Source organism: Kribbella alba, assembly GCF_039529635.1.
GTDB lineage: Bacteria > Actinomycetota > Actinomycetes > Propionibacteriales > Kribbellaceae > Kribbella > Kribbella alba.
Genome location: NZ_BAAANE010000002.1, coordinates 1 through 56,113 on the forward strand (window position 1 = coordinate 1; position 56,113 = coordinate 56,113).

Sequence of the window (56,113 nt, forward strand, 5' to 3'; positions counted from 1 at the left end):
GCATGTGTTAAGCACGCCGCCAGCGTTCGTCCTGAGCCAGGATCAAACTCTCCGTTGAAATCTATAAACAAACCACATCCGAAGATGTGGAGAGTCAACACATTGAGTAGATCCTTTGATATCTCAGAAACAATCAAACTGACTTGAATCATTGTTTTTCAAAGGAATCCGAACACGGACAACAGACAACCCAGCACCCAAAATCTCGAAGAGACCCGGGGTAGATGGAATCATCCAATGCCGTGTACGGGGTTAATGCATATTTCGGCATTGACTTTCGGCACGCTGTTGAGTTCTCAAGAATCGGACGCACACCGCGCTTCAGACTTTCGTTTGAAGCTCCGGGGCAACCCGCCAAACATTACTGTTTCGTCCGGGGCCAGTCAAATCGGCCTCTTTCGTCCCAGCCTCTCTGCGTGTCTCAGTGACCGAAACCCGCTTGGGGCGTGTTTCGGCTCCTAGGACCTTCAGGGAGTTTGGAGCGTCCGGCCGCTTTCGCGTCCCGCACTCGCTCCAACAAGAAGAACATTACTGACATTCACGGTGAAGATGCAAATCGGGGTCTGCACCCTCCCTGCACCACACCAGTCACCCGCGTCACCGCGAGTTCCTTGGGTCCATCATCCCCCGCCACACAAGTGCGCCGGGGAGGCCGTGATGGGCGGCAGACAGAGTGTCCACCACCCATCAAGTCCAGCGCCGTCCGGTGACGCCTCTCGGCGAGTGGCCGCTCGTAGCGGCGGAGTGTGAAGCCCGGGGGTCTTGAACCGGACGGCATCAGATGTAACCGCCTCCCCCGCCGGGCTATTCCCGTCCGACCGCGATCTTCTGCCGGCGATTCGACGCACGGATCCGTCCGTCGGCGAGCAGGACCAGGAGCGCCGGCAGAGCCACCGCCGCCGTCACGACCGCAGCAGTTCTCGCCGCTCCCCCAGAGGCCCCAGAGGCCCCAGTGACTCCGGCCGTCCCAGGCGCCGCCGCGGACTCGGCGCCGTCGAGCACCAGGACCGGCGCAGGATGTTCGGGCTCAGGCGAGCCTTCGGTGGTCGCCTCGCTCCAGCTCACCACTTCCCCGTCGTCGTAGGTCTGGTCCACGGCGAACGTCAGCTGAGCCACCCCGGTCGGCAGCCTGTCGACATGCACCGCGAAGTCGACGCCGTCACCTCCACCGATCGAGCCGCCTTTCCACGTCACCGCCGACAGGGTCCCCTGCGCCCCGGGCTCCGGCGTGGCGGTCCAGCCGGGTGAATTCTCAGCGTGGACACCTGCCAGACCGGCCGCCAGTCTCACCCGCACAGCGACCGTGTGCGCGGAGGCCCTCTCGTTCGGAACATGGAAGGTCAACTGAACATCGGTGGTCCCCGGCTTGACCTCCTTGTCCGGGTGCACGTGCACATGAGCGAACGCCGGAATCGCACCGAGCAGCAGCACGCCGGCGATGCAGATCCCCACCACTCTTGCGATCCATCGCAGAACCATCCCCCCACACCCCTCAGACAGCAGTACTCGTCGCGACCAACGCCGCAGTGACACCGAGGACCACGACACCAATGCAAAGCTCCGCCACCAATCCCTGCCGCAGCGCCCGGATCTGCTTCCGATCGGGCAGCACCTGGCGGACGACCATCTCCCCCATCACCGTGTCCCCCACGGGCGCAGACACTGGCCCGGCGGCGACCACCTGCACCTGCAGGACCGTGGGAATCAGATGACGCTGCACCCACCGTCTGGCCAGGGCTCCAAACGCAACCAGCACAGCCACGAAGGACACCTTGACCAGCAGCAACCTGCCCAGCGGCGTACTGGTCAGTGCTGAGACTGAGCCGAGCTCGCGCCAGGCCTGGTAGGTGCCGGTGATCACCAGAACGACCACGCAGCTGAAAGCCAAGCGGGAGAACCGAGGCAGGACTGCAGCGAGTTCCAGCACCAGCGCCGGGCGGGCCAGGCTCACTGCGACGAGTGCGAGGCCTCCCAGCCAGAGGGTCATGGCGGTGAGGTGCAGGAGGTCGGCAGCGACGGCCAGCGGAACCTGCCGGCCTGTCACGGCATGACCGGCCAGGGGCCAGGTGCACAGCAGCGCGAGCGAAGCAATCCCTGTCAAGAGCCGGAGCGGGCGCTCTAGAACGGCTGACACACCGATCACCACACCGAGAGCGAGCAGAGAGTAGAAGCGCGCGGCATACGCGAAGTCGGACAAGCCACTAGCGGCATCGTGCGAGCTTCCATGCCAGGTATCACCCAGCGAATTGCCACTGGTCCACACACTCGCGACAGCGATAGCCCCCAGCGAGGACACGGCGAGTAGCGCGAGGCCGGACCAGATCATCCGGCGTGGCCTCGCCTCCTGGCGACCAGCCGGCCACAGAGCAAGCACCACCATCAGTACGCCGGGGCCGGCGGCGAGGCCGAGATACCCCAGCCCACGCAGCAAGCCGAGCAGCACCCCGGCGTCACCCGAGTCGTCGCCCGATGGAATCGTGCCGACCACTGAGCTGGGCGCACCGATCGAGAACCGGAAGTTGCCGGCCGCCGGATGTCCGTCGGCGGACACCACCCGCCAGGCCACGGAGTAGGTGCCCTGCCCAAGGCGGCCTGGGAGAACTGCCCGGACCACCTGTTGGGTCGTCGTACCGGCGATGCCGTCGATGTCCACCCGGCGCATACGGTCGTCGTACACACGGACGGAGCCCGGCACTACGGTGACGGCCTCGCGGAAAGTGAGTACAACCTGGTGGGGCGCGCTGGTGACCACCGAACCCGCTGCGGGTTCGCTGGTGAGCAGGCCGGTGTGAGCTGCTGACGGTCCAGCGGTCGCGAACGCATACGCGATAGCCAGTCCGAGCATGATGAGCAGGCGACGCATGCGTTTCCCCCCGGATACGACTGAAGTCGAGTCACAGCTTGCCCGCCCCACGTGGACGGCGGCCAGCCGCAGCATGGGGACCACGGACCCCTCAATACGAGGGGTACGTCAGCCTTGTGTCGCCACCGCCTGCAGAGGCAGCACTATCGAGATCTCCGTGCCACCACCAGGCCGGCGCCGCACCGAAAGCGTGCCGTCCAGTTCGTGGACGGCGTCGCGCATCAGTTGTAGACCCAGGTGCCCGGCTTTCCACAGGCCGACCGCGGGAGCGACGCCGTGACCGTTGTCGGCGACGCTCAGCCGAAGCCACCGGGCATCGCCCACCAGCTCGATCCAGGCTTGCGACGCGCCGGCATGCTTCGCGATGTTCGTCAGGCACTCGCGGGTACACCGATAGGCCGCCGCGGTGACCGCAGGGCTCGGCTTGAACCGCAGGTCGACCGTCACAGTCACGTCCACGCCATCGAGCCGCAGCCGGTCGGCCAGTCGGTCGAGGGCGTCCGCCAGCCCCGCCTCGGCGAGATCGGGCGGGTAGACGGCGACCACCAAGGTGCGCAGCGAGCCGACGGAACCGCTCACCACCCCCGTCAGCCGATCCAGCGAACCGCGGAACTCAGGCGACGCACTCACCGGCAGGTCGGCCTGGACAGACTTCATCGCCGCGTCCGCGCCGATCAGATCCCGGACCACCGTGTTGTTCAGGTCGTGGGCGATCGCCCGCCGCTCCCGCTCGGACGCCGTAACACTGCTGAGCAGCAGTCGTCCCCGCTCGGCAGCGGCCCGGCTGACCTTGCGAAGCAGCCAGACCGAGACAGGAAGTTGGGCCAGGACGAGTACCACCAGCGCCAGCAGCACGAACGGCACCAGGGTCTTGATCAGCTGGCTCCGCGCGAGCGAGACCCTCGCCTCGCTCGAGTAGACCTCCAGGGCCAGTCGCTCCCCCGAGGGCAGGTCCAGCGGCACATAGACCTCCACCAACCGGTCCAGGGTGCTCTCTGCCGCGTTGTCGGGATCCGAGAGGTTCGACACCTCGGCGTGGCTCTGCTGCCGATCGATGGAGTCTGTGATGTCGCTCGTCACCGGGAACGACTTCCCGATCATTCGCGGCGAATCGGAGTACAGGACGGTGCCGTCGCGGTCCCACACCTTCACCCGCACGACACCGTTGTCGCTCTGGCGGGCCTCGACCGCCGCATCCAGCGCGGCCTTGGCATCGACGTCGCCGGCGATCACCGCGGACATCCTCGGAGCGAAGATCACCGCACCGAGAGTCTCAGCGGACCTGGCGGCCTCGGCCAGGGCGAACTTCTCCGCGATCGATCTGGCGGCGATGGCGGCCGCTCCCCCGGACAGCAGGAACGCGGCCAGCGCGGTCAGGACCAAAGCGAGGACGAACCCGCGAATCGGGCGGACAGCAGCGGCCGACGACCCGGTACCCCCGAACCCGGCGCTGTCTTCCACAGCCACACCCCTATGCCGACACAGACGGTCAGAAAATGAAGGGGGGCGTGCCTATAGAACCACCTGGCACCGGCGTCCGCCAGCACTACACGGCGTCTTCGTGGCCGAATCGCAACCTGGGTGGGTGGCCGGGCTGACAAGGGGGGTGATGCGCCAGCCCGGCCACGGACGGGGTATCCGGTGCGACTCACCGGCGGTTACGACACCCGATGCACTCAGTGTCGGGGCCACGCGAGCCTCCTCACATCCCTCAACCTGGCGGCGGCGCGCACCCCAACATGGGTGGTGGCTCCCGCACCCAACCAACGTTGGGGATCCCGCACCCCCCACCCCGAGGGTGTTCCGGAGTCGTGCGCGTGACGGACCGTCGAGCGTGGGAAGCACCGGCTGTGGGGGCCTGTGAAGGACAGGGTGCAGGGGGAAACAGATGTATGACAGGGCTGTGTCACGTACCGATCAGGGCGTGTCACGTAGAGAGATCTTGAAATTCGGGGCTTTGGGGACAGCTGCGGTGGCCTTGCCACTGGAGCGGACCGTGCATGCCCAGGTATCGGCGACCCGGCTGCCGGCCAGCAAGTTCCCGGCGCCATTCACCGTGCCGTTCAAAGTGCCGCCGGTCGCGGTACCGGCGTACAGAGGGCTACATACCGACTACTACGACATGACGATGCGTAGCACCACGAAGGAGATCCTGCCGGGGTTCAAGACCGAGGTGTGGACGTACAACGGGTACTTCCCGGGGCCGACCATCAACAACTACCGGGGGCGACCGGCGGTGGTGCGGCACGTGAACGCGCTGCCGGCGAAGCATCCCCGGCTCGGCTATGACGCCACGACCTCGGTGCACCTGCACGGGTCGGACTCGCTCCCGCAGTACGACGGGTACGCGAGCGACATCACCTGGCCGGGGCAGTACAAGGACTACCACTACCCGAACGACCAGGACGCGCGGACGCTCTGGTATCACGACCACGCCTCTCACCACACCGCTGAGAACGCCTATATGGGCCTGGCCGCGATGTACATCCTGCACGACGACGTGGAGATGGCGACGACGCTCCCCAAGGGCCGCTACGACGTGCCGCTGGTGATCAGGGACGCCGCGTTCGACACCAACGGGCAACTGCTCTTCGACGACCCCGAGCACAAGGGGATCTTCGGCGACGTCATCCTGGTGAACGGGTCGCCGTGGCCGGTGATGAAGGTCGAGCGCCGCAAGTACCGGTTCCGGATTCTCAACGCGTCGGTGTCCCGCGGCTTCAAGTTCGCGCTCAGCACCGGCGACCCGTTCACCTTCGTCGGCACCGACGGCGGGTTGATGCCGCGCACGCAGCAGGTGACCAGCTTCCGGCAGGGCACCGCCGAGCGGTACGAAGTGGTGATCGATTTCGCCAAGTACAAGATCGGCCAGCGGATCGTGCTGAAGAACCTCGGGGTCAAGAACATCGTGAACTACCCGACCACCGGGAACGTGATGGCCTTCGACGTGACCAGCAACTCGACCGACCCGACCAACAACACGGTGCCGGCCGTGCTTTATCCGGCCGAGTCCGCGATGATGCTCACCGAGGCGATGGCCACCAAGACCCGCCGGTTCGAGTTCATCCGCTCGCACGGGCACTGGACCATCAATGGCAAGGACTGGCAGGACGTCATCGATTCGGGCTTCCAGATGGTGCTGGCCGATCCGAACCTGAACGACATCGAGATCTGGGAGTTCGTCAACGACTCCGGCGGCTGGTGGCACCCCGTGCACATCCACCTGGTCGACTTCAAGATCCTGGATCGCAACGGGAAGCCACCGAATCCCTGGGAGCTCGGCGGCAAGGACGTCGTCTTCGTCGGCGAGAACGAGACCGTCCGGCTGGTGATGAAGTTCGGCCCGCACACCGGCCGCTACATGATCCACTGCCACAACCTGGTCCACGAGGACCACGACATGATGTCGCAGTTCCGGGTGGACCCGCCCCACGACTACGACGACCCGATCTACGCAGATGCAGCCAGGTGGCTGCCGGCCGGACCACTCGGAGCCGACGATGCATGAGCCGGTCGTGGTGCCTCGCCGCAATCCGTCGTACGACGAGGACCCGGTCCCGCCCGGGGAGGAAGCCCTGTTCGGCTGGGGATCGGGGGCCGCGTTCCTCTGCGGGCTCACCGGCGTGGGCGAGCTGGTCGTCGTGCAGCAGCAGCTCGCCCACGGGTTCGGGTACGTGCTTCCCTATCTCGTCGCTGCCGTGCTCCAGCTGGGCATGGCCCGCTGGCTTTGGACCTCCGAGGGACCGGTCGCGCCCATGGCGGGCGTCATCCTGATGACCGTCCTGCTGGGCACCTTCGTCGTCGCGACGGCGAGCGGTGTCCCGGTCGGGCCGCATGGCGAGCCGGAGAAGGACGACCTGGTACGGATTCTGGTCACAATCGGACAGCTCGGCACCCTCTTGTTGCTGCTGGCAACGATGCAGGGACGACGCCGGCGCTGGGCTTTCAACACGATCCTGCTGGCTGGGGTGGCACTGTGGATCTTGCGGCTGACAGGCGCACTCGGCTGACCGCGGTCCGGCGTCGACGGTTGCTGCTGTCGATCGCCGGGCTGCTGGTCGTCCTGGTCGTGGTGCTGCTGCAGTTCGGCGAGCCGATGCGGGTGTCGTCGTCGAGCATGGAGCCGACGCTGAAGTCGGGCGACCAGATCCTGATCGCCACCCGGGCCTACAAGTCGCAGGGCCCGGCCCGCGGCGATCTGGTCGTCTTCGACGGACCCGACGGCGCGCTGGTGAAGCGGGTCGCCGCGATCGCCGGCGACGAGGTCGGGATCGAGGACGGGCAACTGGTCGTCAACGCTCGGATCGTGCCGGAGCGCGCTGTGGACCAGAGCACGGTCGACGGCATGTACTACGGACCGGTGACGGTGCCGTCCGGGAGCGTCTTCGTGCTCGGGGACAACCGCGCGAACTCAGTCGACTCCAGGACACTCGGGCCTGTGCCGCTGGACGCGTTGATCGGCCAAGTGAGGATCCGGCTGTGGCCGAGCCCCGGCGATCTCTAGACGCTTCTGACCTCGACGGCCGAGCGGATCGCCTCGATGACGGTGTCCACGGGCGAGTCCTTGTAGACGACCGCTACCGCACCGGCCGCCAGCGCCGCCAGCTCCTGGGCGCCACCGCTGGGGGCCGAGGTCCAGACCACGATGCGCACGGCCGGATCCGAGGTCAGCACCAGGCGGGTGGCGTTGACACCGTCGAGACAGGGCATCGCCAGATCCATCAGGACGACGTCAGGCTGCAGCCGGGCCGCGGCCTCGACTGCCTGCAGCCCGTCACTCGCCTCACCGACGACCTCGATGTCTGGCAGTCCGGACAACGCGAGGCGGATCGATTCCCGGACCAGTTCGTGGTCGTCGACGAGGAGGAGGCGGTTCGTCATGAGCTCAACAATTCCGCAATCCGTGCGCTCAGCACCATCCCCAATACAGGTTCCCAGGCCTGAGCGTTCAACTAGTTGGTGACGGGAGTCACGGAACGTGCTTATATGGACTTCGCAGGGGGCCGCGGGTGGGCGGATTCTGCGCGAGCCGGGGGGCTAGGGATGAATCAACGTTTTGGTATGACCACGGTCAGTGACCGCGATGGGCAGCGCACTGCCACCATTGTGGGGAGGGCGACCCGGGTGATGATCGTCGACGATCATCAAACCTTCGCCCAGCTGCTGGCGCTCGCGGTGAGCAGCCAGCCTGACTTCGAGTGCATCGGTACGGCGGGGACGGGGGCGGAGGCACTCAGGCTGGCGACCCAGCTGCTGCCTGACCTGGTGGTGATGGACATCGAGCTCGATCAGGAGAGCGGGCTCGACGTCACCCGCAAGCTGCGCGAGGCGGTGCCCAACGTCGTCGTGGTCGTCGTGACCGCGCACCGGGACGCCGACTGGGTGGTCCGGGCCGCGCAGGCCGGCGCGAACGCCTTCGCGCCGAAGTCCGGCGCGCTCGACGAGATGCTGACGATCCTTCGGGACGCCCGCAGCGGCGCGATGACGGTGGCCTCGTCCATGTTCGCCACCGTCCCTTCCAGGTCGCCGTCGGCCGATCCGGGGGCAGCCAGCCTCACCTCCCGGGAGCGGGAGGTGCTGACGCTGCTGGGGAAGGGAGTCGCTCCGGTGGCAGTCGCGCGACTGCTGGGCATCACGGTCAACACGGCCCGGGGCTATGTGAAGTCGATCCACGCCAAACTCGGCGTACGGTCGCAGCTCGAGGCGGTGCTCAAGGCTCAGCGCCTGGGCATCATCGAGACCTCCGATGACGCATGACAATGGGCCGAGGTCGCTGCGTCGTGCGGTCATCGCGCTGGTTCTGACGGCACTCTCGGCGTTCGTCCTGGTCGGCGTGGCGGCCGTGGTCGCGTCCCGCCAGATCGCCGAGCGGACCGCGCTGACCGAGGCCGAGCGGTCGGCCCAGACGCTCAGCAAGGTCGTCTTCGCACCGGCCATCCCGGCCGTCCTGGAGGGCGACCAGGCCGCGCACGTGCGGCTCGACGAGGCCGTCCACGCCCGCAAGGAGCACGGTGGGGTGGCCCGGATCAAGGTCTGGAGCCGCGAGGGCGTCGTGCTGTACTCCGATGCGCCGACCGCGGTCGGCCGGAGGTTCCCGCTGGACCAGGACATCGCCCTGGCGATCGACCACGGGACCAGCCAGACCGCGATCTCCGATCTGAGCGACGAGGAGAACTTCTCCGAACCGCGAGAGGTGCTCGGCGATCACCTGGTCGAGGTCTACGTGCCACTGGTGCTGGAGTCCGGCGGGACGCTCTGCCTGGAGGTCTACACGACGACTGCACGGGTCGATCGCGCCCGGACGGAGCTGACCGGCAGTGTGGTCACCTATGCCCTGCTGTCGCTGATGCTCCTGGTGCTCGCGCAACTGCCGATCTCGATCGGCCTGATCCGCCGGGCTTCCCGGGCAGACGCCGAACGGCGCCGACTGCTGGCGAACGCCCTGACCGCGTCCGAACGAGAACGCCAGTCGATCGCGCGTGACCTGCACGACGGGGTGGTCCAGGACCTCGCCGGCGTCAGCTATGCGATGGGTGCTCTGCGGACGGCTCTGCCGCCCGATACCACCCCCAGGGCCCGCGCGGCCTTCGACGGAGTAGCCACTACGGTCCGGTCCGCGGTGAGCTCCCTGCGGACGTTGATGGTGGACATCTATCCGCCGGACCTCACCGCGACGGGGTTGCCCTTCGCGATCGAGGATCTGGCCAAGCGGCTGCGGCGCAACGGGATCGACGTCTCGGTCAAGGTGGACATCGGTGACCAACTGCGGTCCGAACTGGCTGCCGCCATCTATCGCGCGGTCCGCGAGTGCAGCTCCAACATCGCGCGGCACTCCGGCGCCGGCCATGCCTGGATCGAGATCGGTGCCGACGATCGGCAGCTCGTGGTGCGGGTCGCCGACGACGGGCACGGCCTACATCCGGGCGACGACCCGGGGCCGGGTCACCTGGGCATTCAGCTGGTCCACGACGGCATCCGGGAGCTGGGCGGAGAGCTGACCATGGGACCACGGGCCGAAGGCGGCACCGAGGTGGTCATCCGCCTGCCCAGAACGGCCTGATGCGATCACCTCACCGCTCCACGGCTGTCACTTCGAAGGTTGCGGGGCGGTGCAGTCGATCTTCGGGTTCGCGCCGACGTAGTTCAGCGGTCCGGCGACGATGGTGACCAGAACAGTGCCGACCTTCGCGCAACTGGCGTCGGAACTGGAGAAGTAGTTCCGCTGTGCCGCCGCGGCGAGTCCGATCAGCAACCACACAAGGACAACGATCGTGATGATGCGTGAACCACTCGCTGTACGAGTAGCCATGTTTACCTCCTGGTGCCGGCGCACCCCCGTGGGTCTACGTTCTGGTGCCCGCCGCTGACGCAACGAAACCGGCTGACCTTCCTGTCGATTCCACCGGCCGTCGTTCGTCAAGGAAGAGAACGCTCACCCAAGGGCGGGTTCCGCGGGCGGTTTCGCCGCTCGCGCCAGACAAGGAGATGCGCCATGAGCAAGTACCTGTACCTCTACCGTGGACCGGCCACGCCGATGGAGGACTTCACGCCGGAGCAGGGCGAGGAGCAGATGAAGGCGTGGACCGACTGGATGGGCAAGGCGGCGGGGTCGATCGTGGACCAGGGCAATCCGCTGGTGCCGCGCGCGTCGGTCCGCGACGACGGCACGTCCGCCGAGCCGAGTGACCAGAACGGCTACACGATCGTCGAGGCCGACGACCTGGACGCCGCCCGCGCGCTGCTCGACGGCCACCCGTTCCTCACCGAGGGCAAGGGCCGGTTCGCGATCGAGATCTTCGAGGTCCAGCCGATGTAGTCGTCACACCTCGGCGAACTCGTAGTACGGCTTGATCTCGGTGTTGACGAAGTTGCCGATGCTTGGCGAGGCCAGCAGGCCGGCGTACGTCGGTTGGGGGACGTCGAAGTAGTGGTAGATGCTGCCGTTCACGTACTCAAGCTCGAGGGTGCGGGTGGAAACGCTGTACCCGACCGTGCGGATGCTGGCGGACTCCACGGGTCGTCGTCTCATCCGGCCAAGCCTTTCACGTGCTGGTCGTAATCCGGGCGAGGACGCGGGCGAGGTCGCCGACGGCGGCGTGGAGCTGGCCGAGGACCGAGTCGTCGAGGGTTGGAGGGGGCTCCTCGGCGCCTAGGTTCGCCGTGAACCTGGCGCGGGCGTCGGGAGGCGCCAGGTTGAGTGAGGTGTCGAGGGCCTCCTGAAGTTGCGGGCTGGGCACCATCTCCGGGCGCTCACGCCACTTGGCTACGGTGCGGGCCGAGACGCCGAGGTGCTCGGCGAACGCCTCGTTGGTCTGGCGCATCGCCGCCCGCAAGGCGTGCGCGTGTCTGCCGGTCCACTGGTCGATGACTGTCATCGGCTCGCTCCTCGCGAATCTCGATCACTCCCTGCAATCAGGTTACGGCGATCCAGTGATTGGCGGGTGCGCTTTCAGTGCCCTGTGGATACAGGTCCGGTTCATGGTCGGTCGCGCCCGGCGAGCGTTGACTGGGCCCATGGACGAGATCAGCGGTAGACCGACGGCGCTGCTCAGGCGGCGCCATCTGAAGGTTGCCACCCAGGCGGGACCACGCTGCTTCCAGTTGGTGCGGCATGTCGACGTCTCCGGCGTGAGCGGCACCGGCGTGGTCGCGGAGGGCGTCGAGTGGTCCGACGGCACGGTGACCCTGCACTGGGGCGGCCGATACCCGACCACCACGGTCTGGCAGGACGGTATCGACGCCCTCCTGACCATCCACGGCCACAACGGCGCCACCACCATCAGGTGGCTCAGCCGGTGAGGGAGCGGAGGGCTCGGCGGGAGGGGCTGAGGGTGACCGGCTTGTAGGGGCAGCGAGCGTCGGTGAGGGTTTCGTAGGCGCGGATCGCGCGGTTGGCGGCGTCCCAGCCTTGCTCGGCGGGGCTCTTGCCGCGGCCGCGGTTGCGGACCAGGGCGCCGTAGAAGGCCGAGCAGAAGACGGTCGCCTCGTACCAGCCGATCACCGTGCTGGTGCCGATATAGGTGATGTCGTCCTGCAGACAGTCCCGGATGGCGCGTTGCCACTTGCCGATGCCGGTCTTGCAGCCGTCGGCGATCACCACCCCGCTGCAGATCCCCCACTGGCGGTCCACGAACCAGTCCGCGAGCGCGTTCAGCGAGACCTGCGTCTCCCCGTCCGTGCTCAGAAACGACGGCTCCTCGCTGTGGTCACCGTGTGCCATCACGTGCAGCACGGTCGAGGGTGTGGTCAGCGCGGAGAAGGCGGTCTCGTGGTCGCGGGTGCGGACGAAGTTCACGTCGATCACCGGACGGTTCCAGCCGGCGTTGATGTTGCTGGTGATGCCCTGCACGAAGGTCATCGACGCGTCGAAGGAGCTATCGAGTCCGAGGTCCACCAGCGTGATCAGTCGGTTCTTCATCGCCCACCCCTCCGCGTGCTGATCCCCGCCTCCGAGGGGTACCGACCCATCATGACCCAGCCCGGCGACAGTTTCCGCCCGATGTCCACCGATACCGTGGCGGCAGCAGAAACCCAGCGGAGGATGCCCGATGAGTGAACTCGCCCCGACCGTCACGCTGAGCAACGGAGCCGCGATGCCGCGGCTCGGACTCGGCACCTCACCGATGAACGACGCGGACGCCGAGCGGGCCGTAGGAGAGGCTTTGGAGCTCGGGTACCGCCTGATCGACACGGCGGAGAACTACCGCAACGAGGTCGGCGTCGGCCGCGCACTGAAGAACATTCCGCGCGAGGAGGTCTTCGTCACGTCGAAGTTCAACAAGCGGTGGCACAGCGTGGAGGGCGCGCGGACCGCGTTCGAGGCGAGCGCCGAGAAGCTGGGCGTGTCCTACCTCGACCTGCTGCTGATCCACTGGCCGAACCCGGACCAGGACCGGTACGTCGAGGCCTGGCGCGGGTTGATCGCCCTGCGCGAGGCCGGGCTGGTCCGGGCGATCGGGACCTCCAACTTCAAGCCGTCCCACCTGCAGAGGCTGATCGACGAGACCGGCGTCGCTCCGGAGGTGAACCAGATCCAGCTGAGCCCGCTGTGGACCAAGCAGGAGAGCCGCGACTTCCATGCCGAGCACGGCATCGTCACCGAGGCCTGGAGTCCCATCGGCAAAGGTGGCGATCTCCTGAACCACCCGAGCGTCGTCGAAGCCGCCCGGGCGCACGACAGGACGCCTGCCCAGATCGTGCTGCGGTGGGAGGTCCAGCTGAACGTAGTACCGATCCCTAAGTCGTCTGACAGGACACGGCTGGAGCAGAACCTCTCGGTGTTCGACTTCGAGCTCACCGACGACGAGCTGGCGAAGCTGTCGGCGCTGGACGGCTCGGGTTCAACCCCTGCCGACTCGGACCGGGCCGGGCACTGACGCTGCTACTTCTCGACAAGGTGGTGCGCGACGTAAGCGGCAGCCTCTGTTCGGTTCTGGAGGCCGAGCTTGGACAAGACGCTGGCGACATGGTGTTCGACGGTTCGGCGACTGAGGTAGAGGCTCGCGGCGATCTCTGGATTCGACAGGCCCTCCGCCAACACACCTAAGACGTCGCGCTCGCGCTTGGTGAGAACGCCGAGCCCCCTCGGCCCTTTGCGACCCGCGGTGGCGCCGACAGATTCAAGCCAGGTGGCGGCCGCATCGGCATCCCGGGCGGCGCCCAGATCCTCGAAGACGGTCAAGGCGACGCGTGCTTCGTCCACAGCGGACTCCAGCTGCTCGGTCGACATCGCGACGGCTTGTGCCAGCCGAGTGCGAGCAACTTCGAGCGGCATCTCGAGCCACGCGTACTGCGCGTCCGCTGCGGCCAGGTGATCCTGTGCGGCGTCGTTGTCGCCCGCCGCGAGCAACGCCCGTCCCAGTAGCCGCTCGGCCCGGGCCTTGATCAGAACACTGTCTGCGCGGACGCCGACGGTGGCGAGATGCCTGCCTTCGTCGGAGGCACTGCCGAAATCACCGCCGGCCAGGTAGGCCTCGCCGAGCACCTCCCGAAGGCAAGACTCCTCGATGTAGCGACCCTCCAGGTTGTCGAGCTGTCGTCGGGCCATTGCGACCGCCGTCGCTGTCTCGCCGGCCGCCAGGTGAGCGGCGGTCAGAACGGGCCGTACGACGAGGCGATCCTCGTACCCGGCCAGAAGCCGACGAGCCTCATCAACGCGTCCTTGAGCAAGCCGGAGATCCGCCAGATAGGCAGCCACCTCTGCTTGAACCGCCGGCAGGGAATCACCAGCCAGCTCCCCCGCCGCCGCAAGCTCAGTCTCGGCTCTGACCCAGTCCCCGGTAGCGACCAGTACTGCGCCGTACGAGGCCCGGCAGATCGCGTGCAGGTATGGGCAGCCATATCGTTCTGTGAAGTCGGCCAGAGACCGGATCCATTGCACGACCCGGAGGAAATCCGCGCCGCGCACACACGACTGCATCAACATGCGGCCGGCGAAGACCACCGTGTCCAGGTTCATGGGCTGGGCGACGAGCGCGCCGGCCAACGCCTCGTCCAGCATGGCCGCGCCCTCGGTCACGCGGCCGAGATCGATCAAGGCCGAGCCCCACATGCTCAGCCCGTGGAGCTGCAGGTCGCGGTCATCGGCATCCTGGCCGGCTCGCAGGATTCGTTCGGCCCAGGCGGCGACTTGCAGAGGGTCCTCTTCCGCCGCGCCCCTGGCCACAAGGGTCCACGCCGTGACAACCGGGTCGTCCAGAATCAGCGAGAGCTCAACCGCACGCGCCACCCACTCTTTCGCGACGGCTGAGTTCCCTGCATTGGCGTCGTAGAGCACGGCGAGCCGGACGGTCACCCGGGCCGCCCGTACCGGGTCGGCTTGAGCGGAGGCTGCAAAGGCCCGTTCCCAACAGGAGAAGGCGCCGCGGATGTCGCCCAGCCACCAGTGCGCGGCCGCCAGACCCGACAAACTGTCGGCGGTCTCATCGACCCCGACCAACTCGCCGAACGCGGCCCGCGCCCCCACCCAGTCCCCGTCGGCAAGTGCGGCCTCACCTACCTCGAGGAGATCAACCATCTCCCTCACACCACCGAAGGTACGTCAGCCCCGCTTCCACCGCCCAGTCCAGCCAACAGCGAAGCGAGGACGGACTCTTCGTGAACGGCGACTCCGCGCAGCCGCATGGCGGCGGAGTGGCCGGAAAGGAACCCGCTGATGCCGCCGGTGAACAACCGCATGATGGCGACGTGACCTGCGGCCTCATCGTTGATGGCACAGAACTCCCCGCTCAGATCTCTTCCTCGTCGGTGATCCGGTGGGTTCCGGTGTGGTCGACGCGGAACTTGAAGCCGTGGCGGGTGGTCCATACCAGCGCGTGGCCGTCGATGGGTCGGACCTTCCAACCGCCGCGGGTCTTTACCCTGTGGCTGAAGCGCCGCAGGGGTCTGAGGTTGCTCGTGCTGGTTTGTCCCGGCGGCCCGGTCGGGTCGAACGGCATTACGTGGTCGAGGTCGGTGCTGTTGGTCGTTTCGCCCGCACCAAACGGGAACTGCTCGACCGGGTAGGTGAGCTTGACGCGTTCCCTGATCCGACGTGGTATTTCGTAGGCGTTCACGCTGAGGTGATCCTTGAGGTCGATCACCGGCTGGACGTCGATGTGGTCATGACCAAGCAACTCGGCCAGCTTTGCGGCAAACACCGGCCCGAAGCCTTCGACGCGCGTGACTCCCCCACCGGCAAGGAGCGTCTCGTCGGTGATGTGGAGGTAAATCTTCGTCCGCCCGGGTCTACGTCGGGCTCTGCGCCGAGGACCGCGACCGGTTGTGTCGCCCGGGCTCGGCCCATCCGCGTCGCCTCCGACAGAGCTCTCGCCGGGGTCACAGGTGGCGGTGTCGGCGGCTTCCTTGATCGCGGCCAACCTCGCGGCGAGGTCCCGTCGTGCGGCAAAGTCCATGCCGCGCACGGTCTCTTCCGCAGTGCCTCTCCTCTTGCCACGGCTGGGTGGTGGGGGCGGATCGAGCGGGTGACCGGGCTGGCTCGGGTCGGGCGCATCCCGATCGGCTTCGGCGTCGGGGCCGGGTTCGTCGGCTAGGAACAGGTCAGCAGCCGGCTGACCATCGCGGGTCACCTCGTCTGCCTGCAATTCATCGGCCCGCTCGCTGTCGATCTGCCGGCGGTCATCCGTGCTCGGGGCGTCCCCGGCGCTGGGTATGTCAGCCGCTTGCGCAGGCTCGCCGGTCCGCTCGCCGGTCCGCTCGCCGTCAGCTCCGGCCGACTCGCGGTCTACGTTGGGCGCGCTGGCTCCGGCCGGTGCAGCGTCCGCTCCACCGTGATCGCGAAGCCCGGTGGACTTAGCTCGTGCCGGGCCTTCACCCTGTTCACTCGGCTCGGTCGGCGTTTGGCTGGTGGCGAGATATTGGGCTACCTCCAGCAACTCGTGAGCGAAGGCAGGGTCGGCGAGGATGCCTAGCGCCTTGGCCCGACGCAGGTCGAGGGGATCGGTGTCACCCATGGCGGCCAGGCCGTCGGCGATCTGGGCAATGATGGCATCGAAGCGGATCACATCGCCGGTAGCCGCCTTGGCGAACAGCTTGGTGGTGCCGTGCTCATCGGAACGCCCCGGCCAAACGCCACGTTCCCTCACCTTCTGTTCGCTGGCAGCGCGGGCCGCGGCGGGGTCGGCATCCCAGATCGAAGCCTTGACGATGTTGCTCACCTGGATCGCACTCAGGCTGTCCACGATCCCCGCGACCCGCGCATCGACCAGCGCGGCCGCTTCTACCGACAGCGGCAGGCACGCGGTCGCGATCAACCGGGCCTTCCATGCCGTCGCCTGACCCGACTCCACTCGCGCCCAGGTCAGCGGCAACCGGTGCCGCAGCGCGAGCGCCTGACCGATGAACCTAGCCCCCGACTCCGATGTCACGCCGAGCATCGCCGCGAACTCTGCGACAGCGAACTCGGCGATAGCTGGGCAGCCGGCCCCGCCATACACCACGCCGCGTTCACCACCAGGCTGGTCATCGGGGACCCTTGCCGGGCTGGGGAACAGGTCGGCATAGTGCACTGCGAGCTGGAGGAGCTTGACCTCAGATTCGCGTTGCAAGGCGTGCCACTCACCGGTCGCGGCGAGTGTCTCGGCCGCGGCCAACTGGGTCACATCCTCTACGAACATGTGTTCGAGTCTACGCTGACTGATTAACTGACCGCAAACCCACGGTCAGCCGTTTTCCCTTATCCACAAGGGGAAACATCACATCAGAATCAGGGCTGGATCGAGTAGCGTTGCCACCGAACACCTTTGCCAGGAAGTTGACTGTCGGAGGGCTCGGAGCCTGTCCGGAACCGTCTGGGGCCCGAGGCAACCTTCGGGTGCTGCAGTTAACGTTGACGGCATCGGCATCCACGAGGCCGTGGTTTCTCGGGCTGTGTATAACTTCCGCCGGCAAACCGCTCGTGTTCCTAGAATCATGGGATGGCAGCAAACGACGCAGAGATTCCCACAGTCGACGACGTACGACGCGACCCGGCCGCGGTGCTGGCGAGGTTCCGCGACGAGAGCAGCTTCGCCTTCTCCTTCGGTGATGACGGCAAGCCCGAAGCCGTTCTGCTGACTTTTGATGAGTACGAGGATCTCGGCGGACTCGACAAGTTTGCCGCCACTGGCGAGCCGTTCACGCCCGACGCGATCAGCGTTCAGTTGCCGGCGATCGTCGAATCCATCCGCGCCGGCAGCTTCACCGCCCCGATCCTGTGGAGCGACTCGACAGAGCCCGCGGCCGTGATCATGTCGCCGCAGCAATACCGCCACCTCCGCGGCGACGACGAACCACCTGCCGGCCAGGTGGACGACCCCACAACCCGCACCTACAACACCAAACCGCTCTCGACCAGCCGTGCGATGACCCTGGATGAGTTCGCCGCGATGATGGGGCCTGAGACGGAACGAGTGCTCGAGGAGATACGCCGCGAGGACGATGAACGGAAGTGACCAGTCAGCCAGCGGTCGAGCTGCTGATCGGCGAACTGTTCCAAGAGGACTTCCTGCGTAAGCAGATCGTTCGTGAGATGTCTGATTTGATGTCGGGGCGGTCGGACGGGCATCACGTCCTCGGATACGAAGCTGGCGAGGGGGACCTTCGCGATTGTGTGTCGTCCAAGCTGCAGTCTGATCCACAGCAGAAGGCCGACCACCGGCTGACCTTCCGCGAGATCCCGGCAATGAACCTCGAAGGACCCCTGAACGGCCGCGAACTCCTTGCCGTACGCCCGCGCCACGGCGCCGGCAACGTATACGAACAAACCAGCGCACGGCTCGATCGAGACTTACAGAGCAAGCAGCCCGACCTAGACCGATTCGGCCACCGGCCCGCGTCCTCCGGCGGCAACGAAGCCCAACGCCAAGCTGAGCGCGACATGCAACGCGCCATCGCGCACGCCTGGACCGGCCAGAAGCCGCTCACCACCTCCAGACCTCTTGCGACTACCCAGTTCGGTGCTCGCGGCCCGCGACCAACACCCGCAACAATCCCTACCCGAGAGCGCTAAACCGCAAGCCCGCCTGTGTAACGCCCGAAGTAGCCGCGCGACATCCCGGATGGAGCCGGGGTTCTTCCTCGCCCATCTACAGGGGGGTTCATCATGTCGGTGACCAAGCAGGCGAAACACTGCCAAGACCTCATCCTCTGGAAGATGGGCTGAAGCCGCCGACGGCTAGCGGTAGACGCGCTGCGGCCCCCGGGGAGGTGGAACCCGCCGGGGGCCGTGGCGCTTTCACTTAGGGGTGTCAGCTGCAGCCGGACGTGCTGCCGCAGCCTTCGCAGACGTAGCAGGAGCCGCTAGGGCGCATCTTGGTACCGCAGGTGAAGCACAGGGGTGCGTCCACCGAGGTCCCGGTGATGAGCTCGAACATCTCGGCGGTCGTGCGGACCTCCGAGGTGTCGAGCGTCTTGGCCGACGCTGCCTCCTCGACGGGCTTCTCGGCGGCCGGCTCGACCGCCTTCAGGGACTCGGCCTCGGACACCTCCACCGGGGCCTCATACGAGCCGGTGTCGAGCTGCCGGGAGCGCTCGTCGGCCGAGTAGATGCCCAGGGCCGCACGGTCGTCGAACGGTAGGTAGTCCAGGGCCAGACGGCGGAAGATGTAGTCCATGATCGACTGCGCCATCCGCACGTCCGGGTCGTCGGTCAGACCGGCCGGCTCGAACTTCAGGTTGGTGAACTTCTGGACGTAGGTCTCCAGCGGCACACCGTGCTGCAGGGCGACCGAGATCGCGATCGAGAACGCGTCCATCACACCGGCCAGGGTCGAACCCTGCTTGCCCATCTTCAGGAAGACCTCGCCCAGACCGTCGTCCGGGTAGGAACCGGCGGTCATGTAGCCCTCGGCGCCACCGACGCTGAAGGACGTGGTGCGGGACGGGCGCGACTTCGGCAGACGCTTGCGGGTCGGCCTGTACTCGATGATCTTCTCGACGACCGGCGCTTCCGCGGCCGCAGAAGCCTTGGCGGACTTGGAGTCCGACAGCGGCTGGCCGACCTTGCAGTTGTCGCGGTAGACGGCCAGAGCCTTCAGGCCGAGCTTCCAGCCCTGGAAGTAGACGTCGGCGATCTCTTCGACCGTCGCAGTCTCAGGAAGGTTGACGGTCTTCGAGATGGCACCCGACAGGAACGGCTGCGCGGCCGCCATCATCCGGACGTGGCCCATCGGCTTGATGGCCCGCTCGCCCATCGCGGTGTCGAAGATCTCGTAGTGCTCGGTCTTCAGACCCGGTGCGTCGACGACGTGGCCGTGCTCGGCGATGTACTCGACGATCGCCTCGATCGTCTCCTCGGTGTAGCCGTACTGACGCAGCGCCCGCGGCACCGTCTGGTTGACGATCTGCATCGAGCCGCCGCCGACCAGCTTCTTGAACTTGACCAGCGAGAAGTCCGGCTCGATACCGGTGGTGTCGCAGTCCATCATGAAGCCGATGGTGCCGGTCGGCGCGAGCACGGAGGCCTGCGCGTTCCGCCAGCCGTTCTTGGCGCCGAGCTTCAGCACGCCTTCCCAGGCTGCCGTCGCGTGCTTCTGCACGTCCTTGTCGATCTCGTGGATCGTCCGGATCGCGTCGTTGGCCGCGGCGTGCTTGCGCATCACCCGGGTGTGCGCGTCCTTGTTCCGCTCGAACCCGTCGTACGGGCCGACGACGCCGGCCAGTTCGGCCGAGCGCTTGTACGACGTACCTGTCATCAGCGAGGTGATAGCGCCCGCCAGTGCGCGACCACCGTCCGAGTCGTAGGCGTGGCCGGTCGCCATCAGCAGTGCGCCGAGGTTGGCGTAGCCGATGCCGAGCTGCCGGTAGGCGCGGGTGGTGTCGCCGATCGCCTCGGTCGGGAAGTCGGCGAAGCAGATCGAGATGTCCATCGCGGTGATGATCAGCTCGACCGCCTTGACGAAGTTCTCCGAGTCGAAGGAGTCGTCGTCGGTCAGGAACTTCATCAGGTTCAGCGAGGCCAGGTTGCAGGACGAGTTGTCCAGGTGCATGTACTCCGAGCACGGGTTGGACGCGGTGATCCGGCCCGTCTCCGGGGTGGTGTGCCAGTCGTTGATGGTGTCGTCGTACTGCAGCCCTGGGTCGGCGCAGGCCCACGCGGCGTGCGAGATCTTGTCGAACAGCTCGCGGGCGTCGACCGTCTCGATGATCGAGTTGTCGATCCGGGCGCGCAGCCCGAACTCGCCCTTCTCCTCGACCGCGCGCATGAACTCGTCCGTCACCCGGACCGAGTTGTTCGCGTTCTGGTACTGCACCGAGGTGATGTCGCGGCCGCCGAGGTCCATGTCGAACCCGGCGTCGCGGAGAACCCGGATCTTCTCCTCCTCGCGCATCTTGGTCTCGACGAACTCCTCGATGTCCGGGTGGTCGACGTCCAGCACGACCATCTTGGCCGCGCGCCGGGTGGCGCCACCGGACTTGATCGTGCCGGCCGACGCGTCCGCGCCGCGCATGAAGCTGACCGGGCCCGAGGCGGTGCCGCCGGACGACTGCAGCAGCTCCTTGGAGGAACGGATCCGGGACAGGTTCAGACCGGCACCGGAGCCGCCCTTGAAGATCAGGCCCTCTTCCTTGTACCAGTTCAGGATCGAGTCCATCGAGTCGTCCACGGCGAGGATGAAGCAGGCCGACACCTGCTGCGGCGAGGACGTGCCGACGTTGAACCAGACCGGCGAGTTGAAGCTGAAGTACTGGTGCAGCAGCATCCAGGTCAGCTCGTGCTCGAACACCTCGGCATCGGCCGGGGACGCGAAGTACCCGTAGTCCTCGCCGGCCTTGCGGTAGGTCTTGACCACCCGGTCGAGCAGTTGCTTGAGGCTCCACTCGCGGTTGTCGTGGCCGACGGCGCCGCGGAAGTACTTGGTGGTGACGATGGTGGAGGCATTCACGCTCCAGTAGTCGGGGAACTCGACCCCGCGCTGCTCGAAGACGGTCTCACCCGTCTTCCAGTTCTGCTGCACGACGTCGCGACGCTCCCACGTCACCTCGTCGTACGGGTGGATCCCCTCGGTCGTGAAGATGCGCTCGATGGTGAGTCCCGCGGGTGCGTTCTTGCGCCCCCGGAACCCGGCCGCCGACCGCTTGGTCGGCCCCGAGTGGCCGGTCACCGTCTCTGTCATGGTTGCTCCTCGCCCTGTGTCTGCCCTGTGTCTGCACTGCCGCGGCCTGTCGGGGCCGCCCCGTTGGTCGTGCCTGTACTGCGTACCGCTGGTTGCTGCAATTCCCCGATTTATGTCTGCTGGGTCGGCTTCAGCGGGCGGGGCTCGGTGCCCTCGGGCTCCTTCTCGGCCCGGAGCAGCGCGATCTCCGTCTCGAAGTCGTCGGCCGACTCGAACTGCCGGTAGACGCTCGCGAAGCGCAGGTACGCGACCTCGTCCAGCTCCCGGAGCGGTCCGAGGATCGCCAGTCCGACCTCGTGCGCGGGCACCTCCGGCGAGCCGCTGCCTTTCAGCGCGTCCTCGACCTGCTGGCCCAGCCGGGCCAGGGCGTCCACGTCGACCGGCCGGCCCTTGCAGGCCTTGCCGACTCCCCTGATGACCTTCTCCCGGCTGAACGGCTCGGTGGCGCCGGAGCGCTTCACGACCGTGAGCTGCATCTGCTCGACGGTGGTGAACCGCTTCTCGCAGACCGGGCACTGCCGCCGGCGGCGGATCGCTCCGCCGTCCTCGGCGACCCGGCTGTCGACCACCCGGGAGTCAACGTGCCGGCAGTAGGGACAATGCACGACGACCACTCCTCCCTGTGGATCAGCTGGGGACAACTTGTGTATGACCTGTGTGTACTAACCACTACCTGTGGATGACTTACACGGGTGTAACTACTACATCTAGGGATGCTACGTCCCTGCTCCGACAGTTTGCAAGAACGATCGGATCTCGCGCGCGTCTCTTTGTTCCAACACCCGCGCGGCCCCGTGTAGTCCCGCGTGGCGCCACCGCAACGGCCCCGGACAGGCGCAGAATACGGCGCCGGAGCACCCCCCGGAGGGGTCTCTCGGAGGGCGCCGCAGAAGTCGAAATCGCAGCCCCGGTCCGCCCCAGCACATGCTGGTGGAACAGTCGCCGGTACCCGTCGCGGGAGCGGCAGCAGGGGCGGGCAGCGACGCCCAGCGCCTCTCTCTCGAGCTCCTCGTCAGTCATGCGGCCGGCACATCATGCCGGACCCCGGACGGGCAGTTCGGATGCATGAGGATGTCGGTATGAAACCGGTCATCCTGGACGTCGACACCGGGCTCGACGACGCCTGTGCGCTGCTGCTTGCTGCCCGACACCCCGACCTGGAGCTGAAGGCGGTGACCTGCGTCGGCGGCAACGTTGGCCTGGACGAGGTCGTCATCAACACGCTCACCGTACTGGAGGCAGCCGGCCGCCCGGACGTCCCAGTGGCCCGCGGCGCGGCCTTGCCGCTGCTGCAGCCGGTGCGGGCCGCGCCGCACGTGCATGGCACCGACGGCCTCGGCGACCTGGACTGGCCCCGATCAGCCCGTACTCCGGACGCGCGCCACGCGGTCGAGTTGCTCCGCGACGTGCTCCTGGAGGCGGTCCGGAGCGGCGAGAAGGTGACGCTCATCCCGCTGGCCCCGATGACGAACATCGCGCTGCTGCTGAGGACTTACCCCGATGCCGCCGCGGGGTTGCGGGAGATCGTCTTCATGGGAGGCGCCGCCGGAATCGGCAACGCGACCGCCTCGGCCGAGTTCAACATCTGGACCGATCCGGAAGCCGCGGCGATCGTGCTCAGCGCGGCGGGAGACCTCGGCGTACCGGTGACCATGTACGGGCTGGACGTGTTCTACGACGTGGAGATCTCGCTGGAGGAGGCTCGTGCGCTCGAGGGTTCGACGTCCGCCTCGCTGGCGCGGGCGCTGATCGAGAAGCGGAGCCAGCTCTACCGGGCGAAGGCCGCGAGCATCGGCGACGGTGGCGCGGTCTGCGCCGTGATCGACCCGGCGGGCCTGACCACGCAGGCGTTCCCGCTCCGCGTCGAGCTGTCCGGCAATTGGTCACGAGGTCGCACGATCGTGGACACCCGGGACTGGTCGGGCGATCTGACGAGCGACCCGCACGGCGCGGCGCCGACCGTAGTACAGGTCGCTACGGCAGTAGACGGGCGGCGCTACGCGGATCTTTGGCTCCGAACGGTGAAGTAGGGGGTTGTTCGATTGCGTGCGAACGTGATCGAATTGCAAACGTTTGCCGTCTCTGAGGGAGCGCTTGTGCCAACTGCCAACGAAGCACGCCGTCGCTATGCCGTGGTCGGATTGGGGGCTCGGGCGCAGACCTTCGTGGACGCGCTGGCCGGCCCGTACGCCGATCGCGCGGAGCTGGTGGGATTCTGCGATGTGAACCAGACGCGGATCGCCGTCCACAATCGGTGGATCGCCGAACGCTACGGATACGCCGCGGTCCCGCAGTACGAGGCAGGTGATTTCGGCCGGATGCTCGAGGAGCAGCGGGTCGACGTCGTGGTGGTGACGTCGATGGACCGGACCCACGACGACTACATCGTGGCCGCGCTGGAGGCGGGGCTCGACGTGGTCACCGAGAAGCCGATGACGATGGATCCGGTGCGGTGCCGGCGGATTCTCGACGCGGCTGAGAAGTCGTCCGGCTCGGTCCGGGTGGCATTCAACTACCGCTACAACCCGGTGCACGAGAAAGTGCGTGAAGTCCTCGCCTCGGGCGCGATCGGCGACATCGGCTCGGTGCACTTCGAATGGCTGCTCGACGTGCGGCACGGTGCGGACTACTTCCGCCGCTGGCACCGGGACAAGGCGAACGCCGGTGGCCTGATGGTGCACAAGGCGACGCACCACTTCGACCTGGTGAACTGGTGGATCGACTCCGAGCCGGTCAAGGTGTACGCCGACGGAAAGCTCTTCTTCTACGGCGACGAGAACGGCAAGCGCCGCGGATTGGCCAGAGACTACGACCGCGCGGACGGCTCGGCCGAGGCCAAGGACGATCCGTTCGCGATCAAGCTGGCCGCGTCCGAGAAGTTGCGTGAGCTCTATCTCGAAGCCGAGCACGAGGACGGGTACCACCGGGACCAGAACGTGTTCGCGCCGGGAATCACCATCGAGGACGACATGGCGGTGCTGGTGCGCTATTCGTCGGGCGCTTCGCTCAGCTATCACCTCACGGCGTACTCGCCTTGGGAGGGTTACCGGATCGGGTTCAACGGGAGCGCTGGACGGCTGGAACTACTGGTTCGCGAGAACACGTTCGCGACGCCTGCCGAGGAGCAGGAGCACTCGACCGCTGTACAACATGGCGATGCGAAGCCGGGTGAGACCGAGGCTCTGCTGACGATTCACCCGCTGTGGGAGCCGCCGCAGACGCTGCTCCACCACGAACTGGGTCAGGGTCATGGCGGGGGCGATGCGCGTCTGCTGGAGTCTCTGTTCGGCGACGGCGACGAAGATCCCCTGGGTCGCAGCGCCGACCACCACGACGGCGCCCGTTCACTGCTGGTCGGCCTGGCCGCCAACCAGTCCTTCGAAACCGGTCAGGCGGTGGACGTCTCCGCGCTGCTCGCCCAGTAGAACAACCGGAAGGGCGGGGTCAGCGGGTCGGGATTTGGAGGGTTTGGCCGGGAGTGATGTCGGCGGGGCCGCGGAGGTTGTTGAGGTCCGCGATCTTCTCGACGACGGTGGCCGGGTTCTCGGTCGGGTTGGTCTCCTGGGCGATCGACCAGAGGCTCTGGCCGGCGCCGACCTCGACGGAGATGGTGTGGGTGAACTGGGGTTCGGGCTCGAGGACGCCGGCCACACGCAGGCCGAGAACGGCGATCGCCGCGCCGAAGATCAGCACCGAGACCGTGCTGAGCACCACCTGACCGCGCCGGGTCAGGCGGAGGGCCGGCGGCTCGATCTCCGCCACTCGGGTCTGGGCGCGGCGCCCGAGGTCGTCGCCGGAGCACGCGCGGACCGGGATGCGCTCGGTCGTCGTACCGGCGATCCGTCGGCGACGGGTCGGGCGCGTGCCGTCGACCTCGGGCGCAACTGTCACCTGAGGCGTCGCGCCTGCTGCCAGGGCCGCTGTACTCATCGGATCCTCCAGACCTCGTTCAGACCTCGTGCTGCGGTGTCGATCTCTGTCTACCGGCCGCCGCCGACAGTTTTCGTTCGCCGCCCGGCCCGAACACCTGTTCGATCGAACGCCTGTACGAATGATTAACCGACGACCACGACGAGCGCAACCATTTCCAACCAGGACACGCCGGGGAAATTCCCGGCCGGCAACCCGTCGCGCTCACGCCCATAACCCGACACGCGAACAAACGTGCGAACCGACACGCCTTCGAACAGATGTTTGAACAATCTCAGGATTCGGTCTACGGTCTTCTCAGTCGATGAAGCAAGGCCGGCGCCCGACTGCCGGCCCGACCCGAGGAGTTGCCACCGATGGCCAGGACGCCGAGCGGTTCCAGCAAGGACGATCGCACCACTGCGGGGGTCACCGACCAGACCGTGTCCGAGCTGCCCGACGGTCCAAGCGACGCCACCGGTCTGACCCCGCGCCAGCGCCGGGTCCTCGACGTCATCCGCGACTCGGTGGACAGCCGGGGCTACCCGCCCTCGATGCGGGAGATCGGCGAGAAGGTCGGGCTGACCAGCTCCTCCTCGGTGTCGCACCAGCTTCGGGTGCTGGAGCAGAAGGGACTGCTCCGCCGCGATCCGAACCGCCCGCGGGCGATCGAGGTCCGCTACCCCAACGAGGTCGCCGACTCGGCCCGGCGGGGCTCCCTCGGCGCGGTCCGCCAGACCTCGTACGACGAGACCGGTGCGGGCGACGCGCACCCGGACGCGGTGAACGTGCCGGTCGTCGGCCGGATCGCCGCCGGTGGCCCGATCCTCGCGGAGCAGGACATCGAGGAGGTCTTCCCGTTGCCTAGGGCAATGGTCGGTGAGGGCACCTTGTTCATGCTGAGGGTCAAGGGTGAGTCGATGATCGACGCGGCGATCTGCGACGGCGACTGGGTCGTGGTCCGCCAGCAGCCAACCGCGGAGAACGGTGACATCGTCGCCGCCATGATCGACGGCGAGGCGACGGTGAAGACGTTCAAGAAGACCAAGAACGAGATTCTGCTGCTGCCGCACAACCCCGCTTTCGAGCCGATCGACGGCAAGGACGCCACCATTCTCGGGAAGGTCGTAACAGTTCTGCGGCGTGTCTGACATCTCAGACGGCGAGCGGAGTCGGCGTTGTCATGTCACGATTGAGATATGACGACTGTCTATGACTTCAGTGCCACACGGATCGAAGGCAATGAACAGTCTCTTGCCGACTTCCGTGACCAGGTGCTCCTGGTGGTGAACACGGCATCGCAGAGCCCGTATACGCCGCAGTATTCGGGCCTGCAGAAGCTGTACAAGACGTACCGCAAGCAGGGGTTCTCGGTGCTCGGGTTTCCCTGCGACCAATTCGGTCACCAGGAGCCGGGCGACGAGAACGAGATCGCGAACTTCTGCTCGACGATCTATCACGTGACGTTCCCGATGTTCGCCAAGATCGATGTCAACGGTTCGCGCACGCTGCCGTTGTTCAATTGGTTGAAACGCGAGCAGGGTGGGTTGCTCGGCGGGCGGATCAAGTGGAGCTTCACGAAGTTCCTGGTCGGGCGCGACGGGAGTGTGATCGCGCGGTATGCGCCTGTTCATACGCCGGACAAGCTCGCCGACAAGGTCGAGGCGGCGCTCGCCGTTCCTGCTCCCAGCACGCGCGAAACGAGCGATTGATCAGAGGGTGACCGATTCGGGGTCCATGTCCAGGCGGAGGCCCCGCCAGACGGGATGGCGGAGGCGGCCGTCGCCGGCCCAGCCGGAATAGGTGACCTCGGCGACCAGGAGCGGGTCCAGCCAATGGGCGGCCCGGCGGTCGGGACCGGGCACGGACGAGACGTCGAAGGGTGGATGGTCGATCTCGAGGGCGGCCAGTTCGGCGCTGAGGATCTCGAGAATGGCGAAGTCCAGGCCTGAGCCGACCTTGCCGATCAGCACGAGCTCGCCGTCGCGGTAGGCGCCGCAGTAGAGCGAACCGATCCTGCCCTCGCGGTTGCCCTCCCCCGGATGCCAGCCGCACAGGATCACGTCCCGGGTCTGGACAGGTTTGACCTTCACCCAGTCCGAGCTGCGTCTGCCCGGCAGATAGCGCGACTTCCGGCGCTTGGCGACAACCCCTTCGAGGCCGTTCGACACCGACAGCTCCAGCGCCTCCTCGCCATCGGCATACGCCTGCGGGATCTCCCAGAACGGGTCGTCGATGTCCAGCGAGTCCAGCAACCCACGCCGATCGTCGTACGTTGCCTCCAGCAATGACTTGCCGTCGAACCGCAACACGTCGAAGAGGCGCACAGAGACCGGCACCTGGTTGATCAGCTGGGCCAGCTGACGCGGATCGCGGACGTGCATCCGCCGCTGGAGCAAGCCGAACGACGGCGCGCCCTTCTCGTCCAGGGTGACGATCTCACCGTCCAGTACTGCGGGCAGCCGCAGCCCCGACGACTTCGCCAGGCCGAGCAGCTCGGGATATCCCGCGGACACGTCGCGGCTGTTCCGGGACCAGAGCCGGCAGACACCTTCGTCCAGCTCGGCGATCACCCGGATGCCGTCCCACTTCAGCTCGTACGACCAGCCCGGCCCGGACGGCATCGGTCCCAGTGCCGCCATCATCGGCAGCACCGGGGGCCCGCCCGCCGGGCTCATGAGTCCTGGAGTCTCTTCAAGGCGCCGAGCACCTTCTCACGATCGGCCGTCGGCCACATCGGCGGCAAGGAGGCGCGCAGGTAGCCGCCGTACCGGGCGGTGACGATCCGTGGGTCGAGGATCGCCACCACACCGCGATCGGTGGTCCGGCGGATCAGCCGGCCGGTCCCCTGAGCCAGCAGCAACGCCGCATGCGTGGCCGCCACCGCCATGAACCCGTTCCCGCCGGCCTCGTCAACGGCCCGCTGCCGCGCGGCCATCAGCGGCTCGTCGGGCCGCGGGAACGGGACCCGGTCGATGATCACCAGGTTGCAGGTCGACCCTGGTACATCGATGCCCTGCCAGAGCGACAGTGTCCCGAACAAAGAGGTCTCGGGGTCGTCGACGAACTCGCGCGCCAACTCGCCCAGCTGCGCGTCGCCCTGGCACAACACCTTCAGCTCGGTGGCCTCGCGAACGGCAGCCGTGGCCGCCTCGGCAGCACGCCGGGACGAGAAGAGTCCGAGCGTGCGACCGCCCGCGGCCGTGATCAGGTCGATGATCTCCTCGAACTGCTTCTTGCCGAGGCCGTCGCGGTGCGGTGGCGGCAGGTGCTTCGCGACATACAGGATGCCTTGTTTCTCGTACTCGAAAGGTGACCCCACATCGAGCCCACGCCACGGCAGCGGCCCGGTCTCGGAGTCGGCGTCGATCGAAGGCAGCTCATCGCCGAGGTCGAGCTTGTCCGCCGGGCGGAGGCCGACCTGCCGGGCGATCGCGTCGAAGTCGCCGCCCAGGGTCAGCGTCGCCGAGGTGAGCACGACGGTCCGATCCTTCAGCACCAGCTCCCGGAGCAACCCCGCCACGGTGAGCGGAGCGATTCGGAGCTCGCGGCCGAAGCGCTCACGGTCGATCAGCCAGACCACGTCGAGGTCGCTGAGCGCGGCGACCCGCTCGGCGACGTCGAAGATCTCCTTGACCGCGCCCTTCGACTGCCGCTTGGCGCCGTCGGGGTCGTCCTTGTCGTCGGACTTCTTGTTCAGGTCGGAGTACACCGAGCGCGCCGCGTCCCGGACCAACGCCGCCGCTTCCAGCACGGCACCGTTCGCCGCCTCGATCCGCCCCTCGCGGGTCTCGTCCAGCGCCGCGCGCAGGGCGTCGGAGGCGTCGATCAGGTCGTCCGCGTTGTCGTCGTCCACGAATCGCCTGGCGCGCTTGGCCGCGCGCTCGACCAGCTGCGGCGAGAGCTCGGCCCCCGCGGCGCCGGTGACACGAGCGGGCAGTTCGTGGGCCTCGTCGACGATCACGACGTCGTGCTCGGGCAGCACGGTGTGGTTCTCGAACGCGTCGATCGAGAGCAACGCGTGGTTGGTGATGACGATGTCCGCCTTGCGGGCCTGTTCCTTCGCCTTCTCCGCGAAGCACTCATCGCCGTACGGGCACTTCTGTGCGCCGAGGCACTCGCGCGCGGCGATCGCGACCTGCTGCCAAGCCTGGTACTGATGCGAGGGCGCGTGGTCGCGGTCGCCGGCTTCACCGTCGAGCAGTTGCTGCTCGGCCCAGTCGCGCAGCTCGAGCACCTGCTGGCCGACCGCACCCGGCGGCGGCACGTCGATGAGCATGCCGTCCTCGTCGGGCGCGCCCTCCCGGATCCGGTGCAGGCAGGCGTAGTTGTTGCGGCCCTTCTGAATCGCATACGCCGGGCGCCGGGGCAGGAGTTTCTCCGTGGCCTCGAGCAGGGCGGGCATGTCCCGATCCACCAGCTGCGACTGCAGCGCCAGGGTCGCGGTGGAAACCACGACGCGGCGGTCCTCCAACGCGTGCAGCAACGCGGGAACCAGGTAGCCGAGGGACTTCCCCGTCCCCGTGCCGGCCTGCACGAGCAGATGGGATCCGTCCTCCATCGACCCGTTGACCGCCTCGGCCATCTCGACCTGGCCCGGCCGCGTCTGACCGCCGATCCCGGAGACCGCGGCCTCCAGCAGTTCTCGCACCTCGACACCCACCGCCACACCCTAGCCGCAGCCGGGGACAATCTCTGACTGCTGCGCCCGGGCCTGTGGATAAGTCAGACGACGGCGCCGCGATCCGGTTCGGAGTCGCGATCGCGCTGCTTGACCTTGGGTCGCGGCGGTGGGGCGGGGTAACGCTTCTCCAACTCCACCAGGAGCGGCGCGGCAGTCAGGTTGGACGAGTAGGTGCCGACCAGGATGCCGAGCAGCAGCGCGAGGGCGAAGTCCGAGAGGGAGTCGCCGCCGAGGAACAACAGGGCCGCGAGGATGAACAGCGTGCTGATCCCGGTATTGATGGTCCGCGGCAGCACGTTCACGATCGCGGTGTCGACGACCGGACCGAGGTTCTCGGTCGAGCGGGCGTTGCGGGTCTCCCGGATCCGGTCGAAGACGACGACCGAGTCGTTCACCGTGTAGCCGATGATGGTCAGCATCGCGGCGAGGAAGATGCCGTCTACGGGCTTGCCGGTCCAGGCGAAGACCCCGACGACCACCGCCACGTTCTGCAGCAGGGCCAGCACCGCGCCCGCCCCGAAGGTCCAGCGGAACCGGGCCGCCAGGTAGGCGAGCTGGGCCAGCAGGGCCACGCCGAGGGCTGTCAACGCCTTGTTGCGAAGCTCGTTCCCCAGGGACGGGCCGATGTTCTCGTTGCGGATCAGTTCGGTGCCGCCGCCGATCCTGGAGATGGACTCGCGGATCTTCTCGGCCTCGTCATCGCTGATCGTTCCGGTCCGGACGGTGATGTCGTCGGTGCCGGACGACTGGACCACCGCATTCGGATAGCCGGCCTCGGCCACAGCGACTCTCGCTTGGTCCGGGGTGATCTGCTGCGCCGTGCTCACCTCTAGCAGGCGGCCGCCGGTGAACTCGATCCCGAGGTTCAGCCCGCGGACCCCGACACCCGCAAGGCTCACGACGATCGCGACCGCCGTGATGATCAGCCACCGCCGGCTGTGCTTCATCAGCGGTGGCCGGCGCGCCTCGAGCCAGGTCCGAACCCGCCCGTGACCGGCGATCCCACTGATCCGCGGCCGGTTCAGCACGAACTTCCGCGAGACGAAGAACTCGGCCAGCACCCGCGTCACGACGAGGGCGGACAGCATCGAGGCCAGTACGCCGATGCTCAGCGTCACGCCGAATCCACGGACCGGCCCGGCGGCCAGGAAGAACAGCAAACCGGCCGCGAGCAACGTGGTGACGTTGGAGTCCGCGATGGCCGACAACGCGTTCTGGAATCCGCTGCGCAGAGAACGCCGCAGGCCATCGGTCCTGCCGCCGAGGTAGTCCTCGCGGGCCCGTTCGAAGACCAGCACGTTGGCGTCGACCGCCATGCCGATCGCGAGCACGAAACCAGCCAGACCGGGCAGCGTCAGGGTGGCGCCGAGCAGCGTCAGCGCGGCGTACGACATGCCTGCGTAGGCGATCAGGCCGAGCACGGCCATCAGGCCGACCAGCCGGTAGACGATGACGATGAAGAGCGCGGTCAGCGCGACGCCGATGACGCCGGCCATCGCGCTCGCCTGGATCGCGTCCTTACCCAGCGACGGACCGACCGTGCGCTGGTCGATCACGGTGACCGGGACCGGGAGTGAGCCGCCCTCGATCAGCGCGGCCAGGTCCTTGGCCTCCGCCTCGGTGAAGGAGCCGGTGATCGTGCTGGTGCCGCCCCCGATGCCGATGTCGCAGAGCTGGTTGCCGCCGTTCGGATCGACCTGCGGTGCGGTGATCACCTCGTTGTCGAGCACGATCGCGACCCGGCGCTGGGGAGATCCGACCGGCTGGCACGCCGCCTTGCCGGTGATGTCCGCCCAGACCTTGCCGCCGTCGCCCTTGAAGTCCAGCTGCACGAACCAGCCCTGCGCGGCCTGCTGCGGATCGAGCAGGCCGTCTGCCCCGCCGACCAGCTCACCGGTCATCGCCGGCTTGGCCAACTGCAGTACGCCGGCGCCGTCGTCGCTGGGCAGGTACAACTCCCCCGCCGCGGGCTTGGCCGGTTTGGCCGCGACCTGGTCGAGCACCTCGTGGAAGGTCAGCTGGGCGGTCTTGCCGATCACCTTCGCGGCCTCGCGGGGATCCTGAACGCCGGGCAGCTCGACGATGATCCTGCGCTCACCCTGCCGGGTCACGCTCGGTTCGGAGACTCCGAGCGCGTCGATGCGGCGCCGCAGTACCTCCAAGGCTTTGTCTGTCGTCTCCTTGGTCGCCTTGACCGTCGGGGAGTCGCTCGCCTCGAGCACGATCTGGGTGCCCCCGCGCAGGTCCAGGCCGAGTTCCGGCCGCGCGGTCAGTACGACGTACGTGGAAGCCGCCAGCACCAGGAAGGCGAAAATCGCGCGGACGAGGGACGACCGTTTCACTGCAGCCTCCGGGAGATGGGCACCCGCTGTACAGGTGTCGTGACACAGAGCAGACCACCGGGGGTGGAACGGTCAGTGTACGAACGCGGACAAGGCAGTCAGCGGAGCCGGCGGCACGGTGACCCGCCTGCTCTTCAGCAACGGCCTCTAGCCGGTAGGGCCCGTCGACGTGCCGGGCTCGTCCGAGTCGATGCCGTGCTCGATGGCATAACGGACGAGCTCGGCGCGGTTGTGGAGTTGCAGCTTCCGCAGGGTGTTCTGAACGTGGTTCTCCACCGTCCGGTGGGACAGCACCAGCCGCGTCGCGATCTGGCGGGCGGTCAACCCGCGCGCGACCAGCCGTAGTACTTCGGTCTCCCGTTCCGTCAGGTGCGGCACCTCCGGCCCGGCCCCGAGCCGCCGGTACTCCCCCAGCAGCAGTCCGGCGAGGCCCGCGCTGAACACGGCGTCACCCTCGGCCGTCCGGCGTACGGCGTCGTCGAACTCATCGAGCGACGCCGACTTCACCAGATAGCCGGACGCACCGTTCTTCACCGCAGCCAGTACGTCGGTCTGCTCGGCGCTGGCGGACAACACCAGCACGCGGGTGTCGGGGAGCGCGGCGGTGATCTCGCGGGTGGCGTCCACGCCCGAGCCGTCGCCGAGCTGGAGATCCATCACGACCACGTCCGGCCGGGTCGCCAGGGCGATCCTGATGCCGCCGGCAACGTCCGAGGCGGTCGCGCAGACGTCGTAGCCACGGCTGCCGAGATCCCGCGCGACGCCCTCGCGCCACATCGGGTGGTCGTCCACGATCATCACCCGGGTCGTCATGACCTGGTCACCTTCATCTCCCACTCGGTCCCTTCGCCCGGGGCGGTCCGGACCGTGACGCTGCCGCCCAGATCGGTGAGCCGGCCGCGGATCGACTGGCTCACCCCGAGGTGTCCGTCGCTTCCCGCGCCGTCCAGTCGATCGGGCGTCGTCCCGGCTCCATCGTCGCGGATCGACAGCAGCACCTCGTCGCCGAGGTCCTCGATCACCACCCAGGATCGAGCGTCCGGGCCGGCGTGCTTGTCCACATTGCTCAGCGCCTCCTTGACCACGGCAACGAGTTCGGTGGCCATGGCCGTCGGCAACGGAACCTGCTCGGCTGGTACGACGATGTCGACTCGCGGCGTGGCCAACGGCAGCAGCAACATGCAGAGGTCGATCCGGCCGCGCTCGCCGGTAGCCGGGCGCGATGCCATCAAGGTGCGCAGGGCAACTTCCTGCTCTGCGGCGAGGGCTGCCAACTCGGCTGCCTCGCCACCGATCGCAGTACCGCGTCGTTGCACCTGGGCGAGAACCTGCAGCACGCCGTCGTGGATGGACCGGCTCAGGCGGAGACGTTCGGCCGTGGCGCTCTCGGCGGCGATCGCCTCGCGGAGCCTGACGTTGGCCCGGCGCATCGTGGTCGCGGCGTACCCGACGACCAGTCCCGCGACCAGGAGCAACTGGACGTTGCTGAGGATGTCCCACGCGTGATCTACCCCGCGCAACGACAGCAGGGCCAGACTGACGACCACAGCGCCGAGGAGTCCGCCGTCCCGGCCGCGCGAGATGGCCAGGGCGAGCACCGGACCCGCGGCCCAGACCGAGGTGAGGACGGAGGCGCCCGCGCGGACGTCGACCAGCGGTTGGGCCAGCAGGGTGGCGTACATGCAGCCGACCGTGACGATCAGGTCGGCGAACGCGAGCCGCGTGTTCCGGCGACCCCAGTGCCGGCTGTACCCGATCGAGGCGATCACCGTCCAGACCCCCATCAGCGCGAGCTGGACGATCGCTCCCGAGTGCCGCTGGATGCCGTCCCACCGGGTCCACACGCCGAAGCAGGCGAACGCCCAGGTGATCCATCGGAACACCACCAGCGCCCGCCACAGCGGTAGCAGCAGATCCGCGGTATCACGGGGCTGCCGCGCGTCGTCCGTGGCCGCCTTCATGCAGCACAGTGTGACTCACAGGCCTGGGCGCGAAGGATTCCCCCCGTTGCGGTGGAAATTCCGTCGAGCTACTTCATCAGGGCCGATTTTCCCCGTACTGTCGCGCAGAACCACACGCTCGGGGGAGCCATGGTCACACTGCGTCATCACGCGCGGTGTGCCTTTTCATGAGCAGGGAGGGAATCGTGCGCAAGGTATCTGCCGGGTTGTTCAGCCTGGCTCTCGCGGCGACGTTCGGCCTGAGTTTGACCTCGGCCAGCAACGCCGCACCGTCCCGGGAACTGGGTACGGCGCCGACAGCCAGTGAGGTCTCCGGTCCGGACGAGCTGCCAAGCCCGCTCGAGGACAAGCGTCGGGAACTGCGTCAGGAAGCCCTGACCAAGGTGCTCAACGGCACCGCCAAGCCCGAGAAGCGCGGCACCAGCACAGTGGTCAAGCTGGGCACCAAGACCGCCGGTGCCAAGGGCCAGAAGAACGCCCAGGGCAAGGTCGACCAGTACGTCGAGCTGGCGCGGGAGAAGACCGACAAGATCTTCGTCGTGCTGGCGGAGTTCGGCGACGAGCGGCACCCGAACTACCCCGACCAGGACACGGCACCCGCCGTCCCGGGTCCGGCCACGTTCCAGGGCCCCCTGAACAACGCGATCCCCGCACCCGACCGGTCGGTGGACAACTCCACCGTCTGGCAGGCCAACTACGACCAGGCGCACTACCAGCAGCTGTACTTCGGTACCGGCGCGACGGTCAACTCGGTCAAGAAGTACTACGAGAAGCAGTCCTCGGGGCGCTACAGCGTCGACGGCGAGGTCACCGACTGGGTCAAGGTGCGCTACAACGAGGCGCGCTACGGCCGGTCCAACGGGTACCCGTGCGCAGGCAACGTCTGCAGCAACACCTGGGCCCTGGTCCAGGACGCCGTGAACCAGTGGGTCACCGACCAGAAGGCGGCCGGCCGGACCACAGCACAGATCACCGCCGACCTGAAGACGTTCGACCAGTGGGACCGATACGACTACGACGGTGACGGCAACTTCAACGAGCCGGACGGCTACATCGACCACTTCCAGATCGTGCACGCCGGTGGCGACCAGGCCGACGGTGACCCGCAGCAGGGTGAGGACGCGATCTGGTCGCACCGCTGGTACGTCGGTACGGCCGGTGGCCCGGCCAACAACCCGGCCAGGGGCGCGCAGATCGGCGACACCGGCCTGTGGGTCGGCGACTACACGATCCAGCCGGAGAACGGCGGCATCAGCGTCTTCGCCCACGAGTACGGCCACGACCTGGGCCTGCCGGACCACTACGACACCTCCGGTGCGCCGGTGGAGAACGGCGTCAACTGGTGGACGATCATGGCGCAGAGCCGGGTCAGCAAGCCGACTGACGGCGGCCTCGGCGAGCAGGCGGCCGACTTCGGGATCTGGGACAAGCTGCAGCTCGGCTGGCTGGACTACGAGATCGTCGCGGCCGGCCAGAACCGGACCGTCGAGCTCGGCCCGCACGAGTACAACTCGTCCAAGGCACAGGGACTCGTCGTCACCCTGCCGAAGAAGCAGGTCGTCACCGCGCTGGTGCCGCCAACTGCGGGCAGCAAGACCTGGTGGAGCGGTCAGGGCAACAACTTCACCCACACGATGAACCGCCAGGTCACGTTGCCGGCCGGCGCCGCCAGCCTCACCTTCCAGGCAAACTGGGACATCGAGGACTGCGGTTCGGACGCCTGTGACTATGCCTATGTCGAGGTGAACGACGGCACCGGCTACAAGCCGATCGCCGGCAACATCACCAAGCCCGCCGAGGGCAACGGCATCGACGGCAGCAGCAACGGCTGGGTCCCGGCCACCTTCGACCTGTCCGCCTACGCGGGCAAGACGGTCGGCCTGCAGTTCCGCTACGTCACCGACCCGGCGGCAGGCGGCAAGGGCTTCTTCGCCGACGACATCAAGGTGACGTCGGGTGGGACCACGCTGGTGGACTCCGGCGCGGAGGCGACTCCCGAGGGCTGGACGCTGAACGGCTTCAGCTCGGCCGGCGCCAGCTTCACCACGGCGTACGACAACTACTATCTGGCCTCGCACATCAACTACGCGGCCTACGACCAGAATCTGAAGACCGGGCCGTACAACTTCGGCTTCGGCGCTTCGTTCCCGGACAAGGTGGAGCACTTCCCGTACCAGGACGGCCTGCTGGTCTGGTACTGGGACACCTCGCAGTCGGACAACAACACCAACGTGCACCCCGGTGAAGGTCTGGTCCTGCCGGTCGACTCGCACCCGGTCCCGATCAACCGTCTCGACGGCCAGCTCTGGCGCCCGCGCGTCGGCGGCTACGACGCGCCGTTCGGCCTCGAGAAGGCCGACTCGGTCACACTGCACGTGAACGGCCGGCCCAGCTACATCCGTGGCCAGAACGGCATCCCGACGTTCAACGACAGCTTGACCTACTGGTACCCCGAGCAGCCGCAGGCCGGCGTCAAGGTGCCGAACAATGGCGTCAACATCAAGGTCCAGTCGCGCTCCGGCACCACCATCAAGGTGCAGGTCTCCAAGCGCAGCTGACATCCCGCACACAAAAACCGGCGGCCGGGAGGATCTCCTCCCGGGCCGCCGGCCTTTGCCGGTTGCTACTGACTCATTGCCAGACCGCGTACGGCGCGAGGTCGCCGGCCAGGTCCGCGTGGACCCGGGCAGTGAGGCGGGTGCCGTCCGCAGTGTGCTCGAGCTGGTCGACCGAGCCCTCGGAGTGGATCCGCGAGACCAGGTCGCCGCGGTCGTACGGCAGCAGTGCGTCGACTGCCACGTCCGGCCTCGGCAGGGCGGCCTCGACGAGCGACTTCAGCTTGTCGATGCCTTCGCCGGTCCGGGCCGAGACCACGAGAGCCCGGGGCTCGCGGTGCAGGATCGGAGCCAGCGCCATCGGGTCGGCCAGGTCGCCCTTGTTGATCACGATGATCTCGGGCACGTCCGAGGCGCCGATCTCGTTCAGGACCTCGCGAACCGCCTGGATCTGGGCCAGCGGGTCCGGGTGCGAACCGTCCACCACGTGCAGCAGCAGATCCGCGTCCGCGACCTCCTCCAGCGTCGAGCGGAAAGCCTCGACGATGTCGTGCGGCAGGTGCCGGACGAACCCGACGGTGTCGGTGAAGGTGTAGACCCGTCCGTCGGACGTGGTGGTCCGCCGGGTGGTCGGGTCCAGGGTCGCGAACAGCGCGTTCTCGACCAGCACGCCCGCACCGGTGATCTTGTTCAGCAGCGAGGACTTGCCGGCGTTGGTGTAGCCGGCGATCGCGACCGAGGGGATCGAGTGGCGGCGGCGCTCCTGGCGCATCGTCGAGCGGGTGCCCTTCAACGCGTTCAGTTCGCGGCGCAGCTTCGAGATCTTGGTGTTGATCCGGCGCCGGTCGGTCTCGATCTTGGTCTCACCGGGACCACGGCCACCGATACCGCCGCCGGCAGCACCGACTCGGCCACCAGCCTGGCGGGACAGGTTTCCACCCCAACCACGCAGGCGCTGCTTCATGTACTGCAGCTGGGCCAGCTCGACCTGGGCCTTGCCTTCCTTGCTCTTCGCGTGCTGCGCGAAGATGTCCAAGATCAGCGCGGTCCGGTCGACCACCTTCACCTTGAGCTTGTCCTCCAGGTTGCGCAGCTGGGCGGGCGCGAGCTCGCCGTCGGCGATCACCGTGTCGGCGCCCAGGGCAGCGACCAGATTGCGCAGGTCCTGCACCTTGCCGCTACCGATGAAGGTAGCGGCGTCCGGCTTCTTGCGCCGCTGGATCACGCCGTCCAGGACCTCCGAACCGGCTGTCTCCGCGAGCAGTTTCAGCTCGGCCAGCGAGTTCTCGGCGTCCTCGGCGCTGCCTTCGGTCCAGACACCGACCAGCAGCACGCGCTCCAGCAGAAGTTTGCGGTACTCGACCTCGCTGATGTCCGTCAGCTCGGTCGACATCCCGACCACGCGCCGCAGCGCCTGGCGTTCCTCGAGCTCGAGTCCCTCGAGGCTCAATTCCTGGTCGTAACCCGACGACGTCGACTCATCTTCGGCGTCGGAGTCCTGGATCAGGTCAAGGTCGACGTCGGTGGTCTCGTCATATGCGTTCGAATGGGTCGTCATATACCTTCCATCGTGGCACGCGTCACCCAGACGGGCGACCCGTTTTCATTTCAACGCCTCGGCGCGCCCCCGGATTCCCGCTCAGGCGGGCAGCCAACTGCGGTCGAAGTCTCCGCGCGCGTGCACCACGGCGGGCCCGGTCAGCTCGAGATGGTTGTCCTCACGCCACGTGACCGTGACCGCACCACCCAGTACGCCGACCCGATAGGTGACCGGTCGTTCCTGGTGCGCGGCGCGGGCAGACGCCACCGCGACCGCGCAGGTGCCCGTGCCGCAGGACCGGGTCTCCCCCGCACCGCGCTCGTGCACCCGCATGGCCACCTCGTTCGTGCCCTTGCGGACCACGAACTCCACGTTCACGCCGCTCGGAAAGGCGCCGGCCGGCGACCAGCCGGGCTGGTCCAACAGCGGGCCGGGCTCTCGAAGATCATCAACGAAGGCCACCGCGTGGGGATTCCCCATGTTCACGTGCAGGGCGGGCCACTGGTGCCCGTTCGCGTCGACCACGATCCCGGCCGGGCCGGGGAACGCCGGCTCACCCATGTCCACGGTGATCGTGCCGTCGTCGTTGAGGACGAGTTCCTTGACTCCCGCGCGGGTCCCGACCCGGACGGGCTTGTCACCGGTCAACCCCGCGTCGGCGAGGTACCTGGCGAAGACCCGGATGCCGTTGCCGCACATCTCGGCGATCGATCCGTCCGCATTGCGGTAATCCATGAACCAGTCGCCACCGTCCTCGACGTAGGACTGCTTCGACCCCTCGATCACCCGCAGCACCCCGTCGGCGCCGATCCCGGCATGCCGGTCGCACAGGAACCGGACCAGCTCGGGCGCGAGATCCCCGTGGACGGACCCGTCGGGATCGGGCAGCAGCACGAAATCGTTCTCCGTGCCGTGCCCCTTCAGCCAGGGGAAGGTGCCGGTGCTCATAGGAGGATCGTACGGTTCGACCCGTGAGAGCTGAGCCGGCCGTCTATTTGTGGAAGCGGGACGACGCCTGATCGCCTAGGCAGCCCCAGAGGCTCACGAGCTCGCGCTGACCTTCCGCAGCACACGCCCCGGCCGGAGCCCGGTCGGTACTGCGTCCCGCAGCACCGGCTCTCCCGCGACCAGCACGTGCTCGACCCCGACGGACAACTGCCACGGATCGTCGTACGTCGACCGGTCGGCGATCCGCTGCGGATCCAGCACGACCAGATCCGCGACAGCTCCGGGTCTGACCACGCCGCGATCGTCGAGGCCGAGCCGCGACGCCGGCAGCGAGGTCATCCGGCGGATCGCCTCGCGCAGGGTCAGCACCTCCTGGTCGCGCACGTAGCGGCCCAGCACCCGCGGGAACGTCCCGAAGCTGCGCGGGTGCGGGTGACCGCTGCCCGTCGGTCGGAGGATCCAGCCGTCGCTGGCCACGCTCGTCCAGGGGTGGCGCAGCACTGCGACCACGTCGTCCTCACTCATCCCGTGGTTCACCACGCTGACCGCCGCCTCGTGGTGCTCCAGCACCCGCAGGGCCGCCTCGGCGCCATCCACGCCGTCCCGCCGGGCGATCTCGGCAAGACTGAGGCCACGGCAGTCCTCGTAGCGACCCGGCGGCAGGGAAGCGATCACCACGTTGCCCGGATCGTTGCCCGGATCAAGGATGGCCTGCTCCCGTACTGCGTCCGCGACCCTCTCGCGCTCGGCTGGATCGCAGAGACGAGCGAGCAGGCCGGCGGTACCGCCTTCCATGGTCCAGGTGGGTAGTCGGGCCGTGAGCGTGGTGCTGGACGCGGTGTAGGGATAGACGTCGCAGGCGACATCCAGACCCTCTGCCCGGGCCTGGTCCAGGCGTTCCAGCGCGGCGTGGACCTTGCCGTGATTCGCCGGACCCATCGCCTTCAGGTGGGAGACCTGCAGCCTGGCGCCACCGGCCCGGGCGGCCTCGATCGCCTCGTCCAGCGCCTCCAGCAAGCGCGCACCCTCGTTGCGGATGTGCGTCGAGTAGAGCAACCCGCACTCCGCGGCAGTCGCTACGAGAGCGGCGACCTCCGGCGCGCCCGCGAAGGTGCCGGGCGCGTAGATCAGGCCGGTCGAGAACCCGACCGCGCCCTGCTCCGCTGCCTTCCGGAGCAGCGCCTGCATCTGCTCCAACTCTGCCTCGGAAGGCGCGCGCTCCGCTCCGCCGAGGACAGCCAGTCGTAGCGCGGAGTGACCCACCTGCAATGCCAGGTTGATCGCGAGGCCGACACCGTTCAGGGCGTCCGCGAACCCCCCGCCGTCCCGCCAGGACCAGGTGTTCTCCGGGGCCAGGAACGCCGTACCGGCACGCAACTGCTCCAGGTCGGTGATCGGGAACGGCGACCAACCGCAGTTCCCGGTGACCAGCGTGGTGACCCCCTGGTGCAACTGGGTGATCGCCTCCGGGCTCGCCTCCGCCGAGAAGTCCGCGTGCGAGTGCAGATCGATGAACCCCGGGGCGACGATGTTGCCCCCGGCATCGATCACCTCGAGGCCGGGCGGCACTTCCGCGCCGGCGGGCAGCACCCCCGTGATCCGCCCGCCGTCGATCAGGATGGTCGCGGGCGCCGCCTCGGCTCCGGTCCCGTCGATGACCAGTCCGCCGGTGATCGCGCCGATCATGTCGTCACCAGCAGGATCACGGCGTACATGATGCAGGCCGGCACCAGCATCAGCCATCCGGTGATCATCATGTTCTTCAGGTTGGAGGACCGGGCCAGGCCCATCGCCCCCACCATGTTGGCGTTGGGGAAGGGCCCGTAGGTGTCTGCCTTGGACGCGAACAGCAGCACCACGACCCAGGCGGCCGGACCGACTCCGGCACTGGCCGCCAGTGTCCCGAACACCTTGTCGAGCAGGACGACCTGCGCCGCGGTCGCTCCCGGTACGCCGACCCAGCCGAGCAGGGCGAGCGCGATCGCGACACCGAAGCCCGACACCGTCGCCAACTCCGGGCCGATCGCGTCCAGGATGACCTTGAAGGGGGCCAGCTTGTCGATCAGCTCGAACAACGCCGCCAGCAACCAGAACAGCAGCAGGATGCTGATCAGCTTGGCGCCACCGCGGTACATGTTCTCGGCGATGTCCCGGGCCGGCAGTCGTCCGGCGAGACCGGTGACGACACCGAGCACCGGAAGTGCCAGCAGCGGGAAGTTCGTGCCCGCCTCGGTGATCGTCGCGTAGACAACGCCGGCGAGCAGAGTCACCAGGAAGGCGACCGTCGCGGCCCGGGAGGCCCGCGCAGCCTCGAGGCTGTCGTCGGAGACGAGTTCAGTCATGTCGTACTCGTCGCCTGTCCCGACCGTCCGGCGCTGGATGTAGGCCACCACGAGCGGCCCGAGAATCAGCGAGAGCAGCGCCAACGGCCCGGCGCCGTAGCCGAGGTAGGTGAGGTAGCTGACGTCGGCCGCGGTCAGGATCGCCACGTTCGACCCGGCGAACGGCGCAACGGTCAGGCCGGCGCAGCCGCCGATGAACAACATCGATGCGGTCGCCGAGCGGGTGTAGCCGAGGCGGGCCGTGATCGGCAGCACGATCGGTGCGGCGATCGCCAGCGCACCGGCGAGGGTGCCGAGGCTGGCGACCAGCAGCAGGCAGGCGATCATCACACCGAGAACCACCGCGGCGCGGCTGCGCTCCCCGACCGCGCGCATCACGCCATGCACGATCGTCGAGGCGACGCCGGTCACGCGGAGCACCTCGCCGACGCCGGCGCCCAGCACGATGATCAGGCCGATCGCGGTGACCGAGTCCGCCAGCGACTCCCCCAGCAGCGTGCCGGTCTCGATCGGGCTCAGACCGACGATCAGGACACCCGACAGGACCGCGAGCACCGTGCCCACGACGATGTCCATGCCGAGTAGGCACAGGACGGCGTACAGGACGATGGGCAGCAGGCCCCACAGGGTCGGGCCGTCGGTCACCGCGCCCGCGATGACCGAAACCACCAGCCCGATGGCCGCGAGCAGGTTCACCACCCGGCGACGACCGGGCGACAGGTCGACGTCGTAGGCGTTCGCTTCTTTCCTCGGTGCGGTCGTGCTGGTGCTCATCGGGGTCCTGTTCTGTCGTGGGGGGCGGTCAGGCGCGTCAGAGCGCGGTGGTGGCGATCGTGGTGGTGGCGATCGTGTTGGCGGCGATCAGGTCGGTGTCCACGCCGTGGCCGAGGCCCGCGGACTCCGGCACCCGTACTACGCCCTGCCGCGCGACCACGGGTGGCGTCACCACGTCGCGCGCGTAGTACTTCTCCGAGGCCGAGACGTCCGACGGCAGCGTGAACCCGGGCAGGCTGGACAACGCCACGTTGGCGGCCCGCCCGATGCCGAACTCGTGCATGCCGCCGCACCAGACGGGGATGCCGGCCTGCTGGGCCAGGTCGTGCGCCGCGCGGGCGACGGTCAGCCCACCCATCCGGGACACCTTGATGTTGAGCACCCGCAGTGCCTCGAGCGACAACGCCGTCTCGAGGTCGGCCAGTGTCTCCACGCTCTCGTCAAGGCACACCGGAGTCTCCACGGTTCGCTGCAACCTGGCGTGGGCGAGCAGATCCCGGGGCGCGAAGGGTTGCTCGATCATCGTCAGACCGAACTCGTCGAGCGCCCGCAACGCGGCCAGCTGCTCGGCGGACTCCGAATAGCTGCCGTTGGCATCCACGTGCAGATCCAGGTCCGGATACTCGGCCCGGACCGCCCGCACCGGCTCGACGTCCCACCCCGGAGCGATCTTCAGCTTCACCCGCGGGTAGCCGGCCTCGACCTGGCGTCGCACCTCGGCGAGCAGCTCGTCCACCGTCGGCTCGATCCCGAGGGAGACGCCCGCGGTGACCTCGGTCCGGGTCCCGCCGAGTGCCTTCGCCAGCGGTACTCCGTGCACGGTCGACCAGAGCACCCAGGCGGCGACGTCGACCCCGGCCTTCGCGAACTGGTTGCCCCGCACCTTCGCCCAGTACTGCGGAACCTGCTCAGCCGCGTCCCACTCCTGCCCGAGCACCGCCGGGAGCAGGTAGTGCTCGGCGATGTGCCAGCACGACTCCACGGTCTCCGGCGCGTAGTACGGATCGGACGGTGAGGCGATCTCGCCCCAGCCGACGGTCCCGGAGGCGTCCTCCAGCTCGACCAGGATGTGGTCCAGCCCGGCCTTGCTGTGAGAGCTCGTCCGGAACGCATGGACGAGCGGCAGCCGCACTCGGTGCAGCCGGGCGGCAGTGACGCGCACGGGAGTTCCCTTCGGTTCAGTCGACGACATAGAGGCCCAGTTCGGTGTTCAGCCGGTCGCGTTCGCCGAGCCGCCGCCGCGCGCCCTTCGCGCTCGCCGTGGTCAGCGTCGCGAGCACGTGCAGGACGGAGGCGACCACCGTGGGCGAGTCCACGTACGACGCGCTGCCGGTCGCGACATAGATGCACTGGTGCGCAAGACCGGCGAGCGGGGCGTCGTCGAAATCGGTGATCGCGACCAGCTCGCCGCCGGCCTCGACGAACCGCCGGGCGACCTCGACGGTGTCGCGCCGGTACCGCCGCAGCGAGAACGCCACCATCAGGTCGCTGGATCGCACGTCGGCCAGCACATCGACGCTGCGCACCACCGTGCCGTCGATCAACGTCACGTGCGAGAGAGCGGCGCTGAGGTCGAAGGCGAGCAGCGAGGCGTACGAGAAGGACTTGCTCGAGCCGACGATGAACCGGCGGCGGGCGGCGACGATCCGTGCGGCCGCCTGGGCGATGGAGTCGTCGGCGAGAATCAGGTCGAGCGCCTCGGTGATCGAGGCCCGTTCCTGCTCGACCACCCGCTGCTGGAGCAGGGTGGAAGAACGCCGTTGCAAGCGGGCGTCGTACCGCTGGTGGGGGCTGGCCAGCTCCCTGTTGCGGGCCTGCCGATCCTCGGCCTCAGACATCGCCCGCCTCCGGAGCCGGGCCGAAGTGGTAGACCGCTGTTTCGCCATCGAGCCGCCGGCAGGACAGCGCAACCACGGCCTTGCCGAGCAGATCGGTGAAGGCCGAGCGGACGTCTCGGCGTACCTGCTCGGCGACCTCGGGACGGCTTGCCGCCAGAGCGGAGAAGTCGGACGGCAGCGCCAACCACAGGTGGTCGCCGTCACCGCCGGGGATGCCCCAGTCCGCCTCGGTCAGAGCCGGCACGGGTAGCCGGCTGTTCGCCGGCCGATCTTCCGCGCCGAGATCCCACTCGACGATCACCCGGTCGGTCCACGGTTCGCCGTACATGTTCTGTTTGAACCAGCGGCCGCGGGCGCCGAGAACATCGAGGTTGAAGTGTCCGTTCCGGGTCTGGATCGGGTCGTAGGTCCAGCGCATCCGCGTCATGCCGTGCTGCAGGGCCACCTCGCGTTGGGCTCGCTTCAGGCGTCGGCCGAGCCCCAGGCCCTGCCGGTCCGCCGCGACCACCGCGGACTGCGAGTAGTGGTAAGAGGTCTGCCCGTCCGTGCCGCAGAACCCGTAGGCGAAGGCAACGATCCGGTCCGCCTCGTCGAGCACGCCGACCACCGAACCGCCGTTGCTGACCAGCGCGCCGAGCAATCTGGGGTTCAGGCCGTAGTCGGGCTGCCGGTAGCCGAACACAGAGCGGTAGAGCGCAGCGGCCTCCGCGTACTGCGCCGGCGTGGTGAGCGTGACGGTACGGAACCCGTCAGTCGTGCTCTGCGCTGTCATCAATCTCCTGCGAACCAAAGATACGTAACGGATAACTCTCAGTTCCGGAGTTAATACCGTCGAAGCACCTGCGGTCAACGCCTGTCCGAAAGGCGAAACCACACCGTGTCCCCACGTGGCCGGCTGATGATACGTTGACTATCCATGGAGATCGGATTGCCACAGGCGGCTGCCGGACAGGCCACGCAGATGCTCGGGCGACTGCACGAGTACGTCGCGCACGAAACCCCCACGGGTGATTCCGACGCGCTGAACGCGTTCGCCGACCGCCTGGTCGCCAGGTATGGCGAACTGGGGGCGACCGCTCGAAGGGTGCCATCGGCAACAGGTGATCACGTGGTCGCGAACCTCCCCGGCCGCGGCCCGCGCGCAGACGATGAGCCGGTGCTCTTCCTCGGTCACCACGACACCGTGTGGCCGGTCGGCCAACTCGCCGGCCCGATGTCCTGGCGCGAGCAGGACGGCATCGTGCACGGCCCCGGGGTCTTCGACATGAAGGGCGGCCTGGTCGTGCTGGAGACCGCACTGGAACTGGTGGCGGAGCTCGGGCTCGACCACCGGCCGGTGCGGATCGTCGTGGTCGCCGACGAGGAGGTCGGCTCACCGACCGCGCGCGAACTCGTCATCGCCGAGTCAGCCGGCGTGGTGGCGTCCCTCGGACTCGAGCCGCCGCACCCGAACGGCGACCTGAAGACCGCCCGCCGTGGCAGCAGCCGGGTCCGGATCGAGATCACCGGGCGAGAAGCCCACGCCGCACTGGACCCGGGGACGGGCATCTCCGCGATCGATGAACTCCTCGACCAGCTCATCACCGTCCGCTCGCTGGTCGCGACCTACGATGAGGTGCTGTGCAACGTCGGCACCATCTCCGGCGGGGGACGGACGAACGTAGTACCGGGAATTGCCTCGGCGGAGCTCGGTTTCAGGTTCGTCGATCCCGAAACCGAGCGCGCCGTGCTCGACGCCGTCGCCGGGCTGGAGCCTGTTCGGGACGGCGCCCAGGTGCGGGTCTCGGTCCTGTCCAACCGGCCTGCCTGGCAGCCGTCCGGGTCGGGTGGTGACCTGCTCGCCAAGATCGTGACTGCCGGCCGTTCCGTCGGTCAGCAGGTCGGCGGTCGGCCCGCGGCCGGCGCCGCGGACACGAACGTGACCGGGTCGCTCGGCGTACCCAGCCTCGACGGCTTCGGCCCTCGCGGCAAGGGCGCTCACGCAACCCACGAGCAGATCATCGCCGCCGCCCTGCCCGAGCGCGCCGCCCTCGTCGCCGCTGTTATCACCACCATCTGAACCGGCTAGCGGGGCCAGAGCTGGTGGACCGTGCCGGCCGAGCCGCCGCCTCGGCGGGTGGGTTCGGCTGCCGCGAGGGTGGCGCCGCCGGGGAGGAACTCGAGGGCTGCTACTGCACCGATCTCGGCGGCTGAGCTGCCGGGGGCCCCGGCCGGGACCAGTATGTGGCCGTAGGGCGTGAGAGCCGCGCCGTACGCGTTAATGAAGGACTGTTCGGCAGTGACGGCCACGGTGTTGCGTTGGGAGGCGCGTGGGGCCGCGATCGCCTCGGGGAGCGTCATCTCGCGGTCCAGGCGGTTCGTGAAGGTCTGGAGGACCGTGGTGATGATGGTCGAACCACCCGGCGAGCCGAGGGCCAGGAACGGCTTGCCGCCGCGGAGCACGATCGTGGGCGACATCGAGGACCGCGGCCGTTTGCCGGGCTGGATCCGGTTCGGGTCGGTCTGGACGTAGACCGCGGAGAAGTCCGTCAGCTCGTTGTTGAGCAGGAATCCGCGACCCGGCACCGTGATCCCGCTGCCACCTGTCTGCTCGATCGTCAGCGTGTAGGAGACCACGTTGCCCCACTTGTCCGCGGCCACCAGATGCGTCGTCGACAGCCCCTCGGTGTCGGGCCGCTGAGGCGACGCCACTCCGGCCGCGCACGGGGTATACGAACCATCCGGCGACCCAGCCTTCAACGGCTTCACCGAAGCGTGATCCGGATCGATGAGGCACGAACGCTCAGCCCCGAACCCACGCGAAAGCAACTCCTTGGTCGGCACCTTCACGTACGCCGGATCGCCGACATACGCGGCCCGGTCGGCAAAGGCCAGGGCCGATGCCTCGAGATACGTGTGCAACGCCTGCGGAGTCGACATCTTCGACAAGTGCTGCGGAGCAAGGATGTTCAGCGCCTCGCCAACGGTGGTTCCACCTGACGACGACGGCGCCATGCCATAGACGTCGAGCCCTTCATAGCGGACCTTGGTCGGATCCCGATCGATCACCTTGTACTGCGCGAGGTCGCCCGTCGTCAGGTATCCCGGCATCACCGGCAAGGTGGTCCCGGCCGCCTTGGGCGGGTTCTTCACCACCGACGCCATCTCCTGGGCGAGCGGTCCGCTGTAGAAGGCCGAGGGACCCTTCTCCCCCAGCAGCTCATAGGTCTGTGCGAGTTCCGGGTTCTTGAAGACCGAACCCACCTGCGGCGCGTCGCCACCCGGCAGGAACAGCTTGGCCGTCGGTACGATCGCCGAGAACCGGTCCTTGTTGTCGAGCGTCTGGCTGCGGAAGGTCTGGTCGACCACGAACCCGCGATCAGCCAGGTCGGCAGCAGGCTGCAGCGCTCTGCCCAGTGAGAGCGAACCCCATTGGCGCAGGGCGGAGTTCCAGGTCGCCAACGTGCCAGGCACTCCGACCGAGACGCCCGAGGTGACGAGCTCGGGGAAGAAGTTGTAGGGCTTGCCCGGGGTTGCCGGGTTGATGAACGCGTCCTTCGGCATCGTCGCGGGCGCGGTCTCGCGGCCGTCGATCGTGGAGACCTTGCGGTTCTTCGCGTTGTAGTAGACGAAGTAGCCACCGCCACCGATGCCGGCGGAGTACGGCTCGGTCACGCCGAGCGCAGCCGCGGTCGCCACCGCGGCATCGACGGCGTTGCCGCCGCGCCGCAGCACATCCAGGCCGATATTGGTGGCCTCTGGGTCCACCGAAGAGACGGCGCCCCCGAAACCGATGGCGGTGGGGGTCTTCGCCGGTGGCTGAGGCGTCGAGCCGGCGGCGGCGCCGCTGGCAGTCAGGCCGGACAGTACGAGCGCGCCAGCCGTCAAGGCTGCCGCCAGGCGTTTCGGGATCACCGGGTCCTCCGCAGGATCGGCGTACAGGGACAGGCCCTTGCCTACCGTGCCGGAGGCGTTACCGCCAGTCGAAGCGCGTCAGGAGATGCTGCAGGAGCCGATGAAGCGCCGCAGGAGATCATCCGTCCAATCCTGGTGCTGCACGGGCAGCTGGACGATGAGCCAGCGATCGCCGAGCTTCACCTGGCCGACTTCGCGCCCTGCGGCCGTCCCGACCTGGAAGACCTTGCCGCCCGTCCGGACCACCCGCACCGACGCCAGACTCTGCGCGTCGGCGGCGGACCGCAGTACGAGCTTGGCTTCGTCATCCGACGTCCGCGCGCTCGGCGGCGTCAGTACTACGCGGTCGGCCGCGGCCGGCTTCTCCTCGGTCCAGCCCCGCGGCGCGAGCTTGCAGGAGATCGTGCTCCAGGTCTCCTTGTTCGCGACGAGTTCGAGTGCGGCGCCCGAGAACAGCGACAGCGTGTCGTCCGCCTGGGACGGCGAGGCGGCCGGCGTCGGCGTGGCTGTTGGAGCGGTGTCCTTGTCAGCGGTCCCGGTGGCGACCTCCGTCCCGCCACCGCCGAACCAATCCACCTGGTTCCCGATCGCGACGACAGCGGCAGTCGCAGCCGCCACGCACAACACCCCGGTCACCCGGCGGCGAGCCTTGATCCGGAACAGCGCGCGGCGACCACGCGCCACGTCCGCGTCCACGTCCGCCGGCGGGAGACCGTCGACCACGCGGTCGGCGAACTCCGTCAGCAGCTTCTTCACCTCGTCCACTCAACTACTCCCGGTCGTGGGATCGATGGCCGGATCATCGGCCATCAGATCCTTCAGTCGTTTCAGGGCTTTCGCCGTCTGGCTCTTCACGGTCCCCTCGGTGCACTCCAGGATCCGCGCGCAACTCGCCACGTCGAGATCCTCGAAGTACCGCAGCACCAGCACCGCGCGCTGCCGCGGAGCCAGGTCCAGCAGGGCCCGCCGGACAGCCAGCGTGTCCACCGGGTCCGTGGTCTGCGCCAGCCTTGGCTCGAACGTCTCGGCGGTCACCATCTCGGGGTGGCGGCCGGCCCGGCGGCGCTCGTCCAGGAAGGCGTTGACCAGGATGCGGTGCGCATACGGCCCGGCGCCGTCGTGGCGGATGCGGTGCCAGTGCAGGTACACCCTGGTGCAGGCGGTCTGGACCAGATCTTCGGCTGTGTGCACATCTCCCGCGGTGAGCAGTATCGCCGTACGCATCAGTCTGGTGCGGTCCGCGAGCAGATACTCGCGGAACTCGGCCTCACGGTCACCCCCTCGCATCGACAGCCCCCGGGCCCTCTTCCACCTCGACTACGCCGACCGCCGCCGAACGGTTGCCTTGTACTACGGACAAGGCGTGCTCGACCAGGTCCGGGTCGTCGTAGCGCAGCCAGGTGATCCGGGGATCCCTGCGGAACCAGGAATCCTGCCGCCGGGCGAACCGCCGGGTCGCCTGCGCGGTCCGCTCCCGCGCCTCGGCCTCGGAGATCTCTCCGGCCAGCAACGCGATCACCTGGGAGTACCCGAGCGCGCGGTTCGCGGTACGGCCCTCCAGCAGTCCCTTCCCGAGGAGGTCCCGGACCTCGTCGACGAACCCCTGCTCGAACATCCGGTCCACCCGGAGGTCGATCCGCTCGTCCAACTCGGGCCTGGGCACGTCGAGTCCCACCTGCACCACGTTCGGGTAGACGTACCTGTGCTCGGGGAGCGTCGCGACGTACGGGGATCCGGTGATCTCGATGACCTCCAGCGCGCGCACGATCCGGCGTCCGTTGCTCGGCAGGATCTGTTCCGCGGCGGCCGGATCCACCTCGGCCAGGCGGTGGTGCAGCGCGCCGGACCCGTGGTCTGCCAGCTCGGCCTCGAGGCGCTCCCGTACTGCGGAATCGGTGCCGGGGAAGGCGAAATCGTCGAGGATCGCGCGGACGTAGAGCGCGGAACCGCCCGCGAGGACGGGGACGATCCTCCGCTCCAGACAGTCGTCGATCGCGGCTCGCGCGAGTTGCTGGAACTCCGCGACGGTCGCGGTCTGCGTGACGTCCAGGATGTCGAGCAGGTGGTGCGCGATCCCCTGCTGCTCGACGGCGGTGATCTTCGCCGTACCGATGTCCATGCCGCGGTAGACCTGCATCGCGTCGGCGTTGACGACCTCGCCTTGCAGTCGTTTGCACAGGGCAACGGACAGGTCGGACTTGCCGGCCGCCGTGGGACCGACGATCGCGACGACGACTGGATCGACCATCCGACCAGTGTGACAGCGCCTCGGCCGGGTCACTCTCCCCCGCCCCCGCACCGGCGTGAACTCTGGGACAAGAGCAGCCGAAAGGGTTGTGATGACCCCCTGAGTTCGGTAGGAACGGGTCCGGGGGTCAGCAACAGCACAGCAGCAACTCGCAGCAGGACCGACTCGGGAGGAACATCAGTGACCAATCCGTTCGACGAAGAGACCGACCCGGCCAAGGAAGCCCTGGACCTGGACGGCGAGTTCGACGCCGCCAAGCGCAGCGGCGGCGATGTGGAACTGAAGGCGAGCGGCGGCGACGTCGAGTTCAGCGATGACGACACCGAAGGCACCGACAGCGGTGGCGACGTGGAGTCGGAACCCACCGGCGACGAGAGCTAGCACATCCCACACCTCAGGCCTGGTTGGTGGGAAGATCTGCGCTAGCTGTCTGTAAGCAGTTCACTACGCTAGGAATGGGACCCGAGATGGGCATCTTCGACAAGTTCAAGGGCAAGGCCGAGGACCTGAAGGACAAGGCGACCGATCTGGTCGACTCGCACGGCGACAAGGTCGGCGATGGTCTCGACAAGGCCGGCGACTTCGTTGACGACAAGACCGGTGGCAAGTACGGCGACAAGATCGACCAGGGCGTGGATGTCGCCAAGGACCGTCTCGACGGTCTCGACGGTCAGGACGACGACATCGACAACCGGCCGAGCGGGCCCGCCTGAGCCTCGTCTCCGAAGGGCCGCAGGGATCCACTCCCTGCGGCCCTTCTGTTGTCTGCAGGGACCTCTAAGGTGTCGGGCATGGATCGGTTCCAGGTGATTCCCGCTGCCTATGTCGTGTTGCGCCGGGGCGACGAGGTGTTGTTGTTGCTCAGGGCCAACACCGGCTACATGGACGGCTACTGGGCAGTGCCGGCCGGCCACGTCGAGCAGGGCGAGTCCGTGCTGACGGCCGCGCTGCGGGAGGTCCGCGAGGAGGTCGGGGTGAAGATCGACCCGGCCGATCTGGTCCCGGTGACCGCGATGCACCGCACCGGTGGCAACGGCCTGCCGATCGACGAGCGGGTCGACTTCTTCTTCACCGCCTCCCGCTGGGAGGGCGAGCCGCGGCTGATGGAGCCGGACAAGGCGGCCGGCCTGGACTGGTATTCGCTGGACAAGCTTCCTGATCCGGTCGTCCCGCACGAGGCGCGAGTGCTGGCCGGCCTGCGCTCCGGCGGCCTCCCCGCGGTGATCGCCCAGGGATTCGAGTAGGCAGCGCCGCGAGTTCCCTCGGCTCTGCCTTCTGGTATGGCCACTCAGTCGTGGATCAGCGTGCGCCCCAAACGATTGCCTCGTCTGCCGGGGGACGGCGTACCGACCGACAGGAAGTAGTCACCGGTCAGCGATACGGTCCGCCTGAATCCCAGGGCCCGCCGCCTCGTCGAACGGCCCGACGAGGCGATCGAGCGACTACTTCCTGTCGCTCCGTACGGCGGGGCCGCGTGGCTGGGGAGGCTAGGGCGGCCTCGAGGCCTGGACTGGGGTTGATCGCGTAGACATCCGCATCCCGCCCGGAGGCGAACGGTTCGGCTCCCGCCGGAAGCAAGGAGTCAGCCGGCACGGATCAGCCGACCTGGCAGCCGCCGGTGGCGGGCTCGAGCGGTTGCTGCGCCCCGATCGACGGCATACCGAGCATCACGCCCGGCGCGCCAGAGCCGACGGCCGCGCCTGCGGGAGCACCCTGCGCTGCCTCCCACGCGTCGCCCGCACGCGTACGCCGTACCGAACCGAAGACGTCGGCGACCAGATGATGCGGGGCCGCGTAGGTGACCTCGACTGTTGCCATGTCACCCGGTCGCGGCTTCTTCGCGCCTTCGGGAAGCGCGAAGTGCACAAGCCGGTTGTCCCGGGCTCGGCCGGACAGCCGGTGAGTGGCGGCGTCCTTGCGGCCCTCGCCCTCGGCGATCAGGACCTCGACGGACCGGCCGACGATCTTCTTGTTCTCGGCCCAGGCCAGGTCGTCCTGCAGCGCGACCAGCCGCTCGTAACGCTCCTGCACGACTTCGCGCGGTACCTGGTTCTCCATCGACTCGGCGGGCGTGCCGGGTCGCTTGGAGTACTGGAAGGTGAAGGCGCCGGAGAACCGGGCCTGCCGGACCACGTCGAGCGTGCCCTGGAAGTCCTCCTCGGTCTCGCCGGGGAATCCCACGATGATGTCGGTGGTGATCGCCGCGTCCGGCATCGCGGTACGGACCTCCTCGATGATCTTCAGGTAGCGGTCGCGGCGGTAGGACCGGCGCATCGCCTTCAGCACCTGGTCCGAGCCGGACTGCAGCGGCATGTGCAGTGACGGCATCACGTTGGGCGTCCCGGCCATCGCCTCGATCACGTCCGCGGTGAAGTCGCGCGGATGCGGCGAGGTGAACCGGACCCGCTCCAGGCCTTGGACGGAGCCACACGCGCGCAGCAGTTTCCCGAAGGCGTAGCGGTCGCCGAACTCCACGCCGTAGGAGTTCACGTTCTGGCCGAGCAGCGTCACCTCGAGCACGCCCTCTGCGACCAGTGCCTCGACCTCGGCCAGCACGTCGCCCGGGCGGCGGTCCTTCTCGCGGCCGCGCAGCGCCGGAACGATGCAGAACGTGCAGGTGTTGTTGCAGCCGACGCTGACCGACACCCACGCGGAGTACGGCGACTCGCGGCGGGTCGGCAGTGTCGACGGGAAGACGTCGAGGGACTCCAGGATCTCGACCTGGGACTCCTCCTGCACGCGGGCCCGCTCCAGCAGCACCGGCAGCGAGCCGATGTTGTGGGTGCCGAACACGACATCCACCCAGGGGGCCTTCTTGGTGATGGTGGCCTTGTCCTTCTGCGCCAGGCAGCCGCCGACGGCGATCTGCATGCCGGGCTTCTTGGCCTTCACCGGCGCGAGGTGACCGAGGTTGCCGTACAGCTTGTTGTCGGCGTTCTCGCGGACCGCGCAGGTGTTGAACACGACCACGTCGGCCTGGTCGCCCTCGGGCGCACGGACATAGCCCGCGTCCTCCAGCAGCCCGCGAAGGCGTTCGGAGTCGTGAACGTTCATCTGGCACCCGTAGGTGCGGACCTCATAAGTACGCATGACAGCCACCAAGACTACGTCGTACGGCGGGCCGCCACCGCATCGCCCGGGAGTGGGCCTAGCACCACCATTCCGTCGTCACCCGAGGCCGCGTCAGCTCGCCCACCGCCCGGCAGCAGTTGCTCGCCGACGTGGAGGCTGTCGTCAAAGAACCCCCGGCCGCCAACTCGATCGCTGCAGGCGGTTGCTGTCGGGCCCGTCCCCGACCTTGACAGCAGGCGGATCCGGGGCGAGCGAGCCGTCCGGGGCGACATGCTGGAAGATCTGCTCGACCAAGGCGATCACGTGGGGGTCGTCGACCGTGTAGATCTGCCGGCGGCCCTCGCGCCGGGCGCTGATCAGACCGGCCAGCCGGAGCTTGGCCAGATGCTGACTCGCGGTGGCGACGCTGACGCCCACCCGCTTGGCGAGCGTGCCGACGTCGTGTTCACCGCAGCTGGCCAGCGCCACTAGGTGCAGCCGGATCGGGGCGAACAGCAGGCCGAAGGTGCGCGCCGCCGTGGCGAGCTGGGGCGAGGTCGGATCGATCGTGCGCCTGGCCGCCGCGGCCGGCCCCGAGGTTCTCGAGGCAGGCCGCGGCGACAGTGCCAGCGATCCGCGGTCGGTGTTCATCCGGCCTTGGGCGGGATCGGCGCCCCGTACGGGTCCCGGGTCGGATACCCGAGAGCGGCGTCGATGAGGTCCTCCAGCCGCTCGCTGAGCCCCCGCTCGAGCACGTCGGCTTCCGCGCGGACCTCGTCCAGGCCGACGCCGAGGACTCTGTGCAGGAAGGTCTCCAGCAGCTGGAGGCGTCGTACGACCGTCAGCGTGTCGTCCACGGCGGTACTCCTTTCAAGAGCTGACGAACAGACGGGTCAGTAGATGTTCGAGGGGCGGACCATGCCCTCGGCGAGATCGCCGAAGCCCGGCGCCATGATCGCCCCGGGGTTGCCGAAGACCTCCTCGACGACAGCGGTCTCGGTGGTGATCAGCAGCGCCGCGATCGAGGCCGCGCTCTCCAGCGCCGCCCGGGTGACCTTGAGCGGATCGATCACCGCCTGCTCGAACATGTCCGCGTACTCCCCGGTGAGCGCGTTGAAGCCGTGTCCGAGCGGCAGCTCGGCCACCCGTGCGACGACCTCGTCACCGTCGTACCCAGCGTTGATCGCGATCCACCGCAGCGGCTCGGGCAGCGCGCGCCGGACCACCTCACGACCGATCGCCTCGTCACCGGTCAGTTCGACCTTCGACACCACCTGCTGCGCCTGGACCAGGGCGGTGCCGCCACCAGGTACGACACCCTCCTCGAGCGCGGCCCGGGTCGCGGCCAGCGAGTCCTCGACCCGCAGCATCCGCTCCTTGAGCTCCACACTGGTCGCGCCACCGACGCGGATCACCGCCACCTTGCCGGCCAGCCGTGCCATCCGCAGCTGCAGGCTGTCCTGGTCGGCGTCGATCTTGGCCCGCTCGAACTGCTTCTCCAGTTGCGAGATCCGGGTCTCCACCGCGCTGGCGTCACCGTGGCCGCCGACGATCGTGGTGCTGTTCTCGGTGATCGTGATCCGGTCGCAGGACCCGAGCAGCTCCCGGGTGACCTCCTGCAGCTCCAGACCGGTGTCCTTCGCGAAGACCTGTCCGCCGAGGGCGGTCGCGAGGTCCTCGAGCTCGGCGACCCGCCGGTGTCCGAAGCCGGGGGCGTGCACGACGACAGACCGCATCGTGTTGTGCATGTTGCCGCCGACAAGCAGTTGCAGCGCCGGTCCGTCGACGTCCTCGGCCAGTACGACGAGCGGACGCTCCGCGCGCTGGGCCACCTCGACGGTCGGCATGATGTCCTGCACCTGGGTGATCTTCTTGTTCGTCAGCAGGATCACCGGGTTGTCGTAGACGGTCTCCATCCGCTCCCGGTCGGTGACCATGTACGCCGAGACGTAGCCGTGGTCGAACTCGATGCCGTCGACGACCTCCACGGACATCCCGAGCGTGTCGGACTCCTCGGTGGTGACGACGCCGTTACGGCCGACCCAGTCGACCGCGTCGGCGATGACGGCGCCGATGACCTCGTCGTCGCTGGCGGCCAGGGTCGCGATGTGCTGCAACTCCTCCCGGCCACCGACGTCGGCCGCCCGGGACCGCAGCGTCTCGATCACGACCGGCACGGTCTGCTCGATACCGCGCCGGACCCGCATCGGGTTGGCGCCGGCGTCGACGGCGCGCAGTCCCTCCCGGACCATGGCCTGAGCCAGCACCGTGGCGGTGGTGGTGCCGTCGCCGACGACACCGTTGGTCTTCATCGCCACTTCCTTGACCAACTGGGCACCCATGTTGGCGAACGGCTCGCGCAACTGGATCTCCCGGGCGATGGTGACGCCGTCGTTGGTGATCGTGGGCGGACCGGTCAGCTTCTCCAGCACCGCGTTGCGGCCCTTCGGGCCCAGGGTCACCTTGATCGCATCCGCCAGTGCGTTCACCCCGGACTCGAGCAGCCGTCGTGCATCTACGTTGAACCGCAGTTCCTTCGCCATCGTCAGACCACCTTTCGGTTCGTTTTGT

General features: G+C 68.0%; 53 protein-coding genes. 19 read left to right on the forward strand and 34 right to left on the reverse strand.

From position 1 onward, the window contains the following. Positions 1-804: 804 nt before the first annotated feature. From ABD210_RS01965 to ABD210_RS01975, 3 genes are all read right to left on the reverse strand, one after another. Positions 805-1,479 carry a DUF1775 domain-containing protein gene (locus ABD210_RS01965; RefSeq protein ID WP_344107950.1) on the reverse strand — a complete coding sequence of 225 codons (675 nt, stop codon included), beginning with the start codon at positions 1,477-1,479 and terminating at the stop codon, positions 805-807. 13 nt (positions 1,480-1,492) lie between these two features. Beyond that, positions 1,493-2,863, reverse strand: a complete 1,371-nt coding sequence (locus ABD210_RS01970; protein WP_344107952.1) for a copper resistance CopC/CopD family protein — start codon at positions 2,861-2,863, stop codon at positions 1,493-1,495. A 108-nt stretch (positions 2,864-2,971) separates the two neighbouring features. Further along, complete coding sequence (locus ABD210_RS01975) at positions 2,972-4,330, reverse strand: sensor histidine kinase (RefSeq protein ID WP_344107954.1); 1,359 nt, start codon at positions 4,328-4,330, stop codon at positions 2,972-2,974. A gap of 505 nt (positions 4,331-4,835) precedes the next feature. On the opposite strand from ABD210_RS01975, the gene ABD210_RS01980 reads away from it, so the two are divergent. Genes ABD210_RS01980 through lepB form a run of 3 tightly spaced genes read left to right on the forward strand, consistent with a single transcriptional unit; the run spans position 4,836 to position 7,367 of the window. Next, positions 4,836-6,371 carry a multicopper oxidase family protein gene (locus ABD210_RS01980; RefSeq protein WP_344107956.1) on the forward strand — a complete coding sequence of 512 codons (1,536 nt, stop codon included), beginning with the start codon at positions 4,836-4,838 and terminating at the stop codon, positions 6,369-6,371. Then, on the forward strand, positions 6,364-6,873 hold the full coding sequence (locus ABD210_RS01985; RefSeq protein ID WP_344107958.1) for a hypothetical protein: 510 nt from the start codon (positions 6,364-6,366) through the stop codon (positions 6,871-6,873). Before ABD210_RS01980 ends, ABD210_RS01985 begins: the two co-directional genes overlap by 8 nt. Then, entirely contained in the window at positions 6,840-7,367 is a 528-nt protein-coding gene (gene lepB / locus ABD210_RS01990; protein ID WP_344107961.1) for a signal peptidase I, read from the forward strand. The genes ABD210_RS01985 and lepB overlap by 34 nt, the downstream gene beginning before the upstream one ends. On the opposite strand, the gene ABD210_RS01995 is transcribed toward lepB, so the two are convergent. After that, on the reverse strand, positions 7,364-7,744 hold the full coding sequence (locus ABD210_RS01995) for a response regulator (protein ID WP_344107964.1): 381 nt from the start codon (positions 7,742-7,744) through the stop codon (positions 7,364-7,366). The genes lepB and ABD210_RS01995 overlap by 4 nt on opposite strands. A 180-nt stretch (positions 7,745-7,924) precedes the next feature. On the opposite strand from ABD210_RS01995, the gene ABD210_RS02000 reads away from it, so the two are divergent. Together ABD210_RS02000 and ABD210_RS02005 are read left to right on the forward strand one after the other, a co-directional pair. Beyond that, positions 7,925-8,620, forward strand: a complete 696-nt coding sequence (locus ABD210_RS02000; RefSeq protein ID WP_344107966.1) for a response regulator transcription factor — start codon at positions 7,925-7,927, stop codon at positions 8,618-8,620. Beyond that, positions 8,610-9,923 carry a sensor histidine kinase gene (locus ABD210_RS02005; protein WP_344107968.1) on the forward strand — a complete coding sequence of 438 codons (1,314 nt, stop codon included), beginning with the start codon at positions 8,610-8,612 and terminating at the stop codon, positions 9,921-9,923. Before ABD210_RS02000 ends, ABD210_RS02005 begins: the two co-directional genes overlap by 11 nt. 27 nt (positions 9,924-9,950) lie before the next feature. Here ABD210_RS02005 and ABD210_RS02010 read toward each other — a convergent pair whose 3' ends face one another. Beyond that, positions 9,951-10,172: a hypothetical protein gene (locus tag ABD210_RS02010; RefSeq protein ID WP_344107970.1), complete on the reverse strand. Its 222-nt coding sequence runs from the start codon at positions 10,170-10,172 to the stop codon at positions 9,951-9,953. A gap of 183 nt (positions 10,173-10,355) precedes the next feature. Between ABD210_RS02010 and ABD210_RS02015 the strand changes: the two genes are divergently transcribed. Beyond that, positions 10,356-10,679, forward strand: a complete 324-nt coding sequence (locus tag ABD210_RS02015) for a YciI family protein (protein ID WP_344107973.1) — start codon at positions 10,356-10,358, stop codon at positions 10,677-10,679. 3 nt (positions 10,680-10,682) lie between these two features. Here ABD210_RS02015 and ABD210_RS02020 read toward each other — a convergent pair whose 3' ends face one another. Both ABD210_RS02020 and ABD210_RS02025 read right to left on the reverse strand, forming a co-directional pair. Continuing rightward, a complete protein-coding gene (locus ABD210_RS02020; RefSeq protein WP_344107976.1) occupies positions 10,683-10,892 on the reverse strand; it encodes a KTSC domain-containing protein in 210 nt (69 codons plus the stop codon). 13 nt (positions 10,893-10,905) lie between these two features. Next, positions 10,906-11,238 (reverse strand): helix-turn-helix domain-containing protein, encoded by a 333-nt coding sequence (locus ABD210_RS02025; RefSeq protein WP_344107978.1) that lies wholly within the window; start codon positions 11,236-11,238, stop codon positions 10,906-10,908. Positions 11,239-11,377: 139 nt separating this feature from the next. Between ABD210_RS02025 and ABD210_RS02030 the strand changes: the two genes are divergently transcribed. Next, a complete protein-coding gene (locus ABD210_RS02030; protein ID WP_344107980.1) occupies positions 11,378-11,662 on the forward strand; it encodes a hypothetical protein in 285 nt (94 codons plus the stop codon). Here ABD210_RS02030 and ABD210_RS02035 read toward each other — a convergent pair. Continuing rightward, the gene (locus tag ABD210_RS02035; protein ID WP_344107983.1) at positions 11,652-12,281 is read right to left on the reverse strand and encodes a hypothetical protein; all 630 of its coding nucleotides are present in this window, start codon (positions 12,279-12,281) and stop codon (positions 11,652-11,654) included. The genes ABD210_RS02030 and ABD210_RS02035 overlap by 11 nt on opposite strands. A gap of 130 nt (positions 12,282-12,411) precedes the next feature. On the opposite strand from ABD210_RS02035, the gene ABD210_RS02040 reads away from it, so the two are divergent. Then, positions 12,412-13,239, forward strand: coding sequence for an aldo/keto reductase (locus ABD210_RS02040; RefSeq protein WP_344107986.1), 828 nt, complete (start codon positions 12,412-12,414; stop codon positions 13,237-13,239). A gap of 5 nt (positions 13,240-13,244) precedes the next feature. On the opposite strand, the gene ABD210_RS02045 is transcribed toward ABD210_RS02040, so the two are convergent. From ABD210_RS02045 to ABD210_RS02055, 3 genes are read right to left on the reverse strand one after another with little or no spacing between them, the layout of a single operon-like run. Beyond that, entirely contained in the window at positions 13,245-14,879 is a 1,635-nt protein-coding gene (locus tag ABD210_RS02045; protein ID WP_344108945.1) for a LuxR C-terminal-related transcriptional regulator, read from the reverse strand. A 5-nt stretch (positions 14,880-14,884) separates the two neighbouring features. Continuing rightward, positions 14,885-15,040, reverse strand: coding sequence for a hypothetical protein (locus tag ABD210_RS02050; protein WP_344107988.1), 156 nt, complete (start codon positions 15,038-15,040; stop codon positions 14,885-14,887). Between the two features lie 50 nt (positions 15,041-15,090). After that, complete coding sequence (locus ABD210_RS02055) at positions 15,091-16,977, reverse strand: hypothetical protein (RefSeq protein ID WP_344107990.1); 1,887 nt, start codon at positions 16,975-16,977, stop codon at positions 15,091-15,093. A gap of 300 nt (positions 16,978-17,277) precedes the next feature. On the opposite strand from ABD210_RS02055, the gene ABD210_RS02060 reads away from it, so the two are divergent. Both ABD210_RS02060 and ABD210_RS02065 read left to right on the forward strand, forming a co-directional pair. After that, entirely contained in the window at positions 17,278-17,793 is a 516-nt protein-coding gene (locus tag ABD210_RS02060) for a hypothetical protein (RefSeq protein WP_344107992.1), read from the forward strand. Beyond that, a complete protein-coding gene (locus ABD210_RS02065) occupies positions 17,790-18,350 on the forward strand; it encodes a hypothetical protein (RefSeq protein ID WP_344107995.1) in 561 nt (186 codons plus the stop codon). Before ABD210_RS02060 ends, ABD210_RS02065 begins: the two co-directional genes overlap by 4 nt. A 238-nt stretch (positions 18,351-18,588) precedes the next feature. Here the strand turns inward: ABD210_RS02065 and ABD210_RS02070 are convergent, their stop codons facing one another. Together ABD210_RS02070 and nrdR are read right to left on the reverse strand one after the other, a co-directional pair. Then, positions 18,589-21,456: a vitamin B12-dependent ribonucleotide reductase gene (locus tag ABD210_RS02070; RefSeq protein WP_344107998.1), complete on the reverse strand. Its 2,868-nt coding sequence runs from the start codon at positions 21,454-21,456 to the stop codon at positions 18,589-18,591. 110 nt (positions 21,457-21,566) lie between these two features. Continuing rightward, positions 21,567-22,061, reverse strand: coding sequence for a transcriptional regulator NrdR (gene nrdR / locus ABD210_RS02075; protein WP_344108947.1), 495 nt, complete (start codon positions 22,059-22,061; stop codon positions 21,567-21,569). Positions 22,062-22,535: 474 nt separating this feature from the next. Between nrdR and ABD210_RS02080 the strand changes: the two genes are divergently transcribed. Both ABD210_RS02080 and ABD210_RS02085 read left to right on the forward strand, forming a co-directional pair. Next, a complete protein-coding gene (locus ABD210_RS02080; protein WP_344108000.1) occupies positions 22,536-23,486 on the forward strand; it encodes a nucleoside hydrolase in 951 nt (316 codons plus the stop codon). Between the two features lie 66 nt (positions 23,487-23,552). Then, entirely contained in the window at positions 23,553-24,881 is a 1,329-nt protein-coding gene (locus ABD210_RS02085) for a Gfo/Idh/MocA family protein (RefSeq protein ID WP_344108002.1), read from the forward strand. A gap of 19 nt (positions 24,882-24,900) precedes the next feature. Here the strand turns inward: ABD210_RS02085 and ABD210_RS02090 are convergent, their stop codons facing one another. Then, positions 24,901-25,386 carry a LysM peptidoglycan-binding domain-containing protein gene (locus ABD210_RS02090; protein WP_344108004.1) on the reverse strand — a complete coding sequence of 162 codons (486 nt, stop codon included), beginning with the start codon at positions 25,384-25,386 and terminating at the stop codon, positions 24,901-24,903. A gap of 356 nt (positions 25,387-25,742) precedes the next feature. Here ABD210_RS02090 and lexA point away from each other — a divergent pair, with 356 nt between their 5' ends. After that, complete coding sequence (lexA, locus tag ABD210_RS02095) at positions 25,743-26,516, forward strand: transcriptional repressor LexA (protein ID WP_344108006.1); 774 nt, start codon at positions 25,743-25,745, stop codon at positions 26,514-26,516. Between the two features lie 48 nt (positions 26,517-26,564). Next, positions 26,565-27,077 (forward strand): glutathione peroxidase, encoded by a 513-nt coding sequence (locus tag ABD210_RS02100; RefSeq protein ID WP_344108008.1) that lies wholly within the window; start codon positions 26,565-26,567, stop codon positions 27,075-27,077. Here the strand turns inward: ABD210_RS02100 and ligD are convergent, their stop codons facing one another. The 5 genes from ligD to macS all read right to left on the reverse strand — a co-directional run bounded on the left by ligD (position 27,078) and on the right by macS (position 34,352). Beyond that, positions 27,078-28,043 (reverse strand): non-homologous end-joining DNA ligase, encoded by a 966-nt coding sequence (ligD, locus tag ABD210_RS02105; RefSeq protein WP_344108010.1) that lies wholly within the window; start codon positions 28,041-28,043, stop codon positions 27,078-27,080. Then, a complete protein-coding gene (locus tag ABD210_RS02110) occupies positions 28,040-30,034 on the reverse strand; it encodes an ATP-dependent DNA helicase (protein WP_344108012.1) in 1,995 nt (664 codons plus the stop codon). The genes ligD and ABD210_RS02110 overlap by 4 nt, the downstream gene beginning before the upstream one ends. Positions 30,035-30,090: 56 nt before the next feature. After that, positions 30,091-32,391, reverse strand: a complete 2,301-nt coding sequence (gene secD, locus ABD210_RS02115) for a protein translocase subunit SecD (protein ID WP_344108014.1) — start codon at positions 32,389-32,391, stop codon at positions 30,091-30,093. A 147-nt stretch (positions 32,392-32,538) separates the two neighbouring features. After that, positions 32,539-33,204, reverse strand: a complete 666-nt coding sequence (locus ABD210_RS02120; RefSeq protein ID WP_344108016.1) for a response regulator — start codon at positions 33,202-33,204, stop codon at positions 32,539-32,541. After that, positions 33,201-34,352, reverse strand: a complete 1,152-nt coding sequence (macS, locus tag ABD210_RS02125; RefSeq protein ID WP_344108018.1) for a MacS family sensor histidine kinase — start codon at positions 34,350-34,352, stop codon at positions 33,201-33,203. The genes ABD210_RS02120 and macS overlap by 4 nt, the downstream gene beginning before the upstream one ends. A 185-nt stretch (positions 34,353-34,537) precedes the next feature. On the opposite strand from macS, the gene ABD210_RS02130 reads away from it, so the two are divergent. Beyond that, entirely contained in the window at positions 34,538-36,910 is a 2,373-nt protein-coding gene (locus ABD210_RS02130; protein ID WP_344108020.1) for an immune inhibitor A domain-containing protein, read from the forward strand. Between the two features lie 73 nt (positions 36,911-36,983). Here the strand turns inward: ABD210_RS02130 and hflX are convergent, their stop codons facing one another. From hflX to ABD210_RS02165, 7 genes are all read right to left on the reverse strand, one after another. Beyond that, positions 36,984-38,465 (reverse strand): GTPase HflX, encoded by a 1,482-nt coding sequence (gene hflX / locus ABD210_RS02135; RefSeq protein WP_344108022.1) that lies wholly within the window; start codon positions 38,463-38,465, stop codon positions 36,984-36,986. 81 nt (positions 38,466-38,546) lie between these two features. Further along, positions 38,547-39,395, reverse strand: coding sequence for a diaminopimelate epimerase (gene dapF / locus ABD210_RS02140; protein WP_344108024.1), 849 nt, complete (start codon positions 39,393-39,395; stop codon positions 38,547-38,549). A 93-nt stretch (positions 39,396-39,488) separates the two neighbouring features. Continuing rightward, the gene (locus tag ABD210_RS02145) at positions 39,489-41,138 is read right to left on the reverse strand and encodes an N-acyl-D-amino-acid deacylase family protein (protein WP_344108026.1); all 1,650 of its coding nucleotides are present in this window, start codon (positions 41,136-41,138) and stop codon (positions 39,489-39,491) included. Beyond that, the gene (locus ABD210_RS02150; RefSeq protein ID WP_344108028.1) at positions 41,078-42,511 is read right to left on the reverse strand and encodes a Na+/H+ antiporter NhaC family protein; all 1,434 of its coding nucleotides are present in this window, start codon (positions 42,509-42,511) and stop codon (positions 41,078-41,080) included. The genes ABD210_RS02145 and ABD210_RS02150 overlap by 61 nt, the downstream gene beginning before the upstream one ends. A gap of 37 nt (positions 42,512-42,548) precedes the next feature. After that, complete coding sequence (gene menC / locus ABD210_RS02155) at positions 42,549-43,673, reverse strand: o-succinylbenzoate synthase (protein WP_344108030.1); 1,125 nt, start codon at positions 43,671-43,673, stop codon at positions 42,549-42,551. Positions 43,674-43,689: 16 nt separating this feature from the next. Then, positions 43,690-44,349, reverse strand: a complete 660-nt coding sequence (locus ABD210_RS02160) for a MurR/RpiR family transcriptional regulator (protein ID WP_344108033.1) — start codon at positions 44,347-44,349, stop codon at positions 43,690-43,692. Then, entirely contained in the window at positions 44,342-45,121 is a 780-nt protein-coding gene (locus tag ABD210_RS02165) for a hypothetical protein (protein ID WP_344108035.1), read from the reverse strand. Before ABD210_RS02165 ends, ABD210_RS02160 begins: the two co-directional genes overlap by 8 nt. A gap of 144 nt (positions 45,122-45,265) precedes the next feature. On the opposite strand from ABD210_RS02165, the gene ABD210_RS02170 reads away from it, so the two are divergent. Then, complete coding sequence (locus tag ABD210_RS02170; protein ID WP_344108037.1) at positions 45,266-46,408, forward strand: M20/M25/M40 family metallo-hydrolase; 1,143 nt, start codon at positions 45,266-45,268, stop codon at positions 46,406-46,408. Between the two features lie 5 nt (positions 46,409-46,413). On the opposite strand, the gene ggt is transcribed toward ABD210_RS02170, so the two are convergent. The 4 genes from ggt to miaA all read right to left on the reverse strand — a co-directional run bounded on the left by ggt (position 46,414) and on the right by miaA (position 50,491). Further along, a complete protein-coding gene (ggt, locus tag ABD210_RS02175; RefSeq protein ID WP_344108040.1) occupies positions 46,414-48,243 on the reverse strand; it encodes a gamma-glutamyltransferase in 1,830 nt (609 codons plus the stop codon). A gap of 78 nt (positions 48,244-48,321) precedes the next feature. Then, complete coding sequence (locus ABD210_RS02180) at positions 48,322-49,008, reverse strand: hypothetical protein (protein WP_344108042.1); 687 nt, start codon at positions 49,006-49,008, stop codon at positions 48,322-48,324. Then, positions 49,009-49,530: a SigE family RNA polymerase sigma factor gene (locus ABD210_RS02185; RefSeq protein WP_344108044.1), complete on the reverse strand. Its 522-nt coding sequence runs from the start codon at positions 49,528-49,530 to the stop codon at positions 49,009-49,011. Continuing rightward, entirely contained in the window at positions 49,517-50,491 is a 975-nt protein-coding gene (gene miaA, locus ABD210_RS02190) for a tRNA (adenosine(37)-N6)-dimethylallyltransferase MiaA (RefSeq protein WP_344108046.1), read from the reverse strand. Before miaA ends, ABD210_RS02185 begins: the two co-directional genes overlap by 14 nt. Positions 50,492-50,671: 180 nt before the next feature. Here miaA and ABD210_RS02195 point away from each other — a divergent pair, with 180 nt between their 5' ends. From ABD210_RS02195 to ABD210_RS02205, 3 genes are all read left to right on the forward strand, one after another. Further along, positions 50,672-50,872 carry a hypothetical protein gene (locus ABD210_RS02195; protein WP_344108048.1) on the forward strand — a complete coding sequence of 67 codons (201 nt, stop codon included), beginning with the start codon at positions 50,672-50,674 and terminating at the stop codon, positions 50,870-50,872. An 86-nt stretch (positions 50,873-50,958) separates the two neighbouring features. Continuing rightward, complete coding sequence (locus tag ABD210_RS02200; RefSeq protein WP_344108051.1) at positions 50,959-51,204, forward strand: antitoxin; 246 nt, start codon at positions 50,959-50,961, stop codon at positions 51,202-51,204. 78 nt (positions 51,205-51,282) lie between these two features. Beyond that, positions 51,283-51,735: an NUDIX hydrolase gene (locus tag ABD210_RS02205; RefSeq protein WP_344108053.1), complete on the forward strand. Its 453-nt coding sequence runs from the start codon at positions 51,283-51,285 to the stop codon at positions 51,733-51,735. Positions 51,736-52,087: 352 nt separating this feature from the next. Here the strand turns inward: ABD210_RS02205 and miaB are convergent, their stop codons facing one another. The 4 genes from miaB to groL form a co-directional block, all read right to left on the reverse strand. Further along, complete coding sequence (gene miaB / locus ABD210_RS02210; protein ID WP_344108056.1) at positions 52,088-53,581, reverse strand: tRNA (N6-isopentenyl adenosine(37)-C2)-methylthiotransferase MiaB; 1,494 nt, start codon at positions 53,579-53,581, stop codon at positions 52,088-52,090. Positions 53,582-53,725: 144 nt separating this feature from the next. Next, entirely contained in the window at positions 53,726-54,193 is a 468-nt protein-coding gene (locus ABD210_RS02215) for an ArsR/SmtB family transcription factor (protein ID WP_344108058.1), read from the reverse strand. Further along, complete coding sequence (locus ABD210_RS02220) at positions 54,190-54,399, reverse strand: iron dependent repressor, metal binding and dimerization domain protein (RefSeq protein WP_344108060.1); 210 nt, start codon at positions 54,397-54,399, stop codon at positions 54,190-54,192. The genes ABD210_RS02215 and ABD210_RS02220 overlap by 4 nt, the downstream gene beginning before the upstream one ends. A gap of 36 nt (positions 54,400-54,435) precedes the next feature. Beyond that, entirely contained in the window at positions 54,436-56,085 is a 1,650-nt protein-coding gene (gene groL / locus ABD210_RS02225) for a chaperonin GroEL (RefSeq protein WP_344108062.1), read from the reverse strand. Between the last annotated feature and the right edge of the window lie 28 nt (positions 56,086-56,113).

Coding starts and splice junctions, on each gene's coding strand:
- ABD210_RS02150 (WP_344108028.1), bottom strand. CDS start 42,511: ATGAGCACCAGCACGACCGCACCGAGGAAAGAAGCGAACGCCTACGAC.
- miaA (WP_344108046.1), bottom strand. CDS start 50,491: ATGGTCGATCCAGTCGTCGTCGCGATCGTCGGTCCCACGGCGGCCGGC.
- ABD210_RS02035 (WP_344107983.1), bottom strand. CDS start 12,281: ATGAAGAACCGACTGATCACGCTGGTGGACCTCGGACTCGATAGCTCC.
- ABD210_RS02015 (WP_344107973.1), top strand. CDS start 10,356: ATGAGCAAGTACCTGTACCTCTACCGTGGACCGGCCACGCCGATGGAG.
- ABD210_RS02005 (WP_344107968.1), top strand. CDS start 8,610: ATGACGCATGACAATGGGCCGAGGTCGCTGCGTCGTGCGGTCATCGCG.
- macS (WP_344108018.1), bottom strand. CDS start 34,352: ATGAAGGCGGCCACGGACGACGCGCGGCAGCCCCGTGATACCGCGGAT.
- ABD210_RS02080 (WP_344108000.1), top strand. CDS start 22,536: ATGAAACCGGTCATCCTGGACGTCGACACCGGGCTCGACGACGCCTGT.
- ABD210_RS02120 (WP_344108016.1), bottom strand. CDS start 33,204: ATGACGACCCGGGTGATGATCGTGGACGACCACCCGATGTGGCGCGAG.
- ABD210_RS02055 (WP_344107990.1), bottom strand. CDS start 16,977: ATGTTCGTAGAGGATGTGACCCAGTTGGCCGCGGCCGAGACACTCGCC.
- ABD210_RS01970 (WP_344107952.1), bottom strand. CDS start 2,863: ATGCGTCGCCTGCTCATCATGCTCGGACTGGCTATCGCGTATGCGTTC.
- ABD210_RS02160 (WP_344108033.1), bottom strand. CDS start 44,349: ATGTCTGAGGCCGAGGATCGGCAGGCCCGCAACAGGGAGCTGGCCAGC.
- ABD210_RS02170 (WP_344108037.1), top strand. CDS start 45,266: ATGGAGATCGGATTGCCACAGGCGGCTGCCGGACAGGCCACGCAGATG.
- ABD210_RS01995 (WP_344107964.1), bottom strand. CDS start 7,744: ATGACGAACCGCCTCCTCCTCGTCGACGACCACGAACTGGTCCGGGAA.
- ABD210_RS02145 (WP_344108026.1), bottom strand. CDS start 41,138: ATGGCTGATGCTGGTGCCGGCCTGCATCATGTACGCCGTGATCCTGCT.
- ABD210_RS02030 (WP_344107980.1), top strand. CDS start 11,378: ATGGACGAGATCAGCGGTAGACCGACGGCGCTGCTCAGGCGGCGCCAT.
- ligD (WP_344108010.1), bottom strand. CDS start 28,043: ATGAGCCCGGCGGGCGGGCCCCCGGTGCTGCCGATGATGGCGGCACTG.
- lexA (WP_344108006.1), top strand. CDS start 25,743: ATGGCCAGGACGCCGAGCGGTTCCAGCAAGGACGATCGCACCACTGCG.
- ABD210_RS02185 (WP_344108044.1), bottom strand. CDS start 49,530: ATGCGAGGGGGTGACCGTGAGGCCGAGTTCCGCGAGTATCTGCTCGCG.
- ABD210_RS02025 (WP_344107978.1), bottom strand. CDS start 11,238: ATGACAGTCATCGACCAGTGGACCGGCAGACACGCGCACGCCTTGCGG.
- ABD210_RS02070 (WP_344107998.1), bottom strand. CDS start 21,456: ATGACAGAGACGGTGACCGGCCACTCGGGGCCGACCAAGCGGTCGGCG.
- groL (WP_344108062.1), bottom strand. CDS start 56,085: ATGGCGAAGGAACTGCGGTTCAACGTAGATGCACGACGGCTGCTCGAG.
- ABD210_RS01965 (WP_344107950.1), bottom strand. CDS start 1,479: ATGGTTCTGCGATGGATCGCAAGAGTGGTGGGGATCTGCATCGCCGGC.
- ABD210_RS02200 (WP_344108051.1), top strand. CDS start 50,959: ATGGGCATCTTCGACAAGTTCAAGGGCAAGGCCGAGGACCTGAAGGAC.
- hflX (WP_344108022.1), bottom strand. CDS start 38,465: ATGACGACCCATTCGAACGCATATGACGAGACCACCGACGTCGACCTT.
- ABD210_RS02060 (WP_344107992.1), top strand. CDS start 17,278: ATGGCAGCAAACGACGCAGAGATTCCCACAGTCGACGACGTACGACGC.
- ABD210_RS02215 (WP_344108058.1), bottom strand. CDS start 54,193: ATGAACACCGACCGCGGATCGCTGGCACTGTCGCCGCGGCCTGCCTCG.
- miaB (WP_344108056.1), bottom strand. CDS start 53,581: ATGCGTACTTATGAGGTCCGCACCTACGGGTGCCAGATGAACGTTCAC.
- ABD210_RS02205 (WP_344108053.1), top strand. CDS start 51,283: ATGGATCGGTTCCAGGTGATTCCCGCTGCCTATGTCGTGTTGCGCCGG.
- ABD210_RS01985 (WP_344107958.1), top strand. CDS start 6,364: ATGCATGAGCCGGTCGTGGTGCCTCGCCGCAATCCGTCGTACGACGAG.
- ABD210_RS02100 (WP_344108008.1), top strand. CDS start 26,565: ATGACGACTGTCTATGACTTCAGTGCCACACGGATCGAAGGCAATGAA.
- ABD210_RS02020 (WP_344107976.1), bottom strand. CDS start 10,892: ATGAGACGACGACCCGTGGAGTCCGCCAGCATCCGCACGGTCGGGTAC.
- ABD210_RS02090 (WP_344108004.1), bottom strand. CDS start 25,386: ATGAGTACAGCGGCCCTGGCAGCAGGCGCGACGCCTCAGGTGACAGTT.
- ABD210_RS02010 (WP_344107970.1), bottom strand. CDS start 10,172: ATGGCTACTCGTACAGCGAGTGGTTCACGCATCATCACGATCGTTGTC.
- ABD210_RS02000 (WP_344107966.1), top strand. CDS start 7,925: ATGACCACGGTCAGTGACCGCGATGGGCAGCGCACTGCCACCATTGTG.
- ABD210_RS02050 (WP_344107988.1), bottom strand. CDS start 15,040: ATGCGGTTGTTCACCGGCGGCATCAGCGGGTTCCTTTCCGGCCACTCC.
- ABD210_RS02040 (WP_344107986.1), top strand. CDS start 12,412: ATGAGTGAACTCGCCCCGACCGTCACGCTGAGCAACGGAGCCGCGATG.
- ABD210_RS02165 (WP_344108035.1), bottom strand. CDS start 45,121: ATGACAGCGCAGAGCACGACTGACGGGTTCCGTACCGTCACGCTCACC.
- dapF (WP_344108024.1), bottom strand. CDS start 39,395: ATGAGCACCGGCACCTTCCCCTGGCTGAAGGGGCACGGCACGGAGAAC.
- ABD210_RS02045 (WP_344108945.1), bottom strand. CDS start 14,879: ATGGTTGATCTCCTCGAGGTAGGTGAGGCCGCACTTGCCGACGGGGAC.